The sequence below is a fragment of the Microvirga terrae genome, from assembly GCF_013307435.2.
Taxonomy (GTDB): domain Bacteria; phylum Pseudomonadota; class Alphaproteobacteria; order Rhizobiales; family Beijerinckiaceae; genus Microvirga; species Microvirga terrae.
In genome coordinates, this window is record NZ_CP102846.1 from 1 (window position 1) to 54,421 (window position 54,421).

The 54,421-nt window shown below is 61.1% G+C and carries 59 protein-coding genes and 1 pseudogene (1 of these 60 cut by a window edge); 31 read left to right on the forward strand and 29 right to left on the reverse strand.

The features are described 5' to 3' along the window. Positions 1-1,059: 1,059 nt before the first annotated feature. Positions 1,060-1,692, reverse strand: coding sequence for a DUF6894 family protein (locus tag HPT29_RS24750; protein WP_173946578.1), 633 nt, complete (start codon positions 1,690-1,692; stop codon positions 1,060-1,062). Positions 1,693-2,050: 358 nt separating this feature from the next. On the opposite strand from HPT29_RS24750, the gene HPT29_RS24755 reads away from it, so the two are divergent. The 5 genes from HPT29_RS24755 (at position 2,051) to HPT29_RS24775 (ending at position 4,039) form a co-directional block, all read left to right on the forward strand. Then, entirely contained in the window at positions 2,051-2,290 is a 240-nt protein-coding gene (locus tag HPT29_RS24755; RefSeq protein WP_173946579.1) for a hypothetical protein, read from the forward strand. 46 nt (positions 2,291-2,336) lie between these two features. Then, positions 2,337-2,555, forward strand: a complete 219-nt coding sequence (locus HPT29_RS24760; RefSeq protein ID WP_173946580.1) for a hypothetical protein — start codon at positions 2,337-2,339, stop codon at positions 2,553-2,555. 388 nt (positions 2,556-2,943) lie between these two features. Next, on the forward strand, positions 2,944-3,165 hold the full coding sequence (locus HPT29_RS24765) for a hypothetical protein (RefSeq protein ID WP_173946581.1): 222 nt from the start codon (positions 2,944-2,946) through the stop codon (positions 3,163-3,165). A gap of 273 nt (positions 3,166-3,438) precedes the next feature. Beyond that, positions 3,439-3,714 (forward strand): hypothetical protein, encoded by a 276-nt coding sequence (locus HPT29_RS24770; protein WP_114948204.1) that lies wholly within the window; start codon positions 3,439-3,441, stop codon positions 3,712-3,714. A 16-nt stretch (positions 3,715-3,730) separates the two neighbouring features. Then, positions 3,731-4,039 (forward strand): hypothetical protein, encoded by a 309-nt coding sequence (locus HPT29_RS24775; RefSeq protein WP_114948205.1) that lies wholly within the window; start codon positions 3,731-3,733, stop codon positions 4,037-4,039. Between the two features lie 14 nt (positions 4,040-4,053). Here the strand turns inward: HPT29_RS24775 and HPT29_RS24780 are convergent, their stop codons facing one another. After that, the gene (locus tag HPT29_RS24780; RefSeq protein WP_259060955.1) at positions 4,054-4,539 is read right to left on the reverse strand and encodes a hypothetical protein; all 486 of its coding nucleotides are present in this window, start codon (positions 4,537-4,539) and stop codon (positions 4,054-4,056) included. Between the two features lie 147 nt (positions 4,540-4,686). Between HPT29_RS24780 and HPT29_RS24785 the strand changes: the two genes are divergently transcribed. The 3 genes from HPT29_RS24785 to HPT29_RS24795 are packed head-to-tail and all read left to right on the forward strand — an operon-like array spanning position 4,687 to position 6,262. Further along, positions 4,687-4,944, forward strand: a complete 258-nt coding sequence (locus HPT29_RS24785) for a TFIIB-type zinc ribbon-containing protein (RefSeq protein ID WP_173946582.1) — start codon at positions 4,687-4,689, stop codon at positions 4,942-4,944. 45 nt (positions 4,945-4,989) lie between these two features. Further along, entirely contained in the window at positions 4,990-5,394 is a 405-nt protein-coding gene (locus HPT29_RS24790) for a hypothetical protein (protein ID WP_259060956.1), read from the forward strand. A 49-nt stretch (positions 5,395-5,443) separates the two neighbouring features. Then, a complete protein-coding gene (locus HPT29_RS24795) occupies positions 5,444-6,262 on the forward strand; it encodes a transglutaminase-like domain-containing protein (RefSeq protein ID WP_173946583.1) in 819 nt (272 codons plus the stop codon). A 68-nt stretch (positions 6,263-6,330) separates the two neighbouring features. On the opposite strand, the gene recA is transcribed toward HPT29_RS24795, so the two are convergent. Further along, positions 6,331-7,368 (reverse strand): recombinase RecA, encoded by a 1,038-nt coding sequence (gene recA, locus HPT29_RS24800; protein ID WP_173946617.1) that lies wholly within the window; start codon positions 7,366-7,368, stop codon positions 6,331-6,333. A 605-nt stretch (positions 7,369-7,973) separates the two neighbouring features. On the opposite strand from recA, the gene HPT29_RS24805 reads away from it, so the two are divergent. Both HPT29_RS24805 and trhA read left to right on the forward strand, forming a co-directional pair. Beyond that, positions 7,974-8,180: a helix-hairpin-helix domain-containing protein gene (locus HPT29_RS24805; RefSeq protein WP_173946584.1), complete on the forward strand. Its 207-nt coding sequence runs from the start codon at positions 7,974-7,976 to the stop codon at positions 8,178-8,180. 508 nt (positions 8,181-8,688) lie between these two features. Then, complete coding sequence (trhA, locus tag HPT29_RS24810; protein WP_432807323.1) at positions 8,689-9,003, forward strand: PAQR family membrane homeostasis protein TrhA; 315 nt, start codon at positions 8,689-8,691, stop codon at positions 9,001-9,003. A gap of 102 nt (positions 9,004-9,105) precedes the next feature. Here trhA and HPT29_RS24815 read toward each other — a convergent pair whose 3' ends face one another. From HPT29_RS24815 to HPT29_RS24840, 6 genes are all read right to left on the reverse strand, one after another. After that, positions 9,106-9,537: a YsnF/AvaK domain-containing protein gene (locus HPT29_RS24815; RefSeq protein ID WP_173946586.1), complete on the reverse strand. Its 432-nt coding sequence runs from the start codon at positions 9,535-9,537 to the stop codon at positions 9,106-9,108. 85 nt (positions 9,538-9,622) lie between these two features. Then, the gene (locus HPT29_RS24820; protein WP_173946587.1) at positions 9,623-10,123 is read right to left on the reverse strand and encodes a YciE/YciF ferroxidase family protein; all 501 of its coding nucleotides are present in this window, start codon (positions 10,121-10,123) and stop codon (positions 9,623-9,625) included. Positions 10,124-10,193: 70 nt separating this feature from the next. Next, the gene (locus HPT29_RS24825) at positions 10,194-10,589 is read right to left on the reverse strand and encodes a YidB family protein (protein WP_210272026.1); all 396 of its coding nucleotides are present in this window, start codon (positions 10,587-10,589) and stop codon (positions 10,194-10,196) included. A gap of 58 nt (positions 10,590-10,647) precedes the next feature. Then, a complete protein-coding gene (locus HPT29_RS24830; RefSeq protein WP_259060958.1) occupies positions 10,648-11,508 on the reverse strand; it encodes a YsnF/AvaK domain-containing protein in 861 nt (286 codons plus the stop codon). A 92-nt stretch (positions 11,509-11,600) separates the two neighbouring features. Next, positions 11,601-12,563 (reverse strand): PhnA-like protein, encoded by a 963-nt coding sequence (locus HPT29_RS24835; RefSeq protein WP_173946589.1) that lies wholly within the window; start codon positions 12,561-12,563, stop codon positions 11,601-11,603. A gap of 206 nt (positions 12,564-12,769) precedes the next feature. Then, on the reverse strand, positions 12,770-13,666 hold the full coding sequence (locus HPT29_RS24840) for a LysR family transcriptional regulator (RefSeq protein WP_173946590.1): 897 nt from the start codon (positions 13,664-13,666) through the stop codon (positions 12,770-12,772). Between the two features lie 330 nt (positions 13,667-13,996). Here HPT29_RS24840 and HPT29_RS24845 point away from each other — a divergent pair, with 330 nt between their 5' ends. After that, entirely contained in the window at positions 13,997-14,320 is a 324-nt protein-coding gene (locus HPT29_RS24845) for an OsmC family protein (protein WP_259060959.1), read from the forward strand. 102 nt (positions 14,321-14,422) lie between these two features. On the opposite strand, the gene HPT29_RS24850 is transcribed toward HPT29_RS24845, so the two are convergent. Together HPT29_RS24850 and HPT29_RS24855 are read right to left on the reverse strand one after the other, a co-directional pair. Further along, positions 14,423-14,662, reverse strand: a complete 240-nt coding sequence (locus HPT29_RS24850; protein ID WP_036359903.1) for a DUF6489 family protein — start codon at positions 14,660-14,662, stop codon at positions 14,423-14,425. Between the two features lie 200 nt (positions 14,663-14,862). Beyond that, positions 14,863-15,993 (reverse strand): DUF2382 domain-containing protein, encoded by a 1,131-nt coding sequence (locus HPT29_RS24855; RefSeq protein ID WP_173946592.1) that lies wholly within the window; start codon positions 15,991-15,993, stop codon positions 14,863-14,865. 361 nt (positions 15,994-16,354) lie between these two features. Here HPT29_RS24855 and HPT29_RS24860 point away from each other — a divergent pair, with 361 nt between their 5' ends. The 3 genes from HPT29_RS24860 to HPT29_RS24870 all read left to right on the forward strand — a co-directional run bounded on the left by HPT29_RS24860 (position 16,355) and on the right by HPT29_RS24870 (position 19,726). Next, a complete protein-coding gene (locus HPT29_RS24860) occupies positions 16,355-18,331 on the forward strand; it encodes an AI-2E family transporter (RefSeq protein WP_173946593.1) in 1,977 nt (658 codons plus the stop codon). Between the two features lie 169 nt (positions 18,332-18,500). Further along, a complete protein-coding gene (locus tag HPT29_RS24865) occupies positions 18,501-19,211 on the forward strand; it encodes a sigma-70 family RNA polymerase sigma factor (protein ID WP_173946594.1) in 711 nt (236 codons plus the stop codon). 173 nt (positions 19,212-19,384) lie between these two features. After that, a complete protein-coding gene (locus HPT29_RS24870) occupies positions 19,385-19,726 on the forward strand; it encodes a response regulator (RefSeq protein ID WP_173946595.1) in 342 nt (113 codons plus the stop codon). 59 nt (positions 19,727-19,785) lie between these two features. On the opposite strand, the gene HPT29_RS24875 is transcribed toward HPT29_RS24870, so the two are convergent. Beyond that, the gene (locus HPT29_RS24875) at positions 19,786-20,526 is read right to left on the reverse strand and encodes a Crp/Fnr family transcriptional regulator (RefSeq protein WP_173946596.1); all 741 of its coding nucleotides are present in this window, start codon (positions 20,524-20,526) and stop codon (positions 19,786-19,788) included. A gap of 278 nt (positions 20,527-20,804) precedes the next feature. Between HPT29_RS24875 and HPT29_RS24880 the strand changes: the two genes are divergently transcribed. The 3 genes from HPT29_RS24880 to HPT29_RS24890 all read left to right on the forward strand — a co-directional run bounded on the left by HPT29_RS24880 (position 20,805) and on the right by HPT29_RS24890 (position 22,092). Beyond that, positions 20,805-21,047 carry a DUF6894 family protein gene (locus HPT29_RS24880; protein WP_173946597.1) on the forward strand — a complete coding sequence of 81 codons (243 nt, stop codon included), beginning with the start codon at positions 20,805-20,807 and terminating at the stop codon, positions 21,045-21,047. Between the two features lie 252 nt (positions 21,048-21,299). Further along, positions 21,300-21,548, forward strand: coding sequence for a DUF6894 family protein (locus HPT29_RS24885; protein ID WP_173946598.1), 249 nt, complete (start codon positions 21,300-21,302; stop codon positions 21,546-21,548). A gap of 415 nt (positions 21,549-21,963) precedes the next feature. After that, the gene (locus HPT29_RS24890) at positions 21,964-22,092 is read left to right on the forward strand and encodes a hypothetical protein (protein WP_259060961.1); all 129 of its coding nucleotides are present in this window, start codon (positions 21,964-21,966) and stop codon (positions 22,090-22,092) included. A gap of 190 nt (positions 22,093-22,282) precedes the next feature. On the opposite strand, the gene HPT29_RS24895 is transcribed toward HPT29_RS24890, so the two are convergent. Both HPT29_RS24895 and HPT29_RS24900 read right to left on the reverse strand, forming a co-directional pair. Continuing rightward, on the reverse strand, positions 22,283-22,525 hold the full coding sequence (locus HPT29_RS24895; protein WP_173946600.1) for a DUF6894 family protein: 243 nt from the start codon (positions 22,523-22,525) through the stop codon (positions 22,283-22,285). Between the two features lies 1 nt (position 22,526). Further along, entirely contained in the window at positions 22,527-23,240 is a 714-nt protein-coding gene (locus tag HPT29_RS24900; protein WP_173946601.1) for a Crp/Fnr family transcriptional regulator, read from the reverse strand. Positions 23,241-23,459: 219 nt separating this feature from the next. Here HPT29_RS24900 and HPT29_RS24905 point away from each other — a divergent pair, with 219 nt between their 5' ends. Further along, on the forward strand, positions 23,460-23,789 hold the full coding sequence (locus tag HPT29_RS24905; RefSeq protein ID WP_173946602.1) for a hypothetical protein: 330 nt from the start codon (positions 23,460-23,462) through the stop codon (positions 23,787-23,789). Between the two features lie 58 nt (positions 23,790-23,847). On the opposite strand, the gene HPT29_RS24910 is transcribed toward HPT29_RS24905, so the two are convergent. Beyond that, the gene (locus HPT29_RS24910) at positions 23,848-24,273 is read right to left on the reverse strand and encodes a response regulator (RefSeq protein ID WP_259060963.1); all 426 of its coding nucleotides are present in this window, start codon (positions 24,271-24,273) and stop codon (positions 23,848-23,850) included. Between the two features lie 476 nt (positions 24,274-24,749). Here HPT29_RS24910 and HPT29_RS24915 point away from each other — a divergent pair, with 476 nt between their 5' ends. Beyond that, entirely contained in the window at positions 24,750-25,466 is a 717-nt protein-coding gene (locus HPT29_RS24915) for a Crp/Fnr family transcriptional regulator (protein ID WP_173946604.1), read from the forward strand. A 79-nt stretch (positions 25,467-25,545) separates the two neighbouring features. Here the strand turns inward: HPT29_RS24915 and HPT29_RS24920 are convergent, their stop codons facing one another. After that, entirely contained in the window at positions 25,546-26,298 is a 753-nt protein-coding gene (locus HPT29_RS24920; RefSeq protein WP_259060965.1) for a Crp/Fnr family transcriptional regulator, read from the reverse strand. A 1,419-nt stretch (positions 26,299-27,717) separates the two neighbouring features. Here HPT29_RS24920 and HPT29_RS24925 point away from each other — a divergent pair. After that, on the forward strand, positions 27,718-28,626 hold the full coding sequence (locus HPT29_RS24925) for a recombinase family protein (protein WP_173946620.1): 909 nt from the start codon (positions 27,718-27,720) through the stop codon (positions 28,624-28,626). A 223-nt stretch (positions 28,627-28,849) separates the two neighbouring features. On the opposite strand, the gene HPT29_RS24930 is transcribed toward HPT29_RS24925, so the two are convergent. Beyond that, on the reverse strand, positions 28,850-30,046 hold the full coding sequence (locus tag HPT29_RS24930) for an IS256 family transposase (RefSeq protein WP_173946605.1): 1,197 nt from the start codon (positions 30,044-30,046) through the stop codon (positions 28,850-28,852). A 2,727-nt stretch (positions 30,047-32,773) separates the two neighbouring features. Between HPT29_RS24930 and repA the strand changes: the two genes are divergently transcribed. The 5 genes and pseudogenes from repA to HPT29_RS24955 all read left to right on the forward strand — a co-directional run bounded on the left by repA (position 32,774) and on the right by HPT29_RS24955 (position 38,803). Further along, positions 32,774-34,015 (forward strand): plasmid partitioning protein RepA, encoded by a 1,242-nt coding sequence (gene repA / locus HPT29_RS24935; protein WP_173946606.1) that lies wholly within the window; start codon positions 32,774-32,776, stop codon positions 34,013-34,015. 2 nt (positions 34,016-34,017) lie between these two features. Continuing rightward, complete coding sequence (repB, locus tag HPT29_RS24940; protein WP_173946607.1) at positions 34,018-35,172, forward strand: plasmid partitioning protein RepB; 1,155 nt, start codon at positions 34,018-34,020, stop codon at positions 35,170-35,172. Positions 35,173-35,669: 497 nt separating this feature from the next. Continuing rightward, positions 35,670-36,290: pseudogene (locus tag HPT29_RS24945) on the forward strand (IS66 family transposase); the annotation flags it as partial. 101 nt (positions 36,291-36,391) lie between these two features. Continuing rightward, positions 36,392-38,041, forward strand: a complete 1,650-nt coding sequence (locus HPT29_RS24950) for an IS66 family transposase (RefSeq protein ID WP_173946608.1) — start codon at positions 36,392-36,394, stop codon at positions 38,039-38,041. Between the two features lie 96 nt (positions 38,042-38,137). After that, positions 38,138-38,803 carry an FABP family protein gene (locus tag HPT29_RS24955; protein ID WP_173946609.1) on the forward strand — a complete coding sequence of 222 codons (666 nt, stop codon included), beginning with the start codon at positions 38,138-38,140 and terminating at the stop codon, positions 38,801-38,803. A 315-nt stretch (positions 38,804-39,118) separates the two neighbouring features. On the opposite strand, the gene HPT29_RS24960 is transcribed toward HPT29_RS24955, so the two are convergent. Then, on the reverse strand, positions 39,119-39,442 hold the full coding sequence (locus tag HPT29_RS24960; protein WP_173946610.1) for a diguanylate cyclase: 324 nt from the start codon (positions 39,440-39,442) through the stop codon (positions 39,119-39,121). 51 nt (positions 39,443-39,493) lie between these two features. Between HPT29_RS24960 and HPT29_RS24965 the strand changes: the two genes are divergently transcribed. Beyond that, positions 39,494-40,201, forward strand: coding sequence for an IS6 family transposase (locus tag HPT29_RS24965; RefSeq protein WP_173946611.1), 708 nt, complete (start codon positions 39,494-39,496; stop codon positions 40,199-40,201). Positions 40,202-40,269: 68 nt separating this feature from the next. Here the strand turns inward: HPT29_RS24965 and HPT29_RS24970 are convergent, their stop codons facing one another. From HPT29_RS24970 to HPT29_RS24985, 3 genes are all read right to left on the reverse strand, one after another. Further along, entirely contained in the window at positions 40,270-40,641 is a 372-nt protein-coding gene (locus HPT29_RS24970) for a hypothetical protein (protein WP_259060976.1), read from the reverse strand. 257 nt (positions 40,642-40,898) lie between these two features. After that, the gene (locus HPT29_RS24980) at positions 40,899-41,036 is read right to left on the reverse strand and encodes a hypothetical protein (RefSeq protein ID WP_173946612.1); all 138 of its coding nucleotides are present in this window, start codon (positions 41,034-41,036) and stop codon (positions 40,899-40,901) included. Between the two features lie 1,087 nt (positions 41,037-42,123). Then, positions 42,124-42,522 carry a PRC-barrel domain-containing protein gene (locus HPT29_RS24985; protein ID WP_173946613.1) on the reverse strand — a complete coding sequence of 133 codons (399 nt, stop codon included), beginning with the start codon at positions 42,520-42,522 and terminating at the stop codon, positions 42,124-42,126. A 688-nt stretch (positions 42,523-43,210) separates the two neighbouring features. Between HPT29_RS24985 and HPT29_RS28955 the strand changes: the two genes are divergently transcribed. Next, on the forward strand, positions 43,211-43,573 hold the full coding sequence (locus HPT29_RS28955) for a DUF6894 family protein (RefSeq protein ID WP_173946614.1): 363 nt from the start codon (positions 43,211-43,213) through the stop codon (positions 43,571-43,573). A gap of 242 nt (positions 43,574-43,815) precedes the next feature. Here the strand turns inward: HPT29_RS28955 and HPT29_RS24995 are convergent, their stop codons facing one another. Then, positions 43,816-44,925: a calcium:cation antiporter gene (locus HPT29_RS24995; protein WP_259060979.1), complete on the reverse strand. Its 1,110-nt coding sequence runs from the start codon at positions 44,923-44,925 to the stop codon at positions 43,816-43,818. A 199-nt stretch (positions 44,926-45,124) separates the two neighbouring features. On the opposite strand from HPT29_RS24995, the gene HPT29_RS25000 reads away from it, so the two are divergent. Then, complete coding sequence (locus HPT29_RS25000; protein ID WP_259060980.1) at positions 45,125-46,903, forward strand: SLC13 family permease; 1,779 nt, start codon at positions 45,125-45,127, stop codon at positions 46,901-46,903. Positions 46,904-47,056: 153 nt separating this feature from the next. Here the strand turns inward: HPT29_RS25000 and HPT29_RS25005 are convergent, their stop codons facing one another. Further along, positions 47,057-47,212 (reverse strand): hypothetical protein, encoded by a 156-nt coding sequence (locus tag HPT29_RS25005; protein WP_173949001.1) that lies wholly within the window; start codon positions 47,210-47,212, stop codon positions 47,057-47,059. Positions 47,213-47,720: 508 nt separating this feature from the next. Between HPT29_RS25005 and HPT29_RS25010 the strand changes: the two genes are divergently transcribed. From HPT29_RS25010 to HPT29_RS25020, 3 genes are all read left to right on the forward strand, one after another. Next, entirely contained in the window at positions 47,721-47,927 is a 207-nt protein-coding gene (locus tag HPT29_RS25010; protein ID WP_173949000.1) for a hypothetical protein, read from the forward strand. Positions 47,928-47,995: 68 nt separating this feature from the next. After that, a complete protein-coding gene (locus tag HPT29_RS25015) occupies positions 47,996-48,526 on the forward strand; it encodes a histidine phosphatase family protein (RefSeq protein ID WP_259060982.1) in 531 nt (176 codons plus the stop codon). 481 nt (positions 48,527-49,007) lie between these two features. Continuing rightward, positions 49,008-49,340: a GYD domain-containing protein gene (locus tag HPT29_RS25020; protein ID WP_173948998.1), complete on the forward strand. Its 333-nt coding sequence runs from the start codon at positions 49,008-49,010 to the stop codon at positions 49,338-49,340. A gap of 469 nt (positions 49,341-49,809) precedes the next feature. On the opposite strand, the gene HPT29_RS25025 is transcribed toward HPT29_RS25020, so the two are convergent. The 6 genes from HPT29_RS25025 to HPT29_RS25050 form a co-directional block, all read right to left on the reverse strand. Further along, positions 49,810-50,157, reverse strand: coding sequence for a DUF6665 family protein (locus HPT29_RS25025; protein ID WP_173948997.1), 348 nt, complete (start codon positions 50,155-50,157; stop codon positions 49,810-49,812). A 107-nt stretch (positions 50,158-50,264) separates the two neighbouring features. Then, the gene (locus HPT29_RS25030) at positions 50,265-51,656 is read right to left on the reverse strand and encodes an adenylate/guanylate cyclase domain-containing protein (protein WP_173948996.1); all 1,392 of its coding nucleotides are present in this window, start codon (positions 51,654-51,656) and stop codon (positions 50,265-50,267) included. Positions 51,657-51,817: 161 nt separating this feature from the next. Then, the gene (locus HPT29_RS25035; protein ID WP_173948995.1) at positions 51,818-52,288 is read right to left on the reverse strand and encodes a cyclophilin-like fold protein; all 471 of its coding nucleotides are present in this window, start codon (positions 52,286-52,288) and stop codon (positions 51,818-51,820) included. A 228-nt stretch (positions 52,289-52,516) separates the two neighbouring features. Beyond that, positions 52,517-53,566, reverse strand: a complete 1,050-nt coding sequence (locus HPT29_RS25040) for an NAD(P)-dependent alcohol dehydrogenase (RefSeq protein ID WP_173948994.1) — start codon at positions 53,564-53,566, stop codon at positions 52,517-52,519. Positions 53,567-53,693: 127 nt separating this feature from the next. Further along, positions 53,694-54,164, reverse strand: a complete 471-nt coding sequence (locus HPT29_RS25045) for a (R)-mandelonitrile lyase (RefSeq protein ID WP_432807325.1) — start codon at positions 54,162-54,164, stop codon at positions 53,694-53,696. Positions 54,165-54,206: 42 nt separating this feature from the next. Further along, a protein-coding gene (locus tag HPT29_RS25050) for a carboxymuconolactone decarboxylase family protein (RefSeq protein ID WP_173948993.1) crosses the window boundary here: on the reverse strand, positions 54,207-54,421 show its final stretch. It continues 574 nt past the right edge of the window; 215 of the gene's 789 nt are visible here — the last part of the coding sequence; its start codon lies beyond the right edge, outside the window; its stop codon occupies positions 54,207-54,209.

Below are 54,421 nucleotides of genomic sequence, written 5' to 3' on the forward strand. Positions count from 1 at the left end.
GAGGATGAGCCATGAAGTCAATCCTCATTCCTGTGGAGAGCATGTTCTGGTCCATCCTGTGCTTGAGACCGCGCTGCGTCTGGGACGGCTATCTGGAGGGCATGGCGGTCACCCCCGAGATGCCGCCGAACATCGTCGCTGACGTCGCCATTGGTGACCTGTCGTTTCGGCGATCCCGAGCGTCGCCGCAAGGGGGCCACAGCTTGCCGGCGGGCTGTTCGAGACATTCATGACAGCCTAGGGTGTTTCGCGGTTCGACGCAGAGTCCACAGGTCTGTCATTTGGCTGGTACAGGACTGATTTGGAGGATGAAGACTGCGTCGGCAGCATATGGACGAGCCTTCGACATCATCGTTCTCAGGCGACCCAGTGATCAGCCCAACCACCCGCGCCTGCCATCGGTCGAAGCGGCTCTTGGCCGAGGCGCGGCGGATCATGGTGATCGACTTTGACGGCTCGGATGTGTCCGGCCCCTCAACCCGGGAACTCAGCCATACTCTCGCACGGAACGGGTTGTCGGTGGAGGCGCGAACGGTCCCGAACCCGCATGGACATGCTGGCGAGGCGATCCTGTCGGCGGCGTCTCTTAACTGTGATCTGCTGGTCAACGGAGCCTACACCCAGAGCCGGCTGCGGCAGTTCATCTTTGGCGGGGCGATCAGCCACATTCTGGCGAATACGACAGTTCCCGGGCCAGCCCGAACACGATCACCATGCTGGAGTTCCGAAGCGTGGAGGACACGCGCCGGGCGCAAGCCTCCGAGCAGTTGCGGAAGGCTCTGGATGGCTTGCGAGCCCTCGGCGTGACTGCCCAGGTTCTCCTGCGGGTTCTCCTGCAGGTTCTCCTGCAGGTTCTCCTGTTCTCCTGCAGGTTCTCCTGGTGGAGCGCTCGCCTTTTACCCCTTTGCCAATACCAGCGTGACGGCGAGACCTCGGCCTACCGCGACTCGCGGCGGCGCGGGCCTTGGATCATTCGCGGCCGGGAGTTTGATGCGGCGTGGGAATGTCGCCGTCGCCATAACCGCGCCGGCCGTCGAGGCGGCAATCGCTTTGTCGCCGCTAGCCGACGGCCGTAGGGCCGAGAACGTCCGCGAATGCGACCGTCAGGACCGGTTGATTGGCCCGGTTGGTGACTTCGACGTGCCAGCGTCGCCGGTCCTCGCCCTTCTGATGGCCTTCCGCAATCATGGTGTGGGCCAAGGCGACTGCAACATCCCGCGCGGCCTGAAGGTCAGGGTACCTGTTTCCTTCCGGGTCTTCCATGAGGTTGCTCTCCGTCCGGACGTTGAAATAGTAGAGAGCTGTTTCCGCCCTGGATGGCAATGGGGGGTGCTCACTGAAGCGGTGGCCCGATCGGGGCGCACCACCCTCATCATCCCACCTTGTGAGATCCTCATGTCGGCTTGGCCTTTTCGGGTGGCGGGCACGCCAGGGTGGTGATGCCAGCATCGTCGTCGCTTGCATGGCAAGCTCGCTCAAGCGCATCGTCCGCCTGCCGAAGTCCTCCCGCAACTGGAACTCCCAGACAACCTGGTCATAGGCCTGATCGTCGCTTCGGATCTGGTACTGGGGCTCCCGGCTGCCGGCGGGCAGCAAGGCAACAATCTCGTAACCACCGCGCCAGACCCCGGCGGGCGAAGCGTCCTCGGCGTAGCTGACGTGCTGACCGGCAGCGTAGCGATGCGTTCTCATGACAGGATCCTTTCCTGTACTTGGGTGAAGCCGGCGATCCTGTTGATCTTTCACCAGGACCAGTCGCGCACGACAATCGGAACCGAGGTGTCGGCTTGACCGAACATCTTTCTGTTCCTCACCTAGAAATCTAGCGCTCCTGATAAGTTAATAGTCTTAGTTCTTATAGAACCTGATGACATACACGATAATACCGCGTGTAAATTTTAGATACTTAAATCGGATTTATTAGTAATTTATTTGTGGGACCCGATGCAAACGAGCCCGTATCCCCCATATAGAATTGAGATAAACTTTCGGCTTTGCACCCTTGCAATTGGCCAAGGTTGATATCTGCGAGTGATCGCGGAGGTTCCCAATGAGTTTGAACAGCCGCTTCCTGTTTGATCTTCAGCATGATCAAGCCCGCGACGGTCCGGGACTGACGCTTCACGCGCTGCCGATGATGCAGGCCAGGTGGGATCGGTTCACGACGGTCGAGGTGATCGGGGTCCGAACCACGTCGGAACTCATCGAAAAGGTCGAGGAGAGTTACGGCCTCTCCCACGAGCAGGCAGCCAGAGATGTCGAGTTCTGGGCCCTGGATAAGCAGCTTTGAGCCGGTCGCTGCAAGTATGAGACCAGCCCCAACGATGGAGGCTACGATGTTTGGCTATCAAGGTGGCGAATGCCAGGAGACGGTCGCCCGCAAGATTGGGTATCGCAGCGATGCAAAGCGTCAGTGGAGCTGCCTCACCCCTTTGGACCTGTCGCAGATCAAGAATGAGGAGCAGCTGATCACCCTGGTGAAGGTTCGCTATAGCCTGCCCTACGAGACCGCGAAAGCCGATGTCCAAGGCTGGATGGCAGGCAAGCAGTTCTAACGTCCCTCACTGAAATGAATGGGGCTGCAATGCCCCTGAGTGCAAGCGGACCAACCTGTGCTCCAAAGGAGTGTGCCATGACGAGCGGAAGTCTACGTCGTTTATCATCACGGAGCGTGGCGGACCAGGATCGGGGGCAAGCATTGCGGCGAGTATCCGTCGCGAGAAGGCGCCGTTCGCAGTGCCATAACCACGGCTGAGGAGACCGGACAGGACACCCGCGTCTTCAGCCAAGGCAAGGTCTGCCAGTTTCGGCGTGAGTGGCATTCCGGAGACCAGCCTTATACCACGCCGGTCTAGGGGGGCTTCCGGGGCTCAGAGGTCGGTTTTGACCGGTTGCCTCTGCCACGTGATCGTACTGGCCCGATCCACTGTTTGGAGAAATCACATGGCCTGGATCAACTTGACAGACACCAATGGCAGCAGCGTCTTTGTGAATACCGACAACGTGCTCTGGTTCAGCGCCACGGGCGAGGATGGGCATGCTTGGCTGATCACCATGGCTAACGAAAGCGACAGCGCTCGCTCCCTTCATGTCAAACAGTCTCCAGCTGAGGTCGTTGCACTCTTGAGATCTGCCAGGCAAGAAGTTGCTGGCGTCCTCGATTAACTTGCATTGAACTGTCCTCCCCGCTCGGGGCACGACGTGAGGCGCCGACGCGAGCACAAACATAACGTCACGGGATAGGGTCTTCCCGCTCACCACAGCAATCGATCCGGTTCACAGGAACCACGATGGCCAAAGGACAAAAGCGCAGTAATTGGGAGATCTGAAAGCCCGAAGCGAAGAAGCTGCCGGTGGCCGAGGCGACGCCAGCCGTGATGACGAAAGGAATGCTGTCCCCGATCGGTCTCCCCAAGAAAAAGAGATGAGGTGCACATCATGACGATCCGAACCACTGAGTCGACAGTCACTTTCAGCCACCCGTTCACGTTGACCTCTCTCGACCGGCCGCAGCCAGCAGGAACCTACCGGCTTGTAACTGATGAGGAAGAGATCCTCGGCCTTTCATTCCTGGCCTTCCAACGCACAGCCACGATGCTGTACGTCCCGGCGATCTCGACCTCGGGCAGCCCGACTCAGGTTTTCCATGTCAACCCGGCAGAACTCACAGCCGCCTTGGAGGCTGATGGACAAGCGCAGTCTCAACTCCTTTAGCCCACGGGAGGCTGTTATGCGTTATCTCGGCAGGATCTCAGGGTATGGTGCACTGCGGTGCAACGGAGAGCACATCGCACAAGCCTTCTATGATTTCGATGGCTTTGTCACGAAGCCGCTCGGAGTTACGTGTTGCGGCGAGATCCAGCTCGCTGCTGCCATTCTCAAGGACGTGTTCGGCCGTAGGGGCGTTCAGCTTCTCACGGACGATGGCCGCCTTCTTGATCTCAGGTTCTCTGAGAAAGCCCTGCGTTCGGCAAGCGACGTTGCCCACGTCGACGTCACAGGCGAGCTGCCAGCCACCCCACAGAGCTGGCGCAACTGACCACCCGACCAACGCTAGGCCGATGAGGTGTCGCGGGGATCATCAATCAGAGATGCGATCAGGCGCACGAGCTCCTGATGCTCAGGGCCGTGGCCGCTGCGGTTGAAGAACGAGCCAAGCTCAATCTCGGCGTTCTTCCCGCCCGAAGCATCATTCGGCTCGTGCATGATGAACACCCGCCCGGCCTCGGTGTCCCTTGCCAGATACCACCTGTCACCATTGGGGCTGCTATAAAGCTCTCGTCTCACAATGCGCACGTTCATGGCTCCTGCTTCGGCGGCGAAGGCTGGCGCTGTCATAAGGAGATAACCCCCGCCTGGCTCCAGGATCACCTGCGTGAATTGTTCACGGCACTCCCAATAGAAACTCTCAAGCTTTTGGATCGTCACGGTGACGTTAGCGCCGCCTGATCGCTTGGCGTTTAGTCTTTCTACAGAATACATGCCGTCACGGCTTGCCTCGGTTGGTTCAGCCTTGAACCCTGCTCTTGGCCCGCCCATGTGTTCTTTGCGGGCCGGGCCCCTCTGACAGGCACCTTTGCGTGGCTGTGATGTCGGACTGCATTGAGAATGCCCGGCCTTGGCCAGTGTTCAGACCCATCGGCAACCCGGGCCTATGATCCTATGCCAAGCCCTAGGAGGTCGCCTATGACCAGTGCGGCCGGTATGCCGTGTCCCGTCTGTCGTGTTTCTCTCGTGATGAGTGAGCGACAGGGCGTGGAGATTGACTATTGCCCCCAACGCCGAGGTGTTTGGCTCGACCGAGGGGAACTCGATAAGATCATTGAGCGGAGCGCCCAAGATCAGAGACAGGATCAGGGCTACGCTCAGCCATATGGGCATGGATATCAATACAGGCACCCCAAGAAGAAAAAGTCGTTCCTGCTTAAGTCAGCCCGATGCTGATAAGCCCTGACGGAGCCAGAGCAGCGGATTTCGTATCGTGAGTGGATGGTTCTGAATGCGCATCATGCAAGCATCGACGCCACCCTCATGCCTCAAGACTGCCGGAAGCCCATCAGTCCTGCCATCACCGTGGCTGTTACCGGCCTTCGCGGTTCGCCTGATAACTGCTATGGTCTTGTCCCAACCAGGATTGGGGACAGCTTGGACATTATCGTGACCCCGTCAGACAATGGCAAGGCATGGGACCTGACCGATCTGCTCGGCCGCTCGATGGGGCGCATTGCTGAGACATCCGATCAGCAGCTCGCGATTTACCCGGCCGGCCAAGCTTTAACGACCATGGCCGGCATGATTCATGGGCCTTACATTTCCCTCGATGCGGCCCTGGCCGCAATCGAGAAGCACACGCGAGGCGTCTGCCGGCTCTGTCCCGGCGAAGATCAACCATGATCTCTGGCGGCTCGAAGTCCGCCTTTGCTCAACACTTGAGGGAGAAACCATGCGGATCCGCGTCGGCTGTAAGATGACCTACGAGCTCGGGCAAGTCACGCCAATGATCGCAATCCTCAATGTGCACTCGTCGAGAGTGTCTGACCTGGAGCGGCCAGATTACCTGACCACGACCCCATCAGTGCCCGTGGAGGGGTACCGGGACAGCTTCGGGAACTGGTGCAACCGCCTTGTTGCACCGCCTGGAGGACTCACCCTCAAAACCGAAACCGTCGTCCGCGATACGGGCCGGTGGGACACGACAGATCCCAAGGCTGAGCAGGTTCAAATCCAGAACCTTCCGGCAGAAACTCTGCTCTTCCTGCTGGGGAGCCGATACTGCGAAACGGATCGTCTCTCCGACGTCGCGTGGCGCCTGTTTGGAACAACTCCACTCGGCTGGACCCGCGTTCAGGCAATCTGCGACTACGTGCACGATCATATCACCTTCGGCTATGAGTACTCACGTGCGACGCGGACAGCTGCTGAAGCTTATGACGAAAGGCAGGGCGTGTGCCGTGACTATGCTCATCTGGCGCTCACGTTCTGCCGGTGCCTCAACATTCCCGCGCGCTACTGTACCGGGTACATCAGCGACATCGGCCTTCCGCCGCCTCATGCGCCGCAGGACTTTGCCGCCTGGATCGAGGTCTTTCTGGGTGGGACGTGGCATACATTCGATCCGCGCAACAATGATCCGCGGATCGGCAGAATTCTGATCGCTCGCGGTCGCGATGCTGCCGACGTGCCGCTGACCCTCACGTTTGGTCCCAGCACCCTGGTGGACTTTCGCGTGACCACTGAGGAAGTGACGGGATCAGATTTCTGATCTCCTGGGATCACACTGTGTGCTGTGCGGGACGCCGGCTGGTCCGGGCCGGCGTTCCTGGGTTGGACTTATGCCGCATCATCCGCCGGAGCATCGGCTGCATCGTTGGCCTGCAGCGCATCCATCAGCAGACCCGCGCTCTGACGGATCCTCGCCTCGATTTCAGAAGCAATCTCGGGATTGTCCTTGAGGAAGGTCTTGGCGTTCTCACGACCTTGGGCAAGGCGCTGGCTGTCGTACGAGAACCAGGCGCCTGACTTCTCCACCACGTTGGCCTTGACCCCAAGATCGATGAGTTCGCCCGTCTTGGAGATGCCTTCGCCGAACATGATATCGAACTCGACCTGCTTGAAGGGCGGAGCCACCTTGTTCTTGACCACTTTGACCCGCACCTGGTTGCCGATCGGCTCGTCGCGGTCCTTGAGCGTCGAGACGCGGCGGATGTCGAGGCGGACCGAGGCGTAGAACTTGAGCGCGTTGCCGCCGGTGGTCGTCTCGGGCGAACCGTACATGACGCCGATCTTCATGCGGATCTGGTTGATGAAGATCACCATTGTTTTGGTACGGCTGATCGAGCCAGTAAGCTTGCGCAGCGCCTGGCTCATCAGGCGGGCCTGCAAACCAGGACGGCTCTCGCCCATCTCGCCCTCGATCTCGGCTTTCGGGGTGAGCGCCGCCACCGAGTCGATAACCAACACATCGACAGAACCCGAACGGATCAGGGTATCGGCAATCTCTAGCGCCTGCTCGCCATTATCCGGCTGAGAGATCAGAAGATCATCGAGGTTGACGCCCAGCTTTCGCGCATAGACCGGATCGAGCGCATGCTCCGCATCGATAAACCCGCAAACGCCACCCGTCTTCTGGGCCTCGGCAACGGTCTGGAGCGCCAGCGTTGTTTTGCCTGACGACTCTGGCCCATACACCTCGACGACGCGACCTCTCGGAAGGCCCCCCACACCCAGAGCAATATCAAGTCCCAGGGAGCCGGTCGAGATCGTCTCCACCTCGACGACCTGACCGCCGCCAAGGCGCATGATTGAGCCCTTGCCAAAGGCACGCTCGATCTGGGCCACCGCTGTTTCGATCGCCCTATTCTTGTCCATGTTCATCCCGGTTCTGCTTCTGTAATGTCTGAGTATCGACCCTAGCCGATATGCATTCAGAACGCCAGAACAAAGTACGAACTTAGATAAGTCATGGGGATTATCTGCGGATAAGCTTTGATCGGCGTCGGAAATCAACCCATCAATATCCTGTATCTGACAACTCCAGAGCCCGATCAGCCCAAAATCATCGGAAACGAAGGGCTTTGTTTTATTCCTTAAGGAAGGAATGCTCTATAATCTTAGGCAAGCATTGAAGCTGGCAATTGTGTGAGCTCGGGAGGTGCGTCTGCTTCGTTGGCGCCGAGCAGCATCAGGTCCGGAACAGGACCAATTTTGACATTTCGCCCCCTCGACGAATGACAGCTTCCACGTGGTGAAGCGCACCAAGTTCCTTGATCCAAGGAGTGCCCTGAACGGACCTTCCCAGTTTTTGGCTCATTCATATCTCGCGGAGGTCGTTTATGGAGTTGAATGATATCTGAGGGCGGATCTGAACAGAACGAACCTCAAGCCGTTGCCTCACTGGCAGGGATGATCCAGGCGTTGGTAACTGAAGGATCTGTGTGCTTCCTCCAGTGAGTGAAGAGCAGGAGGTCGAGCCCATGCTGAACCACTACAAGGAGCGCTGGGAAGGTCCCATCCGAGGCCTTCGCCTGCCACTTGCCGCATGGAACAGTCTGCACAAGGAAGGCATCACGACCGTCGATCAGCTCACGGCTGTTGCCGATCGGCTCGAACGTCTTCCCGGAATCGGCTTGACCATGGCTCGCGTGATCCGGGACGAACTTGCGCGAGTATCCGCCGAATAGCCTGTTGAGAATGCAAATTCCGGAAATACAAAGAAAAAGCGCCCATCCGAAGAGGGCGCTCTAAGTTTGCGGATCCGTAGGGGCAAACGAACAGATCCGGTGAAGGCGACTTGCTCACATAACACCCGGCATGTCTTTGTTCTTGTCTCTTGGAACTGTGCGGCATTTTGGCAGTGATAGCCGAGAATAGGGTTTTGTACTTATTGCATACCTCGCCCGAGGTAGGTATGCAGGCGTCACCGTAGGGGCAAATACGGGCTCAAGGGTCGCGAACACGGTCATTAGATCGGGCGCGGCCCATTTTCATGAACGCTTTGGCGCAATCACCTGCGCGCAGAAAGCGCGACGCCAGTTTGGACCGCGCCTGCCGCTACGGGTTATTTACCAGGACCGTTCCAGGATGCGGGCATCGGGCGCAGCGTATCGGCTCGATATGATGCGGAAATGCCCCCTTCGCAGACGCTCTGGCTGAGGGTCCACGACTCCCCTTGGCCGGGGCGTTTCATTGTTGGCACGAATTTCGCTGAAGCCACAGTATGGAACGGACAACACGACGCGAGGTGCTTTCGAGCGCCTCTCGATCCTGCTCTACCTGCTCCTGGGTTGGAGCGGCGTCGTGGCTTGTGAATCCGTCTTCGGCACCCTTCCCTCCTCTACCCTCTGGGTTCTCGCCATCGGTGGCATTCTCTACACGACCGGCGTGGTGTTTCATCTCTGGCAGCGCATGCGCTTTCAGAATGTAATCTGGCACGCCTTCGTCCTTGTGGCAGCAGCCTGCCATTATACGGCTGTTCCGGACTGCCTGGTGCTTGCACGAGCCTGACGAGCCACCTGCCTGACGCAGCCTGGCGGCTCTCGAGGAGTGAAGATGTCCGGACGGCAGGACTATGCGGCGCGCGGCCTCGAAAGGTGGGACGAGATCAATTCATTCTACGACCGGCCTACCTGAACCGTCGAGATGCTCGACGGTCGCGCGCTCCTTGCGCAGCGTTACGGGCACCTTGACATTCTCGACCGATGCCGTGCGGCGGATCCGGACCTCCTCCACCAGCACGAGCTGCTTCTCGACGACGAGGTGTTCCTCAAACACGGGAATGATCGTGACATCACCGTCCGTGCGGATCTGCGGTACGACATCGACGGCACGGTTGATGGCAATACGTTCGACTTCGACAGTTTCCTGCGACAGCATCTCCTTGAGCACGCGCTCCTCGGTGTCGACGGTGGTCTTCACGATGACCCTGCCGCTCACCACCGGCCGCTTGGCGATCCTGGATTCCTCCTCGACGATCGGGATCACGTGCGTGTCAGGTTCATCCTCGTTCATCCCGGCAGTTCCGGCGTTGGGTTCGCGCATGATTTGATGCCTTTTGCTCGTTCGAGAAGAGCAGGAGCTTGCATCGCTGCGAAGCGAGGAAGCGCCTGCTCTCAATTATGCTGGATCAAGCGGACGGGGACGCGGCAATCGCCGTCTTGTTGATCTCGGTCTCCGCGAGCCGCGTCAGCTTCTCGTCGGTCGCCTTCTCCTCCTCCAGGGTCTGCGCAAGCAGCGCTGCCACTGCGCTCTCTCCGCAATCCTGTGCGATGGTCTTCAAGGAGCCGTAGCTGGCGATCTCGTAATGCTCGACCTTCTGCGCGGCCATGACGAGGGCCACGTCGAGCAGTTCGCCCGGAAGCCCCTCCTCCATGACCTCCTCCGCCTCTGCGATCAGTCCTTGCGTGGCTTCACAGGTGTTGCCCTCAGGGTCGGCTCCCAGGTGCTCGAAGGCCTGCTTGAGGCGCTCCACTTGGTTCTGCGTTTCCTGACGATGGGTCAGGAAAGCCTGCTTGAGATTCGGCGATGTTGCGGCCTCGGCCATGGCGCCGAGACCGTCCAGGATCTGGGTTTCGGAGCTGTAGGTGTCTCTCATCTCTTCGATGAGCAGGTCTTTGATCGTCTGCATGGTATCCTCATGGTTTTAATGGTTGATACGTGTTGGTGGAGTCGGAAACGCAGCAGCCCTTCGAATGGGGTCACCGGTTCGCCATCCCGAATGCCTCCGGCGCATGACCTAGCGGCGTCAGCTTATCGACGACGTCAGGCAGGTGCTGGGAGAGCTGCGTGAGCATCTCCTGGCTTGGAAGACCAGACTGGCGCGCAAGGGCGTGGATCGTTGCGGGACCGAGGGCCTTCTCAAGCTGGTTCGGTGTGACAGGCTGGTTGCCGCCGATGTCGACCCAAGACTGTGCGATTGCGCCGTGCCCACAGTGGGTAAAGCGATCGAGAAGCTGGCTGATTCCTTCTCCATATTCATGGCTGTCTCGTGACGTCAGCAGGGCAGCGATCGCCACCGCAATCGGCGAGGAGGGATCGATGCCGATCGCCGATGGTCCGTAAATGCCGCGGGCGGCCTCATCAAGGAACTGCACCTGTCGTTCTCCATACCAGGTGAAGGGAGCGGACCCGTTCGAATCCGCCCCGCAAAGCTCAGATCGAACGCTTCAGAGACTTTTCGTCCGTTCGATTCAAAGTTGTCTTGTCTGTCGCGACCCGATCGTCCTCGACGTCGACCTTGGTCGAGCGAACGGTGTCTGAAACGGTCTCTGTGCGCTGTTCGACGCCCTTCTTGACCACGACCTCACCGGTGACACGGGCTTCCTTTGAGATCACCGCCTCTTCCGAAGTGGCTTGAGCTTCTATCGTGCGCTCTTGGAACGCATCGTTCCCGACCGACAGAACTCGGTCCACGGGGCGACGCTCGACGTGGACGCTCTCGGTTCGCAGGCTGACCTGCTCGGACACTGGGGTTTCGACCACGTAACTGCGCACCTTGACACGACCCCGGCTGACATCGCGCTTGCCGACCCGCAGCTGCTCCTCGACCACCGGGATGACTTCCTCGCCACTATCCGCCGCGCGGCTTGCGGTGGATACGCTCGCCTCCTTCGTTGTCGCAACATTCATGTTGGGAGTGGCGGGTGTATAGCCCTGCCAACCCTCGGCGCGCCATGCGCTCTCGCGCTCCTCCAGGTCGACGGTGCCGTATTCCTCGAGAATGTCCTCGGCCCGTTCGGCCTGAGCCGCATCAACCGTGACGGTCACCATGGTGCTACCCCGGTGCATGGCTTCGGCATAGATGGAGCGATCCTCGTCGGGCAGGAAGAAGTCAGCGAGAGAGGCAAAAAAACCCTTCTCATCGCGATCGATGTCGTAGGATGAGCCCGTCGCCGGAGATGATGTACTATCGTCTTCCGGCATCAGCGTGATGCTGGTGCGCGAAATGCCGGCGCTAACAAGTTCGTCGATGGCTCTCATGGCATCGCTGCGATTGTCGAAGAGGGCCGTCATGGTCTGTTGGGTCATTGTGGTATCTCCGTGATCTATGTGAATCCGATCAGCCGATACATCGGTGCCGGCTGATCGAAATGATGGCTGTCAACTCATGTCGTCTTGGTGGAGGAGCTGGTGCTCCGCGCGGCCAGGAACCGCGCCGTGATCGTCGGATCGACTGAACCGAGGCGCCCGCCAAACCAGGCAGCCAGGGCGCCGAGGAGAAGGGCGAGGCTGGCGAGAAGGGCCCCGCGGGAGACGGCCTTGGCGGCCGTATCGGCAGCCTGTGTCGCCTGCTGCTTGGCCCGGTCCGCGGTCTCACGATACTGCTTCTCGTAACCGGCAACGCGGGTGCGTGCCTCCTCGACCGGAATGTTCTGCGAACGGGCCAGCGCCTGGGCAGCTTGCTCGCGGGCATCGTTGGCCTGGGTTTGGTTGCCCGTCACCAATGCACGCATGCTGGCGATGGCTGTGTCCCTCAAGGCGGCCGGATCATTGCCGGTTGAGCCGCGCAGCGACTGCTCGATCGAGGCGAACGGGTCGGTGCTGTTGGCCAGCGCCGGCGCGGCCGTCTGGGCCACCGATGTCGCCGTGCGACCAAGACCGCCCAGCGCACCGCTGACCGTGTTGAACGCGCCGCCAACGAGACCGCCGACCGCCGTGCTCAGCAGATAGAAGATCACCAGCGTGGTCATCGCCCAGGTGGTCAGGCCATGCCAACCGCCGGTCGATGCCTTCGGCTGACCCGACAGGCGGCTCGCGACGTAGCCACCGATGAAGGCAGCGACGATGCCCGACAACGCCCACCAGATCCCGGCTCCGATCGAGAAGCTGCTGACGGCTGGGTTGTCCCCGGTCATGGGATCGAGCGTCGAAGCGCCGATGCCGATGCCGATCATGTTGAGGACGAGCTGTGCGACGAGGCCCGTGACGACGCCGGCCAGAACGGCGCCCCACGAGACCTTGTTGATCAGGATCGTGCGGGCATCCTCGGCGGGTGTCACCCCACTGACGTGAGGAGCGTCGGTGTTGCCCCGCGAGCGTGGCGTGTCAGGATATGCTGTAGAGGTCATCGTGATCTCCTGTGGGGATGAGGGATGGCCGACCTTGAAGGCACAAGGACATCGACGATCACCGTAGTTGGGGGCAGGAAGAGCCGCATGGCAGTCGCAATGGCTGGACGCGGCCTGCACATTGAACCCAACGCCGCTCCCGGTCGTGCGATCCGGTGCAAATCCGGTGACCCGCTATGCGAAGATGCATGCCCCTCTGGGCTGGCTCAGTTCCGCGGACTCAATGAGGGCGCGAGGCCTTTCACTGCCTCGGCAATGGCCGATAAGGCTGCCCTGATCCTTGGCGTGCTGCGACTGTCCTTATGCACGGCGAGCCAGATCTCGGTCACCGGCGGCGGAAGCGGTGTCTCAAGGCGGCGCAGACCAGGGTCAGGATCGGCTCGGAAGCGAGCCAGACAGGCAAGGCCCCCGCCCGCCCGCGCGGCGGACAGCAGCGCCTCGTGGCTGCTGGTCTGCATGCCGAGACTGGCCCGTGCCGCAAGCTCCGACAACCACTGCGCCTGAGGATCGATCTCCACGTCATCGAGCAGAGTCATCAGACGATGACCCGGGCAGCCTGCCTCAAAGTCCGGCTCGCCATGCTTCCCCAGGTAGACTGGAGACGCATAGAGACCGAAGGCGATTTGTCCGATCCGTCGAACGATGAGATCATGTTGCTCGGAGCGGACGAGGCGGACCGCAATATCCGCCTGCCGCATCGACAGGCTGACAACATGCGGGTTTGGCATCAGCTCCACGAGGATGCCGGGATGCTGTCCTTGCAGGGCTGCGAAGCATGGGGCCAGGACGTGTGCCGCAATCGTCTCCGTGCAGGTCACGCGCACAACCCCTTCGAGCTTGACGTCGCGGCCACCGACGGATCGTTCTACCCCAAGGACTTCGACTTCGACCCGTTCAGCCTGATTCAGCACGTCCTGACCGGCAAGGGTCAGGGTGTATCCCTCCGGGGTCCGATGTAGCAGCCGGACGCCTAGACTGGCCTCGAGAGATGACAGTCGCCGGCCCACGGTCGACTGGGCGACCCGGAGCTCGCGCGCCGCCGCAGTCAGGCTCCCCTGCCGGGCGATCGCCAGGAAAAAACGGAGGTCGTCCCAGTCCAGCACCTAAGGCTCCATGCATTTTCGCTGACCCGGTAACCGATCTTGCTTGGCTCGGAACGCGAGCGGAGGGGTTAGCCTCGACATCTACCGATCCAAGGAGGCTGCTCAGTGACCGACCGCAGGACGCCAACGTCCGGACATCCTATCGGGTTTCTCGGGTCGTCTGATCAGGATCCGCCGGAGACAAGAGGCAAAGCCCTGTCGCCGTCGACCCGGACGCTGCGGTGCCGCACCGAGGCAACGGGGCGGTTCAGCCAAAAGCACCACGTTCGCGACTTGATGCCGTTTGGCGGTGGAGGTGACGCGGATGCATTGAGCCTGCTGAATGACGACATGATGCCAAGTCCCTCGGAGTCGTTGCTCGCGGCCTTGGGCTCGTGCCTGTCGGTCAGCATCCAGGCCAACGCGGCTGCCCGCGCGATTCCGATCCGCCGGCTCGCGATCGAGCTCGAGGGCGACATCGACTTCGCGGCTCTGTGGGGAACGGGAGATCTGGACTTTAAGGGTCTCGGTTTCGAGACGATCAGGATCAGCGTGCAGATTGAGGCGGACACACCGCGCGCGGTACTCCAGGCGCTCCTCGATCATGCGGTGCGATGGTCCCCTATCGCCAATACCCTCTACAACCCAATCAACCTCGACATCGCACTGGCATGACGCAGGACCGAGATCTGCGGCCTGTTATGGAGATCCCCCTTGGAGGGTGGGCGACAGCGCCAAAGGCTGGCTCCCGATGGGATCGCGACGGCGCCAAGGCTCCTATTTCGTCCTTGCCGGGTTCATCTGGGATGCGAGCATGTCCTGCCATTGTTCGAAACCTTTGACAGCAGTCGGCAACCAGGTCCTGACCATCGTATCCGGATCCATCGCTTTCAGGTTGGCGGACAGGCGCTCCTGCATCTCTCTCATCAGATGCTCCTGCATGGGCTGCACATCGGGCAAGCCGAAGAAGGCGCGTGCTTCTTCCGGTGTGCAGTCGATGTTCATGGTGACCTTCATCTCGAACAATCCTTCCCAAGTTATCTATCTGGCGGGCGTGGGGGGCCCACAACAGCGGCGATCAAGGGAGCTGGTTCGGAGTTGCCCGTGATCCGATGCAGCCCCTGACGCGGCCAGCATTCCTATTGCGTTTTGCGAGCACACAGGTCGCGATCGAGAACTGCGACCTGTGTGCAAGATGAGGCGTTGCTCTCGTGATCTTACTTGCGGCTGGAGGCGATCACAGATCGTGTCCTGCCGGAACGATGGTTGTCGTCGGAGTGCGTGACCTCGATCTCGTCCCGACGGACGGTGTCCCGCACGGTCTCGATTCGTTGAGTGCGCTCCCTGCGGACAACGACCTCTTCCCGTACCTTCACGCTCTTGCCCACCACGGGCCTCTCGGACGTCTCGGTCATCTCGATCGTGAGCTCGGTCAGGGTCTCCCCGGTCACGGGGTCGGTGACCGGCTTGCGCCGTTCCACGATGACCTTCTCATCATACAGCGACACCTGCTGCTGAACCGGCGTTTCCACGACAACGCGACGCACGGTGGTGGTGCCGCTGGTCACGGTTTGCTTGCCCACAACCAGGGTCTCCTCAGCGAGCGGAATGACCTCCTCCGCCTGCGAGGATGATGGGCCGTTCGCAGGGCGAGCCACGGCACGGCCCAGTGGAGCCGTCCATAGGTTGAACATCGAATCCCAGAGGACCGAGCCGGTGCTCATGGGCGCCGTCGCGACCCGCTGGGCGACCTCTGCCGTAGTCCGGACCATCTGCGTGGCACTCTCAGCGGCGGCCTCGCCCGTTCGTGCGACGGCGTCCACGGTCTGGCGGACGGCCGTGCGGGCCTCCTGCTCACGCTCGAGCCTCGCCTCGATACGGCGCTGTTCAGCCTCTGCCATCCGGGCTTCCTCGATCTCGGCCTTCTCGGCCTCAATCTTCTCGACGATGGCCTGTGCTTCCTCGTCGCTCAGCGCCTCCAAGACGGCCGGCAACAATTCGTTCTTCCCGTCGCGCACGCTCTGCTGATGGATCTTGCGCAGCTCGGCCACTTTGATAGCAAACTCCTCGCTGTCCTTGGGGGTGGCCTCAAGCTCGTCGAGCAGGATTCTGGTTTGCTTGTTGTCGGCGAGCGCTTCGGACACAAGCCCCTTGGTCGCCTTGTGCTTTCTGAGCACCGGGAACAGGTGTTCTTCTTCGAGCCTGGCGAGCAGATCCAGCTCCGCCTTGAGTTCCGCGAACAGCCTCTCGCGCGTCTTGACCGCACCGTCCGAGGTATCCACAAGCTTGGCGAAGAGCTCGTTGGCCTTGGCCGGACCGTTCTGAAGTAATTGTCTGATGGTCGTCATATCGTCCTCATGAAAAATTGAAGCCAGACGCAATACTGAGTGGGATGCCGATGCCCGATCTGGTTGTGACGGACTGCGACGGAAGAGCGAAGCAATGGCTCTCCGAGGCGAGCGGACTTCGGGTTCGACTGAACTTTGGAGAGCGGCGCAGATACTAGGAAGGTAATCTCGCAACAGCGAAGAGGTTTGCTGCGTCGCAACACGGCAACGGCCCTGAACCTGAACGGTTCCCTGCTACCCGGCAGTTTCGGGCTGCACCGCCCGCTGCCCGCGGCAGAAAGGAGCGATTCCGGCATCCAGGCGTTGTCGATCTGGGCCGGGCCGGCGCTCACGACCTACGGCGGCCTGGGAACTCCCATTCATGCCAGAGCTGAAGCCGAAGATCGCCGAGCGGGACATCCTCACCCCGGGCCCCGCCTCCGCCGGCCTTGGCGTCGTCGGCATGATCGCCCTCATCATCGCGGCCCTGTACGTCGGGCGTGAGGTCTTCGTTCCGGTGGCGCTCGCCATCCTGCTGAGCTTCGTGCTGGCCCCGCTCATCCGGCTGTTGCAGAAAGCCCACGTGCCACGGGCGCTGGCCGTCATCGGTGTTGTCCTCGTTGCCTTTGCCGGCATCACGGCGCTTGCCACCGTCATGGCAACACAAGTCACTCAACTCGCCGGTGACCTGCCGCGCTACCAGGCCACCATGCGCGAGAAGGTGCAGTCGCTGCGCGGATCCGCCGCCGGCAGCAGCGCCCTCGAGCGGGCCGCGGATGTGTTGCAGGACTTGGGCAAGGAACTCGACAGGCCGCAGGCCGGGACGTTCCCACCGGCCAACCCGTTGGCACCGAGCACCGTGCCCACGACCGAGACAAAGCCCATTCCGGTGGAAGTGCGCCAGCCCGACCCAGGCGCCCTGCAAACCCTCGGCGCCTTCATCACCCCGCTGATCCACCCGGCCGCGACCACCGGGATCGTGATCATCTTCGTGATCTTCATCCTGCTGCAACGGGAGGACCTGCGAAACCGCCTGATCCGCTTGGCCGGGTCGCACGACCTTCAGAAGACCACCGCCGCCCTCGACGATGCCGCCGGCCGCCTGAGCAGGCTGTTCCTGACGCAACTGGCCCTGAATGCCGCCTTCGGCGTGGTGATCGGCATCGGCCTGTACTTTATTGGCGTGCCAAGTCCGGTGCTCTGGGGCATCCTCGCGGCAATCCTGCGCTTTGTCCCCTACATCGGCGCGTTCATCTCCGCCGCCTTCCCGCTGGCCCTGGCGGCGGCCGTTGATCCAGGCTGGTCGATGCTGCTGATGACCGCGGCCCTGTTCATCGTCATGGAGCCGCTCGCCGGCCACGTTGTCGAACCCCTGGTTTATGGTCACAGCACGGGTCTGTCTCCCGTGGCAGTCGTTGTCGCCGCAACTTTCTGGACCTGGCTCTGGGGCCCAATCGGGCTGGTGCTGGCAACGCCGCTGACGGTATGCCTGGTCGTGCTCGGCCGGCACGTGGAGCGGCTCGAGTTCCTCGACGTTATGCTCGGCGACCGCCCAGCCCTCTCGCCGCCGGAGATCTTCTACCAGCGCATGCTGGCCGGTGATCCCGCGGAGGCAGCCGACGTTGCAGAGGAGTTCCTGAAGGAGCGCTCGCTCTCCGTGTACTACGACGAAGTGGCGTTAGCGGGCCTGCGGCTCGCCCGCGCCGACGCCCTGCGTGGCGTCCTCGATGAGTCTCGCTTGGAGCGGATGAGAGCAACAGTTGAGGAATTAGTGGACGATCTCTCCGACCATCCTGACCAGGAGCCCCAATCCGGCAACACCAACGATCCGGAAGCCGCCGCCGCCGTTGAGGCCAGCGAGGGCGAGAGCGGCAGGACCGACCTTCCGACCCTGCCTCTGGAGGATCTCAATCCGCGCTTCCGGGGCGAGACACCGATCCTGTGCATTGCCGGCCAGAGCTCGGTCGACGAGGCGGCCGCCCTGATGCTGGCGCAGCTCCTGACCAAGCATGGGCTTCGCGCCCGGGTGGAAAGTGCAGCCTCGCTGTCGGTCCAGGCCGTTGCGAGGATCGATGATGCCGGCGTCGCCATGGTGTGCCTATCCTATCTCGATGCGGGAAGCCCGGCCCACATGCGCTATGCCGTGCGTCGCCTGCGCCGCAAGATGCCGCAGGCGCAAATCCTGCTGGGGTGCTGGGTCGAGGGAATGGACGCCGCGGCGGCCGCGGCCCTGCGGGAGGCGGTCCGGGCGGATCTCGTTGCTACAAGCCTGCGAGACGCGATGACCCTGTGCCTGGAGATGGCCAGACTAGAGGTGACCCAGGGCGTGAAGGGATCCGTTGCGATCAGCGCCGCTTGACCCGGTCCCAGCCGGGTAACATGACAAACGGAAGCAACTGCACGGTCACGCGGCGGGCTCCACGTGGGCCTTGTCACGGGCCGGCGACTGACTTCGGCACTGGCGATCTCCGCTCCCGCGTCCTTCTTCCACGGTTGAAACCAGCCCGGCCTGGTGCATCTGACTGGAGATGAGACAGTGCATCCTGAACGAACGCTCCCACCCCGCCGAGAACCCTTCCCTCACCGACGCCATCCGGACCCATCTCGGGCGCGAGCTGCGCGCTCTTTACGGCGACCCTGACGCGGAGAAGATGCCCCGGAGCTTGGGCCAGCTTCTCACCCGCGTGGCGCAGGTCATCCGGGCCCACACCGAACCGGTGGATCAGGCTTTTGTCGACGAACTCATGGGCAGCCTGCCTTCGCTGCGGGCGTACGCGATCTCGCTCACCCATGACATGAACCGGGCTGAGGATCTCGTGCAGGAGACAGTGCTCAAGGCGATCAGCAAGCAGGAGACGTTCGAGGCCGGCACGAACCTCCAAGCCTGGCTCTTCACCATCCTGCGCAACCTGTTCTTCTCCGCTCACCGCAGGACGCAACGCGAGGTCGAGGATACAGACGGGGTCCACGCGGCGACGATGATCTCCATACCCGATCAGGAGGACAGGCTCACGGTCCAGGATCTGCATGTGGCGCTTGCCAAACTGCCCCAGGAGCAGCGCGAGGCCCTGCTGCTCATCGGTGCAGAGGGTCTGTCGTACCAGGAAGCTGCCGAGTCGCTGGGAACCAAGGTCGGGACGATCAAGAGCCGGGTCAATCGGGCGAGGACCCGCCTGGCCGAGTTGATGGGCCTCGTCCATGAGGATGGCATCGCCGGATTGCACGGCGCGCCAGCTTAGGATTTCCGGATCGCCGCATGCGGAAAAGCACTCGGATCCTTTCAGCCCCCAGATGGTGCACCTCACGTCTACTGTAGGGAAATTTCGCGGAAGGCTCTTGTGGAATTGAATGGCGTCCCAAGCGATGAGAGCTACAACTCTCCACGATGGGTAACCGGGCAGGTGAGGACGCGATGAAAGTTATGGTCGTCGAAGATGATCCGCTCGTCCGTGAGATGGCTGTGGCGGGCTTGGAGGATACCGGGTTCGAGGTTGTCAAAGCGGCCAGCGGCCGGGAAGCCCTGAACCTCCTGCAAGCCGGGATCGCCGTCGATGCCCTGCTCACCGACATCCGCCTGCCGGGAGCCGATGGCTGGGCGGTGGCCAAGGCCTACCGCGAGCGCTTCCCCGATCTGCCTGTCGTGTATGTCACGGGTTACGCCGAGCAGATGCAGCCTATGCCCGGAGGAATCATCATCTCCAAACCCTACAGGATGGCTCAGGTGATCCGCGTCCTAGAAGCATGGGCGGCTTGAGGGAGGTCAAATGCCGCTACAACCCAGATGGCATGGGCTGGCGAAGACCCTCCTGCCGGTCACAGCGCGTCTTTCTTCGCCAGGTGCAGGTAGGTCGGATCGAACTCGCCTGTTGTCTTCAACCCCTCCCAGTCCAGCACCCTCAGGGTTTTGCCCTGAAAGGCGATCAGGCCCAGTTTCCGGAGTTCCTGCGACACCCGGTTCACGTGCACATTCGAGAGGCCCATCGCGTCGGCCAGATCCGCTTGGGTCACCGGCAGGTCGAAGGCATGGTCCTCCACCAGCTCGACCGCCCGCAGCCGCACCAGCAGCTCGCACAAAAGATGCGCCATGCGGGTCAGCGCGGGACGACGGCCGACATTGACCACCCACTGGCGGAACACCGCCGCATCGATGAGGGTGTCGCGCCAGAACAGATCGCCGAGGCGCGGATGGGCGCGCATGAGAGCGCGCAGGTCGTCATGCTGGATGAAGGCCAGCTTGCACGGGATCAACGCACCCAGGCTGTGATCCATGACCGTCAGGTGCAGGCTCTGGAGATCGGCGATGTCGCCGCTGATGTGGAACGACAGGATCTGCCGCTTGCCCGCAGCCGTGATGTTGTAGCGGCAGGCGAAGCCCGCCACGATGAGGCAGCATTCGGAGGCGGTGTCACCTTCGCTGACGATGTCCTGGTCGGCCGCGACGGTTTTCAGGTGCAGCGGCAGGCGCTGGAGGGCGGCCGTCTCCTCCGGCGTGAGGTGGGCGATGCTCTCGAGCTTGCGGATCAGCGCGATGGTTTGTGGGTGGATGGCCTCCATGACAGCCTCCCAGGGGCATCAGGCGGGAGCGCAGGTCTCTCAGCCGCCAGCGCCCGAGGCGTCATTGCCGGCTATACCCATAATACTATGGCTGGGAGTGTCGCGAGCAAGGACTGAGAACAGGTGGAGCAAGCTTTGGTACAGAACCGTACAAAGAGCGGTGTCGACCCGAACATGTGCCGTGTCGCTTTCGTTGACCTGGATCGTCGGTAGGATTGATCCAGGCATCGGCGCTTGAGAGACCCGCGTGCTCCCGCCTGTTGGCAGAGGAGCGCCCCATGCCTCGTTATTTCTTTCATACCTTCAATGGACATCCCTTCCCCGACATGGATGGCATCGAGCTTCCCGGGCTCGAGGAAGCTCGGCGCGAAGCCGTCCGGACCGCCGGTGCGATCATCCGTGACAGCGGCTCAGACTCCTGGCACGGCCCGGATTGGCACATGGAGGTGGTCGACGCGGCCGGACAGCCTGTGCTCTGGCTGCGCTTTTCCGTCGAGGGAGCGGGCGGCGGAATCCCATAGTTTACACAGAACGGGACATCGTCGAATGCAGCGCCATGGCCCGCTCAGCAGCAAGCTCAGTTGTCGGCTGATGATGCACCGGTACGGGCAATATGACGTTTTCACGGCAAGTTGGGATAAGGAGATGGAGGATCCGTACGGTTTCGTACAATTCTCCTTTCGGGACGTTGAGGTCTACCACCGGCAGAACTGACCTGGGCGCCGGTGACTGAGAGATCCGTGCGCTCCCGCCCATGGGCAGAGGAGCGCCCCATGCCCCGCTATTTCTTCCACGTCATCGACGGCCGCGACATCCTCGACAATGAGGGAACGGAGTTTCCCAATTTCAGGTATGTCCGCGCCGAGGCGATCCGCACCGCTGGGGCCATCCTGCACGATGAAGGTGACCGGTTCTGGAACGGCACCGAGTGGCAGATGAATGTCACCGATGCCTCGGGGCAGTCTGTGCTCAAGCTCCGCTTCTCGGCCGACGACCAAGACATTGCGCCTGATCGGGAGTGAGGGAGATGCCGAACCACTTCGACGAGCGCTGGGAAGGTCCGATCAGGGGTCTCCGTCTCCCTCTCGCTGTTTGGAACACTTTGAAGGATGAAGGCATCACCACCCTTGATCAGCTTCGGGCCATTGCCGATCAGCTTGAGCGTCTCCCTGGCATCGGGTCAAAAATGGCACGAGTGACCCGCGATGAACTCGCCCGCGCCTCAGCCCCTGAAGAGAATTGATCTGGCCAACATTGAAGCCCGAATGTGCGACAGCCCATTCACGGAATGGCCAAGCTCAACGTGTGTGATAGTTCCTGAGCTCTAACAGGCATATGGTGGGTTCTCGTCCCTGGGTGTCTGGGCATTTGGCAACCGACCCTTCGCCCCAACATGGAAGGCGAAGGCTATGATCCTCAAGATCTCCACTCCAGCCCATGCGCGTGCTCATCGATGGCCATGACAGCGAAGGCAAGCTCGTTCTTGCAAATACCCAGCTCGCCGCCGTGCTCGTTCGCCTCGGCAGCGAGACCCATGCCCCCGAGCACGCAGGGCAGTGGACCTAAAAGCTGGGTGCGGCAAACGCAACGTCCGGGATGCGCCCCTGTTCAAGACACCAGAAGAGGCCGGAACCTGGATTGAACAGGGGCTACCGGGAAAGACTGCATAAGGCGCAGCAGGCGATCTATGGAATGACGAACCAACAATCCTTCCTTGGGAGGCAGGGATCCTTTCAGGAGTTGTGTCGATCTGGAGCTACTGGACTGCGTCTGAGAACGGCAGCGTGAGCACAACCGTGCCACTCTCATCCGTGACCTCGAACGTGCATTGCAGCCATTCGGGAATGGCCTTCAGACGGGCGCCCCTCATCAGGTCACGGGCCGTTTCGATGACGTGCTGCCGCAGGGCCTTGTGGTCAGGAATCTCGTCACCTTCATCATCGCGGGCAAAGCCGTCCTCGGATGCCGGGTACCGCAGATGGAGGAAGTAGCGCGGCATCTCACCGCCCCGTGCCCATCAGGCGCGTGTACTCCGCTTCCGACAGGCCATAGGCATCATCCGCCAGTTCCTCCAACTTCTCGCGGTCAAGCACCGTAATCAGCCCACGCTTGGCGCGGATCACCTGCATGCCTTCGAGCACATGAAGCGCCACCGTGACCCCAGGACGGCGCACGCCGAGCATCATGGCAATGAACTCGTGCGTGAGTGGGATGTCATCGCCCTCCACCCGGTCGTGGCACATCAACAGCCAGCGCGCCAGGCGGGCCTCGACGTCACTGTTGGCGTTGGCGAACGCCGTCTCCGAGACCTGAACATGGGACGCCTGGGCATAGCGCAGGAGATGACGGTGCAAAGAGCTGCTCCTTCTCATCGCCTGCTCCAGATCCGGCGCGGCGAGGCGCCAGCCATGGCCTGCGATCTGCATGAAGTGCTCGTAAGGCGTCTGGTCAATGCCGAGGACGATCGGCAGGCCGACCATGCCCTCCCGTCCCACCACCCCGACCTCGATCTTGCCGCCGGAGCTGTTGTTGGTCACCGACGACATGCCGGCTTCAGGGAAGTAGACGTGTGCGATGGCTGTGTTGGGCTCGATCAGAACCTGGCGGATGTCGAGTGGCACCGGCTCAAGGTGGGGCTGGAGGCTCGCAAAGTCCTCTGCGGACAGTGAGGCGAGGAGGCGGTTGGTGATGGAAAGTTGCTGTGGCGGGTGCATGGCCCTCTCCCGTGTCGGGGCGGGAGTACACACCACTCTCGGCCGCTTGCGCCCGGATCAGACCTGCAAGCGATGAGAACACGATAGACCTTTGAGAACACCAGGGACAGCGCTGTTTGCTGGGTCACGTCTCGAAGCCGCTATTGTACGCTTTCGTACATTCAAGTAGTCTGCCGATGCGGGGCAGCCCCTCGCCATCCTCCGAGCAGGAGCGTAGCCGTGGCACCCATCTTCACCTACCAACCCGTCCAACTGGCCGAAGGAAACCCCGAACGAGAGGGACTTCTGGTGTTTTGGGGGGCTGATCTGCTGGCCCTACTGGTCCGCCTGTCCCTGAAGACACGCAGTAGTCAGGGCGGGCTGTGGTTTCTCGCAGCCGGCTTTGGCCCCTGCGCGGATATGAGCCCACCCCTGTTCAGGAAGCCTGAGGATGCGGAGCCCTGGTTCGTCGAACAGATGTCCAAAGTGACCCACCGGACAGGCAGCCCGGCCGAGAACGTCAAACCGCTTGAAGAGGCGGGGACATCCCCTCGCAAGACCTTCCACTGAAATCGTACAGGAGTTTGGTTAGCATCCGCTGCCTACAAGCGGCGCTCCTGTAGCCGCGCTAAGGCGCAGAGGCGATCATCTCACGCAGATGATGAAGAAGGGTACTGCCCTCGTAAGGCTTGGCGACGAATCGTCCGCCCCCGGGGAGCTCAGCCACACTTGGCCTCGCAACTCCGGAGACTACAAGGACGAGGATCCCGGGCCAGCGGCGATGAACCAGATGGGCGAGATCAAGCCCATTGAGAGAACCCGGCATGTGGATGTCGGTCAGGATCACCCGCACGTCGTCTCGCACCTCAAGCCACATGACAGCCTCGTCGGCACTGCCCGTCTCGATGACCTCAAAGCCGGCGTCGTCCAGCAGGTCGGATGCGAAGAACCGCAGCAGCGGGTCATCGTCCACCAGGAGAACGACAGGACGAGGACGTGAATATATGCCGTTCATGGTGAGAGTGCCCGCTTTCGAGTGTACGGTAACGTACAATTGTTCTCCTGGTTCGGCACCTTCTCTCATGAATAGCGCCAGGAGTTTGTACGGAACCGGACAAAGAGGTTGGCGTTGGTGACCCGACCAGGATGATCCAGAAGGCCAGAGGGCCATGCTCGATGATGGAGCAGGATAACCTGAGCAGGACGTCATGAGGTTGAATGCGAACAGATCGCCTCTTGGTCGCATCCCGCAGCAGATCAGGCGCAGTTGTCCAAAGAATGTGAGTGCGGGTAGGACCATCTGGCGCGCGAACCCTACCTGCGTCGACGAGCTTCAGCACCAGGCACGGTTGCGGATTCTTGGGGCCTCTGATCCGGAACGTTCCCGCCGCTTGCTTCTCAACTCATGAAGCACATCACGACCGTTTCGACTTGAAGAGCGAGCCTGCCTGCGCCACCTTTGGCCCGAGTCAAGGTTCAACAGCGACGTGGCAGTTCCGATTGCCGCGTCACCCGATCACCCGTCGTTTGATGCCCGAGCTATCCCCATTTTCTATTCGTAATCGTTTACTGGCAGCGCTGTCGGCTGGCGACTTCGCTCTCATCCGGCCCCATCTTGAGCCTATTCTCTTAAACCAGAGTGACGTGATCATTCAGGCCCATGCGCCCATCGAGCACGTCTACTTCCTGGAGGCCGGCGTGACCTCCGTCGTGACCCGCACGGAGCGCGGCCGCCGGATCGAGATCGGTCTTGTCGGCCGGGACGGCTTTGCCGGCGTGCCGGTTCTCCTGGGCGCCGACCGGACGCCGCACGAAACCTTCATGCAGATCGGCGGAGCGGCCTTGCGCATCGAGGCCGATGCCTTCCGGCACGCCCTGGAGCAGAGCCCGTCCTTGCAGAAGCTTCTGCTTCGCTTTGTTCAGGTGTTCCACCTCCAGACAGCCCAGACGGCCGCCTGCAATGGCTCCCACCCTGTCGTGAGGCGGCTGGCTCGCTGGCTGTTGATGTGCCGCGACCGGCTTGATGGCGACGAGCTGCCGCTCACGCATGAGTTCATCGCCGTGATGCTGGGCGTGCGCCGCCCCGGCGTGACGGAGGCCCTCCAGATGCTGGAGACGGCGCAGGCAATCCGGGCCGAACGGCGCAACATTGTCGTGCTCGACCGCCGCAAGCTCGAAGAGACCGCAGGCGACGGCTACGGTGGTCCGGAAGCCGAATATGAGCGCCTGATCGGGCCCCTGCGCTAGATTGCGTGGCTGGAGCCATTTGCCCACCGCATCACCCAGGTGTTGATGTCGTCCTGGGTGACAAAGATGGACGAGGCAGTCACAGGCCCGGCAGCCTGACGTGGCTGGCACCTGACCCGTCAGGCATCGGGATCAGACGCTCATACTCTGCCTCCGGCACGCCGTAGCTGTCGCCAGCCGTCTCCTCGAGCCGCTCCCGGTCCAGGATTGTGATGTGGGCTCGTCGGGCCTTGATGATGCCCGTCCCCTCCAGCAGGTGGATGGCTTCCGTCACGCCGGGGCGACGCACGGCCAGCATCAGCGACAGGAACTCGTGCGTGAGCGCCAGTTCGTCGCTGTCCACCCGGTCATGGCACATCAGCAGCCAACGGGCCATCCGCTCACTGAGCACACTATCGCCATTCGACATGGCCGTGGCGGCGGTCTGTACCATCAGCACGTGGATGTAACGCAAAAGGAGATCGTGCAGGCATGGGCTGGCCTCAAGCGCCCGGATCATGTGCCGGATCGGGATCTGATACCCGGCACCCTCCATCTGGAAGAAGCTCTGGTGCGGGGTGCGGTCAACCCCAAGAACGATGGACGGACCCACGAGCCCCTCCCGGCCCACAATGCCGATCTCGACCGGCCGGCTGTCGGAATTGAGGGCCACCACTGACGCGACGCCACTCTCGGGGAAGATGACGTGCTCAATAGGCTGGTTTGGCTCGATCAAGACCTTGCCTCTCGGCAGCATGACCTGCTCCAGATGTGGCCCGACGAGCGCGAAATCCTCCAGGGCCAAGGCCCGGAGCAGACGATTGCGCAGAAAGGACTGCTTGAGTTGAACCACGGCCGCCACACAGGATCGGGGCGGGAGGCCAAAAGCCCCTCGGCTGCTTGCGCCCCACTGATCGGTCAAGCAATTGCAACTGCCCTAAGCGGGCATGGACGGAGCCGTCACTAAAATAAGTGACTTTGGAGCCCCTCTGTACGGTTTCATACGATGGCTGCTGGATGTCCGCAGCGGGTCAGGCACTGATATTCTCGGCCGCCTCGGAACCTCCGGTTAAGCGAGGATTGCTGCCCTCGAGTTTACGTCTCAGGTGTGCCATTCGGAGACCTTCCTGGTGTGGAGACCGCCGCGTCCTCTACCCGTCAATGACTTACGCAAAAATTTCGCGGAAGGCCATATATGGAACCACTCGAATGCCGCTACGGAATTTATACCTTGGCCGTTGCCAAGGCCCACGACGGGCGCATCGCGTATCAGCCCGATCGAGCTCCACAGCTCCCTGTTGTGGAAGACGCCTTGGCCGAGGGTACTCGACGACCTCCCTCAGCTTGGGCCTCGCTTGCCGCCCACTCGCCATACGCCACAGCGCCAAAAGGTGACAGAGGAGGTTTGTACGTTTCCGAACATTTCCCCCGCTCGAGACGTTGAGTTCTACCACCGGCAGAACTGACCTGGGCGCCGGTGACTGAGAGATCCGTGTGCTCCCGCCTCATTGAACAAGGAGCACTCCATGCCCCTCCCGGCCTCTCGAGCGGACAATGAAGCCTTGATCAGGGAAGCGCAGGCTGCACGCGTTCTCGCGCACGTCCGGATGATGCTCTCCCGGTTGAAAGCGCACATCTCCAAGCCTCACTCAACGAGCCTGTAGTTTCCGATAACGTCCCGTTATGGAGCACGGACTCTGACAGGAGAACTGATCCGGGAAGGTCCGAAGTGGATCACGGACTGCCCTTCAGCTTGGCTGTGCGAAGGTCCGCTTCTCGCTTCTGACCTGCCCTCCCCTCTCCTACTGCCGTGGATACCCAGCGGGCAGCTCACTGTCGCCCGCCGGACCCTGATCATCGCAGCAGAAGCAGCAGGGATTCCAACAAGGCGTTACTCACTTAAGGTCACCAAGCCTAGCCTCTCCTAAAGTCACCCTTCAGGCTAGGCCTAAGCCTTTGACGTCAACGGAATAAAATACGTCAAAGGGAGAGATTTAGGCCATAACTACGGTCTGCCGAGTAGACAAACGCCACATTCCTCGGCTGCATCGTGAGCTGCATCATCAGAGATCTAATAGCGGGCACGTATGTAGGCCTCTTGTTTCTAGCCGAACCGCTAAACCCATTGTTTTCAAAGCACTTTCGCCGGCTGCGGGGAAGCTCTGCCCTCTCCTGCTAGTTAACAAAAGGACTTAAAAAACGTTTCCAAACGATCCTTTTCTCGTAACCGCAAATTGTGTACAAAGGGTCGAAATCGCTTTTGAAACGACATATGGCCCCCTCCCCTTCCCCCCAGCGTCTGATTGGATACGCCCGCGTCTCAACCGAGGAGCAGGCAACAGACGCTCAGCTCGACGAACTCAAGGCTGCCGGCTGCGAGGTCATTCATCAGGAACACGGGTCCGGCGCCTCCCGGGCTCGGCCGGTTCTCTCCCGGCTCATCCGCGAGATCTCAAAGGGCGAAGTCCTCGTGGTCGTTCGGCTCGATCGCTTGGCCCGGTCGGTCAGCCATCTGCTCGAGGTGATCGAGACGCTTGAGGAGAAAGGCGCCCACTTCAAATCCCTCAGGGATCCAATCGACACGTCGACACCGCAAGGCATGTTCTCTCTGCAGGTCTTGGGCGCCGTCGCTCAGCTGGAGCGATCGCTCATCTCGGAGCGCACGAAGGCTGGCGTGAAGGCGGCAGTGGCTAAGGGGAAGAGGCCGGGGAACCCCGGTTTGCGTGAGGGACGGCCGGAGGCAATCCGCAAGACTGCCCTCGCCCGCGACCGCGTCTATCTGGGCGACCTATTGACGGCAGCCGATTCCTTTCTTCCCGTTGTCCGTCAGATGCGGCCGGACCACAGCTGGCGAGATGTCGTGCAGGTGCTGAATGCACGAGGCCAGCGGTGGACGGATCAAAGCCTCCGAAGGGCGGTCAACCGATTGGTCACCGAGCGGATGGCTGAGCCGGAATTGTTACGGAAAGCCGGAAGGCGGCCGCCGGACGACCGAATTATGACTCTCATCGCTGGCATTGCGATTTCTAACCCGAACCTCACCCTGCGTGAGATCGGCGCTCAGCTGGAAGGAATGCGGGAGCGGACGCCACGCGGCGGGAGAGAATGGAAGGCCAGCTCGGTCAAATTCCAACTCGACCGGGCTCGCAAAATGGGCCTCGCGGTCCCTGAAATCCAGTGATCGCGATGCTGTCACCAGATTTCGCATTCGAAGGACGACACTTGGATAGCTTGTGCCACCCTTGGTAGATCATGATGAACTACCAGCAGGTCGTGGCCGGTATGTCAAGTTGACCTACTTGCCACGGATTCGGTAGCGACGACGGCGCTTCCATTGGAGCCGGTTCTCCAGAGCTAGATTGTGTGCGTCAAGTTCTGCAAAGCGGGGCGGCCGAGCAGGCTGGCTAAGCGGCTTCGCGGAGTTGATCCTTCTTGTGCTCCTTCAGGTCCTCCATGTTGAGGTAGCGGTGCGCCTCAAGCCAGTTCTCATGCGTCTCCACCGTCAGCGCCCGCACCAGCCGGCAGCATGAGGCTGCATTGGGAAAGATCCGCACCACATAGGTGCGTCGCCGGATCTCCTCGTTCAGGCGCTCGAGCATGTTGGTGCTCTTGAGGTGCTTATGGTGCTGGCGCGGCAGCCGGTAGAAGGTGAAGGTCTCCTCGATCGTCTCCTCGGCCCAGGCCACCAGGCGCGGGTAGCGCGCCTCCCACTTGCCAACCCAGGCCGCCAGATCGCGTCGGGCCTCCTCGACCGAGCGCCGGTCGTACAGCCAGCGCAGCTCCTGCAGGCAGTCATCGTCGGCCTTGCGCGGCAGATGATCGAGCGCATTCCTGAGGAAGTGCACATAGCAGCGCTGATATGCGGCCTCACTCAGCACCTCGCGGATGGCGTCTCTCGGGCCGGCATGGTCGTCGGCCACCACCAGCTCCACGCCGGACAGCCCGCGCTCGCGCAGGCCCAGCAGAAAGGTCTTCCAGACAGAGTGGCTTTCCCGGTTGGCCATCTCGACGCCCAGGATCTGGCGCCGCCCGTCCCAGTCGATGCCCACCGCAATCAGCACCGCCTGCGAGGCAACGATGCCGCCCTCGCGCACCTTCTCGTAGCGCGCATCCAGGATCAGGTAGGGGAACGGCTCCTCGAGCCGGCGCGAGGCGAACTGAGCCAGGCTCTCGTCCAGGCGCTTGTTGATGGCCGAGATCGCCGAGGCCGAGAAGCTGTGGCCGCACAGCTCCTCGGTGATCGCCTTCACCTTGCGGGTGGAGACCCCCTGGACGTACATCTCGGCCAGGGTGGCCACCAGCGCCTGCTCGGAGCGCTGATAGCGCTCGAACAGCTCGGTGGAGAAGCGGCCGTCCCGGTCCTGCGGCACGCGCAGCTCGAGCTTGCCGACGCGGGTCACCAGGGTGCGGGTGTAGTAGCCGGAGCGGTAGCCGAGGCGGGCTGCAGTGCGCTCGCCCTTCTCGGCCTGGAGTGCGTCGGTCATCTCGGCTTCGAGCATCTCCTGCATGACGGCGCGGACAATCTCGCGCAGCCCGTCCGGGCTCTGGCTCAGAAGGTCCTTGATGGCAGCGGCAGCAGGTTTATCCTTCGCATTGGTCATGGTGGGGCTCCTCTCGGAGGGTGACTTGGACATCACCATCCTGCCATGACCGCCCCGATCAGGCGATTTGCAGAACCTTCACCACACTACTCAGAGCTTCGAGCGCCCTGCCCTGGCTTGCGTAGATTTCTACACATTGCTGGGAGGCTCCCCGGTACCGCCCACTCTCTGATCTATGCCGCTGCAAGGATACCGCCTACTCCCAGCCGCTCACCACGTTTCGCCCGGGTCCGCAGTAGCCATCAGCTTGCCGGCGATCCGGTGAAGGGCATCATCAAGAGGCGACCTTCCTCTGCCGGTGTCTTTTGGCCGGGGGCCCCTCCCCTGCCCTTGGGCTAGCCTGCGCTTCACGAGCCGCGTAGCCTCTACCGCGAGATAGGCCAGTTCCTGATCGGGCATCCCATTCAAGAGTTCGTCAATTTCGGGCCTTGTTGCCTTCGCGCCGAGTGTGCCCAACGACACCGGCTCCGGCGCCTTGGTCTCCTAATGCACTGGCTTCGGCGGGGCGCTCCGGCGTGTCGGTTTGGAGAGTGGCGGAGGTGCTCCGAACAGGTCTCCCTGTCGCTCATCGCGGACCAAGTTTCGCGCCATGCCACCTCCGGCCTCATCTTGCTTCGTTAACCATACTTGGCTGTGGATCTGTCCGAAGCAATGTCGCTGCCGTACATACTGAGCCCTTCCTGTAACAAAGGCGCTTTGGCCTAGATTTTACGGCAGGCCAAATTTCGTGAGCCCGCTCGCAAATCGTTCATTTCCATTTTAATCCCGATAAGTCGCTAGTCCTGACCGACGCTAATGTGGCCACCCTCAAGCATCTCGCCGGTACCAGGGGGTGCGAGTACGATCGTACTCTCGCCTCCGACCTGGCCTATCTCAAAGTATTGTCCCGGGTCGTAGTCGGGCAGCCTGCCCCCTGCCCTGCCAATCCAGAACTTGCTCGGATATTCGTCGCTCTTCACACGTGGATTCGGATCAGAAAGCGGTAAATTGGGCCCACCGCATGCCTGAAGACGTCATGGAAGAACTCAAACAGCGCAAGGTCCTGAAGGTCGACGGACCGAATGCCCCTACGACCGTATTACGGTGCCTAGCCTATTGGGCGACCCTGCATCAGTGGAAGGCTGCTGGAGCCCCTTTGATCATCCAATAATCCGAAAGCTGGTCGTCTGGCGATAAAGGCCTCTGCACGCGATCCACCTGCAAGAGCCGGAAGCCGTTTACCCTTGACATCCTTGAGCGCCTTCTTTGCAGTTGCAAAGAGCCCAATGTCACTGATCCGGCAGACTTCAGCGCCCACGGCTTATGTTCGAGGTTCTACATCTTGGCAGCCTACGCTTGCATCTCTCCAGGTCGACGCAATGCGCGAGTTTTTCATAAATCGGTTCAAAAAGCCTTCCGTGACTGTGACGAGTACAAACACGACCGAATTCTAACCGCCCGGGTTATCGTCTAAGCACTGTATCGCGTGTCCGCATCACAACCTTTGCAGTTGCAAAGATCCCCACTCATAATCAGGTAAATTACGATCTGATCCCAGAGGCGATTAGCGCGTGGCCGGCTCTGCCATTGCCCGAACCGCATGCTCGACTTTGCTAGGCGCCTCAAATTTTGCTGGATAATAGGTGCCGACACTCGACCAGCGATCCTTTACAAGGCCAGTGTTCGCCTCCAAGGAAACAAACTCGCTGCCATCGTGGACAAACTGGGTCTCCGTTCTCTCCTCGATCTCCTTGTCCTGGGCATCAACTTGGGCGAACCGGGGTAGCGGATGTCAATTCACTGAGTTCTGAGTCTGGCTCCTGACGGGTCGACTATCATCCGCGTTGTGACTTCGATGGTGCTCCAAGCCAATGGATCAGGAACCTCTAGGTTCTGGATTTCGTGAACTTCGATCAGTTTGCCGTTTCGCGCGAGCTTCTACGAACGGGCCTTAACCTGCTGGAGCATCTCGAGTCCCTGCTTCTTCATCCCTGCAGATAGGAAGGCTCTCGACCAACCCTAGGGCTGCAGCGCCACCGAGCGCCTATTCCGGTGAACCGATAAATCCAACGCCCGTCGACACGCCTCCAAGGCTTTTCAGGGCATTCGCTCTTAAAGCCGCGATCCCATAGACCTCTTTGGCGCCATAGAGAGCGATTTTTGAAGCATTCAGTGACTGCCCAGACGACAGGACAATCATGGAATTAGCCGTGTTCGGCATCAGTCATACCTTCCAACGTGATAGCACCTCGAAGCCTACGTAGTCGACAAGTGTCGTCAAAGTATCCATTCGATGTAGAGTCCATCTCGGTTGAACCACTCTAAGCAATGAGGCAACTGTGCGCCGCCTGAGCGCAGCTAACAGCCTGAACGTCTGATCTTTGCAGCTGCAAAGATCCATGCCTGGGGTGCTCTCCAGAGCAGTTCAATCGCCATGGGACGCACACCGTCCGAAGCGCTCTGGTCCGAATCCGCACCTTCAATGAACTGAACCCGATATTAGAACCCAGATCGTTGCAGCTCCGATCCGCGAATCGCGAACTTCGGGATAGAAGGGTAGGGGGCCTCAAGCAGCCTTTGCACCTGCAAAGTTGGCCATCTGCGACGGTGCTCACGGAGGAATACGTGCCTTCCGGTAAACTTTCGTGAGAGATATGGCAGAAGTTAACCATTCGTTTAGACTTTTCGCGCTCTCCTCACGGAAATCGCCGCTCCTCTGGCGATTTTTCCGTAACTAGGAGAGTTAATGTGGCCGTTCCTCAGCTGAAAGTGGACGCCCCGCGGGTCGAAGCACTAGCATCTCCACCGGCACCCAAAGTCGACGATGCTTACATCGACATGCATGCCAAGGCTCTGTCCGAGGCTCTTCATCAGCAGCGCCTAGCCCTCTACCCGCCAGTTGCCCAGAAGACTCTCCGCAAGTTCACCTCTGGGGAGGTCGCCAAACTTATCGGGGTTGATGACGGGTACCTCCGACAACTAGCCTTAGAGGAAAAAGGGCCACTGCCTGAGACCCTGCCCAACGGTCGACGCATGTACTCGCTCGAAGAGATCAATGCCCTGCGTACCTATCTGGATCAGAACGCCCGGGCGGGGCGGCGGTATCTGAAACATCGATCCGAGACCGAGCGCCTTCAGGTTATATCGTGCGTCAACTTTAAGGGCGGCAGTGCCAAGACCACAAGCGCGGCCCACCTTGCTCAATACCTGGCTCTCAATGGGTACAGAGTCCTCGCAATTGACCTCGACCCGCAGGCTAGTCTGTCAGCTCTCCACGGTTACCAACCCGAATTCGACGTTCAGCCGAACGAGACCATTTACGGCTCGATCCGCTATGACGACGAGGCGCGCCATCCGAGCGAGATCATCCGACGTACCTACATTCCGGGCCTCGATATTATCCCTGGTAATCTCGAGTTGATGGAGTTCGAACACGAAACTCCAATGGCCCTCACCAAGCGCCGACCGGGAGAAACCAAGTTCTTCTCCCGACTGACGATGGCGCTCGACGAGGTTGCTGACAACTATGATGTAGTTGTTATCGACTGCCCGCCCCAGCTCGGATTTCTTACGTTAGCAGCTCTCAGTGCCTCGTCCTCACTGCTCGTAACAGTTCATCCTCAGATGCTCGATGTGATGTCGATGTCTCAGTTCCTCACAATGACCGCAGACCTCCTAAGGGTGGTGAAGGGCTTCGGCGGCACCGTCGAGTACGATTGGATGAGATACCTCGTCACTCGTTATGAACCAGGCGACGGTCCACAAAGCGGAATGGTCGAGTATCTCCGGAGCCTCTTCCCGGATTCTGTCTTGGAAAACCCGATGCTGAAAAGCACCGCAATCGCTGACGCCGGTATCAACAAGCAGACGATCTACGAAGTCTCGCGAGACCAATTCACAAAATCGACCTACGACCGAGCAATCGACGCGATGAACAAGGTAAATGCTGAAATTGAGAGTCTAATCAAGAAGACATGGGGGAGGGCATAAGCATGACCGGTAAGAAATCCGTTCTGGGAAGACTCATGCCTCAAGTTGCTGCAGCATCAGCAACCGACCAGCCTTTACCTGCTTTCCCGAACCTGATCGCGGACGATCGTCATCACGACGGGCGTCCTATGGTGAGACTTGCGGGAGAGGGAGAACAATCCACGACGCAGGACATCCCGTCGAATCCTGTCCAGGACTCATCGGGACCAGCTTCTCATCAACCTAACGCCATCACTCATTCCGAACGGAAGAGAGAATGGGGGATTAATCGCGCCAGCGGAGCCGCTCTAAGCAAGCTCACCGAATCTCTGGCAGTCGAAAACGAATTAAAAGCGGCAAAAGAGCAGCTCGAGGCCGGACAGATCATTGTCGATCTCGATCCGCAGCAGCTCGATAGTTCCTTCGTCCGAGATAGGATGGAGATTTCTGACGAGGCCATCGGCGAGCTTGCTGCTCTTATAAGAGAGCAAGGCCAGATTGTACCCATTCTCGTTCGTCCTCATCCGACTGCCGCGGAACGCTACCAAATCGCCTACGGCCACCGGCGCGCCAAGGCAGCCGAACGGCTCGGAATAAAGGTCAAGGCTACTATCCGTAAGTTGACTGACGAAGAGCTGGTCATTGCTCAGGGGCAGGAAAACAACGCTCGCGTCGATCTAACTTTCATCGAAAGAGCCCGCTTCTTTATCGCCCTTAATTCCAAAGGCTTTAAGCGGAAGGTCATTCGTGAGGCCCTCTCCGTCAATGAAGGCGATCTGTCCTCTCTCATCGCCGTGGGATCTCGGATTCCCATCGATATCATTGAGGCGATCGGACCCGCCCCAGCGATCGGACGTCCACGGTGGCGTGCTCTTATGGAGCTGCTTCAAGAGCAGTCGGCGGTGAAACGCGCCCGTCAGGCTCTGGGAGAGGACGGCATCAAAGTCTTGCCTTCTGACGAACGCTTTCGAGCCGTGATTGAGCGACTGCAGAAGAAGGAAGCGCCTAAAACCCAAATCTGGGAAGATCCCAAGGGGCGGCCACTTGCAAACATCGTCTTCACCGATACCAAATGCACCCTTCGGATCGACCAGCGTCAGGAGCCTGATTTCGCGAAATTCCTGGTCTCTAGGCTCTCGGAGCTATACCGCGAATTTGAGCAGCAAAAGGCCGAATGACACCATTGTAGGCAGGGCAGGGCGAGAGCCCTGCTTTTTCCCATTCGAGGAAGCATAGAGAACTTTGCAGCTGCAAAGCAGGCGACCAATTCCTCCCGCTGTCTCCCAAAGCCGGCAGCGAGCGTAGGAGGGGAGGGCATGAGTTTGTAGGATTTGCTGTTCACGGACGAGGTTCAGTACACACTCTGATATTGCGTTCAATTGATCGTTTGAAGACGTCTCTTAAGTCATTCTGTTAACCAGCGGGTGAGGGGAGGGCTATCCCGGCGTCCAAGAAAATGCTTCGAAAACAAAGGTTTTAGCGGCTTGGCTGAGGAGGAGAGGCCGACACAAGCCTCAGTGATCAGTTCCCAAACGAAGCAGCTCACGATGCCGTCCGAGAAGACAGCGCACATTCTAACGCCACGCCGTAGTCAGAACCTTTTTAGCTTCCTCTGTTGCGAAACCAACTAGCTATATCAAAAGCTTAGCTGTCGCGGTGAAGCGTGCGCCAGCTACTGGATGAAGCCGCCACCTGGGGTGCGCTCCGGCATCACGGGCTGATGGCGAGCACGGTTGTGGTCTCCGACGATGCCGGCCAGTTCCGGGTGGCCACGCACGCCCTGTGTTGGATTCATGCCGAGCGCCACCTGCAGAAGCTGATGCCGGCCTCGCCCAAGCAGGCCAAAGCCGTTGAGCTGGTGCGCGAGGCAATCTGGTGCTTTTACCGCAGCCTGAAGCTGTGGAAGCAGAGCCCCTCGCCGGGTGGGGAGAGGGCCTTCCGGCGGCAGTTTGACCGGATCTTTGGCCTGCGCACGGGCTACCAGGAGCTCGACGAGTTGCTGGCCCGGCTGGCGCGGCGCAAGGCCGAACTGCTGCGGGTGCTCGAGCGTCCCGAGATCCCGTTGCACACCAATGCGTCGGAGAACGACCTGCGGGCGTGGGTGATCAAGCGCAAGATCTCCGGCGGCACGATGAGCGCCGATGGCCGCCTGGCACGCGACGTGATGCTGGGGCTTGCGAAGACCTGCCGCAAGCTCGGGCTGTCGTTCTTCACCTATCTCGGGGACCGGCTCGGCCTGAATGGGGATCAGCCGAAGATCCCGCCCCTTGCCGACCTCGTCGTCCGGGCAGCCTAAGGCCCGCCCCCTAATCTGCCCCGCTTACAGCTTTCGGAGTAATCGGGGCATTTTGGGGGGCGCCGTTTCCCTCAGAAGAGGATCCGTGATTCAATCCGGATATGAACTCGCCCGGTGGTCCCACCAAGCCCCTGTCCTCGAGGGCCCTACGCGAGCTGGTCACGGATCTGGCCGGCAAGATTGAGAGACTGGAGCAGGATCTCTCGCAGCTGTGGACCCACAATCACGCTCTGCAGCACGAGGTCGAACAGCTGCGTTTCGACAACAGCACCCTGCGCCGCGACAACCAAGCCCTGAAGGACGAGATCGCAAGGCTCAAGCACCTGCCGCCGCGCCCGCCCTTCAAAGCCTCCGGCATGGACAAAGCCACCCAGCCGCAGCCTGCCAAACCGGGACGACGCCCCGGCCGTGGTGCCAAACGGGATCGGGTCACCCGCGAGGTCACGATCCGGGCCGAAGTGCCAGCCGGCTCGCGCTTCAAAGGCTACAAGACCGTGGTGCACCGGGATCTGGTGCTGGTTGCCGAGGTGGTGCGCTACAAGCGGGAACGCTGGGTGATGCCCGAGGGCCAGACCCTCATTGCGCCGCTGCCGGCCGGCATCACCGGCGGGTTCGGTCCCGGCGTGCGCCGGTTCTGCCTCGCCTTGCACACGCAAGGCCAGGTCACCACCGAACGCCTGACTGATCTGCTCAACGGCATCGGCCTGGCGATCTCCAAGCGCGAGGTCGTGCGCCTGCTCACAACCGATCTGGAGCTGTTCGAACAGGAAGACCGCGCGATCCTGCAAGCCGGCCTGACCGCCTCGCCGTACCTCACCGTTGATGACACCGGCGCACGTCATGCTCGCCGTGCCGCGGTGACCACCCAGATCGGCGGTGAGCGATTTTGCGTCTTTCGCACCAGCCGGTCGAAATCGCGCCTGAACTTCCTGTCGCTGCTGCGGTCCGGCTGTGACGAGTATGTCGTCAACGAAGCCGCGCTGGATTATTTGCGCCGGCAGCTGGTCGAGGCCACCGTGATCGCCCGCTTGACCAAGCTCCAGGGCCAGGTGTTCCGCTCGGATCTGGAATGGCTGGAACAGCTGGCGCGGTGCTCGATCAACATCTTCGACCGGCCCCTGCTCCAAACCTTGAACGAAGCCGCCACCTGGGGGGCGCTCCGGCATCACGGGCTGATGGCCAACACCGTCGTGGTCTCTGACGATGCCGGCCAGTTTCGGGTGGCCACGCACGCCCTGTGCTGGGTTCATGCCGAGCGGCACCTGCAAAAACTGATGCCGGCCTCGCCCAAGCAGGCCCAGGCGGTGGAGTTGGTCCGCGAGGCGATTTGGTGCTTTTACCGCAGCCTGAAGCTGTGGAAGCAAAGCCCCTCGCCAGGTGGGGAGCGGGCCTTCCGGTGGCAGTTTGACCGGATCTTTGGCCTGCGCACGGGCTACAAGGAGCTCGACGACTTGCTGGCCCGCCTGGCGCGGAGGAAGACCGAACTGCTGCGGGTGCTCGAGCGGCCCGAGATCCCGCTGCACACCAATGCCTCCGAGAACGACCTGCGCGCCTGGGTGATCAAGCGCAAGATCTCCGGCGGCACCATGAGTGCGGATGGCCGCATGGCGCGTGATGTGATGCTGGGGCTGTCGAAGACCTGCCGCAAGCTCGGGCTGGCGTTCTTCACCTATCTCGGGGACAGACTGGGACTGAATGGGGATCGGCCAAGGATCCCGCCGCTCGCCGACCTCATCATCAGAGTAGCCTGAGGCCGCCTTGCACACCACCGCCGCATCGTCGCCGCCCGGCGGACAATTGTTGTCGGCGCCGCTTGTCCCTTCACCTGTAAACAGAAAGGTTCCGTCATGACGCCTTCACCTATGACTGCCCTCACAGACGTTTTCACCGAACCCAGCGACGTCGACCCGGAAACGCTCAACAATCTGGGTCCTTTGCGGCGGCTGGCTGGGCGCTGGCGCGCACGCAAAGGGGTCGACCTCAACCCGAAGGCGGACGGTCCGGAGCGGCGCGTGTTCATCGAGACCATCGACTTCCAGGCGATCGATCCGCAGACCAACGGGCCGCAGTTGCTCTACGGCCTGCGCTACCACATCCACATCACGACCGAGGAGGAGGACATCACCTTCCACGATCAGGTCGGCTATTGGCTCTGGGAGCCGGCGACCGGCCTCGTCATGCAGACCATCGCCATTCCCCGCGGGCAAGTCGCCCTCGCGGCGGGCCAGACGACACCCGATTCCGACGAGATCGTCGTGACGGCGACCCGTGGGCAGACCGGATACGGCATCTGCTCGACAACCTTTCTGGAGCAGGCGTTCCGCACGGACACCTACAAGATCACGATTACCTTCCATCCGGACGGGAGCTGGAGCTATGTGACCGATACCGAACTGCTGGTGCATGGCCGGGACACACCTTTTGCTCATCAGGACCGAAACACGCTCCATCGGGTCGGTGAGGCGAGGCCCAATCCCCTGGCGTTGATTTTAGCCAAGCGGAAGGCAGGTTGAGCGGAATGGCGCGGGCGGGCGTCGCTTCGTAGCGAACCTTCTCTGCACAACGGTTCAAGCTAGCGCCCCCAAATCTGCTCCGCTTACGCTTTCGGAGGGACGCGAGGTTTGGATAACTTGGGTGAGAGAAGCCTTGCTGAGATCGATATGGCTTCTGCTGTGACCGTGAAGGTAGGGCAGGGGACCGAGAACTGCTCGCTGGACATTCACGACAGTCGGAGAGCGGAGGGTAGGGGTCTGGGTAAAGGTGGAGCGCGACCGCGCAGGAGGCGACGTGGCGGCTGGTAGCGCATCTGCCTGAAGATGAGCGGCCCGTCAGGCGATCCTGCCGGCCAGCTCCGTCTCGCGTGTCAGGGTCGTGATCCGGTCGCGTCCCGCCGACTTGGCGAGATAAAGGGCCTGATCTGCCCGGTGCACAATCGCCTCGGCGCTATCCGAGGCGGACGCAGCAGTGAGCCCGGCGCTGGCCGTGTAGACGATGCTCGACCGGCCGCTGCCGCGCGGCAGGAGTGGGATGTCCGCATGGAGCCTGTGAAGCAGTTCCTCCGCCTCGCCGATGTCCAAGCCCGGCAGGAGCAGCATGAACTCCTCACCACCGATCCGGCCGAACGAGCCGGCGTTTCCAAGGCGGTGCCGCACCAGGGTACTGTCAAGTTGGCATAGGTCGGCGCCTATGGCAGGGTTTCGGGCATGAGCACCACGTCCAACCCGTACCGCGGCTACCGCTTTCCGGCTGAAATCATCAACCAGGCGGTCTGGTTGTATCACTGCTTCAGCCTGAGCCTACGTGACGTTGAGCTGATCTTGGCGGCGCGAGGCATCATCGTCAGCTACGAGACCATCCGCGCGTGGAGCATGCGGTTCGGACGGGCCCACGCAAAGACTCTCAAGAGGCGGCGGCCGAAACCTGGCGACAAATGGTTTCTGGACGAGGTGTTCGTCCGCATCCGCGGCAAACTGCACTACCTCTGGCGAGCTGTTGATCAGCACGGCAACGTGCTCGACGTCCTGGTCCAGAGCCGCCGCGACACGAAGGCGGCGAAGCGCTTCTTTCGCAAGCTGCTGAAGGGTTTGTGCTACACGCCCAGAGTCATCGTGACGGACAAACTTGGCTCCTATGGCGCTGCCAAACGCGAGATCCTGCCGGGTGTTGAACATCGGCAGAGCCGATACCTGAACAACCGCTGTGAAGTCTCGCACCAACCAACCCGACGACGTGAGCGCCACATGCGGCGGTTCCAGTCAGTCCGGCAGGCCCAGCAGTTTCTCGCCACTCATGCTCCGATCCACAATCACTTCCAGCTCCGCCGTCATCGCCTCTCCGCCAGTGAGCACCGGGCTGCGCGGGATCGCGCCTTCGCTACGTGGCGCGATGCGACTGGTATTGCCCTCACGTAGCAACCGAAGCTGACCTCACGGTTCTACTCGCGCCAGCTTTGTCCATGTTGCGTCAAGTTGACAGTGCCCTAGCGTTGGTCGGGTGGTTCGTTGCGCCAGCTCTGTGGGGTGGCTGGCAGCTCGCCCGTGACGTCCACGTGGGCAACGTCGCTTGCCGAACGCAGTGCTTTCTCAGAGAACCTGAGATCGAGGAGGCGGCCACCGTCCGTGAGGAGCTGGACGTCCCTGCGGCCGAACACGTCCTTGAGAATGGCGGCAGATAGCTGGATTTCGCCGCAACACGTAACTCCGAGCGGTTTCGTGACGAAGCCATCGAAATCATAGGATGCCCGTGCAATGTGCACGCCGTTGCACCGCAGTGCGCCATTTCCTGAGAGCCTGCCGAGATAGTGCATAACCGACCCCTGTGAGCTATCGAGTCTGGGGCTGCGCTTGTCCATCAGCCTCCAGGGCAGCTGCGAGTTCTGCTGAGCTGACATGGAAAACCTGAGTCGGACTACCCAAGGACGAGATCGCCGGAATGTGCAGCATTGTGGCTGTGCGTTGGAAGGCCAGGAATGAAAGACCGAGGATCTCTTCCTCATCTGTCACAAGCCGGTAGGTTCCTGCTGGCTGAGGGCGGTCGAGAGAGGTCAACGTGAACGGGCGCGTGAAAGTGACCGTCGTCTCAGTGGTTCGGATCGCCATGATGTGCACCTCATCCCTTTTTCTTCGGTGGACTGATCGGGGACAGCATTCCCCTGGTCATCACGACCGGCGTCGCCTCAGCTACCGGCTGCTTCTTCGCCTTGGGCTTTCGGATCTCCCGATTGCTGCGCTTTTGTCCTTTGGCCATCATGGCCTCCTGTGAACCGGATCGATTGCTGGGGTCAGCGGCAAGGCTTTGTCTCGAGTACTTGCAGGCGTCTCACGTTCTGCCCTTGCGCGCTGAGAGCCTTCTGCTCAGGCACATGGAGAGCCTCCTCGCAGAACACATCCTCTCAGGCCAAGGTTGGCCGGAAATATAAATAGCCGCGAATAATGAGCCTGTCCTAACTAACATAGAGACATAAAAGAGAATTACATCCGCCCCAATAAATAAAATGCAAAACAGGTGGTTGTTGTATCTAATGTTTTTACAAACGAGTATGCTGCTTGATTGATGGTCCGCTTGATGACTAGGCGCTTTTACCTAGCAGTCTGCCTGACTATCGGAGGAGCTCCGCAATGTTAAGCCAGACACTTTTCTCCGTGTTGCTGATCGCCGGTTGCCTCGTTGTGTACAAGATGGGCATTTGGAAGGGGCCGGAAAAACGCCCCTTTCACTGAGATGATGGAAGAGGTGCTCAACAAATCCTACGTGCTCTGGAGCAATGATTCCGCTGGTCCTCACGTTGATCGCCGCTCTCGTCGGAGCCTCAATCGCCATGGACCTCGTCATCGTGCGCGGCTGGTCCTGGTGGCAACCGATGCCAACGATTGTTTTCGAACGTCTCCCAAAGAGGGGTTCACCATGAGAGCGCACCGCTACGCTGTAGGACAGCCCGTCAGCTATGCTGAAGATTATGCACCCAGCAATGTTTGGACGAGCGGCTACAAGATTGTCGACTTGGTCTCTGGCGGAAACCGGGAGCCCCAGTATCAGATCCGGAGCGCCGACCAGAGCTATGACCGGGTTGTCTGGGAATCACAGTTACAGGAAGGTCCTGGCGTGGGGACGATGCGGCTCAACGGCCATGTCATCCGATTTCCGACGTCATAGGGAACTCTGCAAAGTCAGAGTCCTGAAGATTGCACCGCACGCGAGATCATCGCGTGTGGACTGATCATCCGGATCATCAGCAATCCGCATGGGTTGGGAAACGGAGCTGCCACAATAGACGTGTGTCAAAGCTTGGTGCGTTCCCGTGGTGTAGGAAGGTGCCATGATGTCGGCGAGGAGATCAGCGCTTCCACTTGCCTTCGTAGCGGAACTCCGGGGCAGATTTCAGCTGCTCAAGATCCGCGTTCATGGTCGCCTGCCATTTATTCTCGCCTTCTGTGTACCGGATCGAAATCGCGGATGGGTCCACAGCCACATAGCGCTGGCTGCTGCCCAGGAGCTCTCCAACCGATAGCACAACTCCGATGATCTGGCCGCCCTCGAAGACAACGTCCTCAATCTTGCCCATCTCTTTCCCGCTGGCGCTCTGGACGTTCAGGCCGATCAGCCGTGAACTCAGAAGGGCATTGTTGCTAATCGTAATGAACTTGGGTGCACTTGAGGCTGGCGGGGTGCTCTGACCATGAGCGACACCTGACCAAGCGAGAGTGACGAGAAGGAAAATCGCAGATAAGCGCATGGAAGCCTGTCCCTGAATTGAAGCCCAGAGACAACCTTGCCCAGGATAGTGGCCGATTGAGGAGCGTTGTCCGCGGCCGTGTATCGGGAGACTCATAGTCTGGCGCAAGGGCAGGGCGTCTGGCCCCCTCTGCTGACGGAAAATGCCGCGACAAACAACGGAAGAAGCATGAATCGATCCAGGCATCAGGTTAGGGTAGTGAGACTTTCTGTTGGGGAATTGGCTTGGCCTCACCATATACAAGCTCGGAGCTGCCCGATGCGCTCCTCAAGGAGCGTCCATGCGGATCATGATAGCAACAGCCGTGCTTGCCCTGTTCATGGTGCCCCACTCTATCTCGGCCGAAAGCAGAGCTGCGCCGGGCGCAACGCCCCCAAAAGTGTCATCGTCAAGGCTATATACGGCCGAGGAATCCGCCACGATGGCAAGAGCTGCCCGGGCCAAGGCCGAGGCGCAGGAACGGATTTGGGATCGCAAGATGAAGATTCTCACGAGAGGCATCTGCACAGGCTGCTGAGGCACGCGTGAAGTGTCTGGAGGGTCCTCGGCTCCGAACGATAGGCACGTCGTTGCAGATAATGATCGCGGTTGGCCGGCCGTCGGTGGGAGAGGACGAGTTATCGTCCATCGATCGCCTCATGCTGGGGGTGGATATCAAAAAGCCGGCTCGCTGCCCTATAATGTGATCATGAGCCAAGATCCTAAGAAGCCAAGCCAGCGTCAGGATCTCAAACGGTGGGATGATGAGGGCGGTGCGCCCCGATCTCACCGTTCGCGAAAGCCGCACCCTCCATCCAAGGGAGAGCCGGCTCTCTACTACTTCAACGTCCGGACCGAGGGCGGTGTGATCGAGGATCCCGAAGGGGAGGTGTATTCTGACCTTCAGGCTATGCGAGTTGCTGCCACCGCTAAGGTTCGCGACATGATCGCAGAAGGGGATCAAAAGGGCGAGGATCGGCGAGGCTGGCAGATCGAGATCATGGACAGAGCCAATCAGCCCGTCTTGACGATGATGTTCTCGGAAGCGCTGGATCCCAGGCCGAGTGGTTAGGCGGAGCGGATCAACCGCCTCAGGGTAGTCGGGGCGCAGACAGTGAGGCCGGTATGAGCAAAGGTTTTCTCGAAACCGCTCAGGATGTTGTCAACGCCATCCGGAAAGCAGTGAGGCGCCTGGAAGGGCAACCCGCTCTGGCTTCGAAGGTTAAGCTTAACGGCCGGCGGGGCTATGGAGACGGGGAAATCCCGTCCCCTGATCAGAGGTGGACGAGCACTAATCCTGAGCGACGTCTTCCTCTAAGGGACGAACACGAGAAACAGGAACGTCGCAAAGATCACGAGATGGACGAAGCCGTAGAGAATGTTGGTCCGCCCGGTACCGAAGGTGAGAAGGCTCGTGACAGCCGTGAGCATGAGCAGCACGGTGTCCTCGCCATCGAGCCCCAACACGAGGTCCTTCTGGAGCGTGAGGTTGACTGCCACAACCGTGGGAATCGTCAGGCTGATGGTGGCCAGTGACGAGCCAAGAGCCAGATTGAGGCTCTTCTGCAGCTGATTTGCCTGTGCCGCCCGAACCGCCGCGACGCTCTCCGGCAGCAGAACCAGCAGGGCCACAAAGACCCCTATGACAGCTTCAGGAGCGCCGACGAGTATCGTACCCGCCTGCACGACAGCAGCGAACATCTTCGAGAGCAGGATGACGGCGCTGAGCGAGAGGACGAGCAGAGCCGCGCTCACCAGAACTGAGCGGTTTCGAGGCATCTCCGAGCTCGCGCCCAGACCCTCTGTGTCGAGCACAAGGAAGTAATCCCTGTCGCGCACAGTCTGGATGTAGAGGAACACGCCATAGAGAGCCAGGGTGATCAGGGTCACGAAGATGAGTTGGCTGGGCGAATAGAGCGGCCCGAGGCGTGCCTGCGTGTAGTTCGGCAGAACGAGGGTGAGGGTTGCGAGCACGATCAGAACGACGAGGTAGGCACTTGCGCCCGTCACCCGAAAGCCTTGTTCGCGATAACGCAGCCCGCCGAGCAGGATGCATAGGCCGACGAGTCCATTGCTAACGATCATGATCACCGAAAACACTGTGTCACGAGCAAGCACCGGGCTGCTGTCGCTGCTCAGCATGATGGAGGCGATGAGTGCAACCTCGATCACGGTGACGGCAACGGTGAGGACCAGGGTGCCGTAGGGCTCTCCCGTGCGGCGCGCGATGACCTCGGCATGGTGGACCGCCGCGAACACGGTGCCGATCAGGAGAGGGATCAGTGCGGCGGCAAAAAGCATCCCAATTGGCGAGGAGATGGTGTCACCGCTCAAGCCGTAAATGGAGGCGAGCGCAAAGAACAACAGCGCGGCCGCAGGGAGCACCCAGACTGAATGGAGCCTCAACCTGCTGAGCTTGAACATACCTTTGTTCCCCGGTTTTGAAACGGTCTGAGATTTGAAGATTTCGACACGAACAACAGGTGAGATGAGGACCTGGCTCCATAGCCAGTGAGGGCTTCGACGGGAGTTGCTCCCTCTAGCCAGGTAAACAGACCACCATGATCAATCCGATCAGGACGTTCCGCGTTATCACCACACTTCCCCGGCCAAGGCGGAACCGATGACGCAGGACCAGACCCTCGCCTTTACCATCTTGGCTGGAATGATGGGCCTGTTCGTCTGGGGACGCCTGCGCTACGATCTCGTCGCCGTCCTGGCCCTCCTGGCCACTGTGTTCGCCGGCATCGTGCCGCACAAGGAAGCCTTCTCCGGCTTCGGGGACGACATCGTCATCATCGTCGCGAGTGCGCTGATCGTCAGTGCGGCGGTCGAGCGCTCCGGCGTGCTGGAGGCGGCCCTCCATCGTGTCTCGCCATACATCACGTCCGTGCAGGGCCAGATCGTGATCCTTGTGACCGTGGTCACGGTCCTGTCCGCCTTCGTCAAGAACATCGGCGCACTGGCCATGATGATCCCGGTCGCCTTCCAGTTGGCGCGTCGCTCCCATGCCTCACCCTCGTGCTTTCTCATGCCGATGGCCTTCGGCTCGCTGCTCGGTGGCCTGATCACCCTCGTCGGCACCTCCCCTAACATCATCGTCTCCCGTGTGCGCGAGGAATTGACGGGACAGCCTTTCAGCATGTTCGATTTCACTCCCGTGGGCCTTGGCCTCGCGGCAGCCGGCGTGGCGTTCCTGGCCTTTGGCTACCGGCTTCTGCCCGGCGGTCGCAAAGCTGCTGCAAGCATGGACGAGGCTATCGATCTCACCGACTACATGACAGAGGCACGGGTGACTGCGACCTCGCCGGTCATCGGGCACACCGTCGGTGATCTGGCCAGGCTGTGTGACAACGAGGTTCTGGTGACGGGCATCGTCCGAAACCAAACCGAGCACATGATGCCCCTGCCGGATGCCGTCCTTCGCGAGGGCGACATTGTCCTCCTGGAGGGTGACCCTGAGGCGCTCGAACGAGGTGTCGCCCGCGCCTATCTGGAACTTGAGGGCGCGAGGCGTCCGACCGAAGGTCAAGACGCGGACGAGGAGACAGGTGGGATCGAGGCCGTCATTGGGCCGACCTCAATGCTGATCGGGCAGAGTGCCAGGCGCTTGGCGTTGCACGAGCGCTTCAACATCAATCTGCTGGCGGTCAGCCGCAGCGGCGTGCGGTTCACCGAGCGCCTGCGCGACATCACCTTGCAGACCGGCGACGTCCTGGTGCTGAAGGGCGATCTCACGCGGCTTCCGGACAAGCTCAAGGAACTCGGTTGCCTGCCGCTGGCCGAACGGGAGATCCGGCTGGGTAATGTGCGGCAGGGCCTCGTTCCCGTGGTGATCCTGGGCTGCGCCATGGTGCTCACGGCTGTCGGAGTGCTGCCCGTCGCGACCGCCTTCTTCACCGCCGCCGTTCTGATCGTCATTCTCGGGGCGCTCTCGCTGCGCGAGGCTTACGAAGCTGTCGACTGGCCCATTCTGGTGATGCTGGGGGCTCTCATTCCGGTCAGTGAGGCGATCCGCACGACGGGAGGCGCCGATCTCCTGGCCGGATGGCTGTCGCAGCTTGCCAGCACGCTCCCATCCTACGGCGCCCTGGCACTGATCATGGTGGCTGCCATGGCCGTGACGCCGTTCCTGAACAATGCAGCGACGGTGCTGGTGATGGCTCCCATCGCGGCAACCTTTGCTGGGCGGCTTGGCTATAACCCCGACGCCTTTCTCATGGCAGTCGCGGTTGGTGCAGCCTGCGATTTTCTGACGCCGATCGGGCACCAATGCAACACGCTCGTGATGGGGCCGGGCGGATACCGGTTTGGCGATTATTGGAAGTTGGGGCTGCCGCTGTCCGTCATTGTCGTGCTGCTGGGCGTGCCACTCATCCTGCTCATGTGGCCGCTCTCCTAGCCTGGGGGCCGTTCCCTGCACAATTTATAACCGTGTTACGTCTGCTTTCGGGCACTTCCGTTGGATAGAATTATCGGTTTCAATCAGCTTTCGCTTCTCATCCGGCATGGGCCCTACAAGCATTATGAGCGGCGCTGTCCCTCAATCCGGTAGTCAGGCGAGATACTGGTCTGTCAGGTAGAAGATATCCTGGATCGGCATGGTCGGGGTAACAATCTCCTCGATGAAGCCATGCCGCAAAGCATCCTCGGCGAAGTAGATGGTCGTGCGGCTCGCCGCGGCCTCCACATCCTCCACCGAGAGAGGCACCTCAGCCTTCGGGGCCTCTCAGCGGCAATTACGCGATGCGTCTTCTGGTCGACCGCAAGCAGCTCCAGCTCAGATTTCTTCAGGTCGGAGTAGCTGTACCAGTCGGTATCGGCCTGCTGGTGACCAGCGAGCTTATCCGTGCCGGGTGGTGGAAATCAGAGGCCGCCAAGCCTATCTGGCGCCCATCCAGAGAGCCTGCATCGGGTGGATTTCCATTGAGACCCTCCAGGTGCCGTCGGAGGATGAGACCTTTGGGAACAAGTGAGATCGTTCGGCCAGTCTAGGATGCGTCGGCAACCCCGCCGCGAACGACCGGAGTTGGCGCTTCTGAGACGTAAGCGCTTGGTCCGTTTCAGCGCTCAAGAGCCGACGTTCGTTGAGTGGCCGTAAGGTGAAAGGTTGACCCCACTCGCCTTGGAATGCCTCACTGAATGTGGTGTCTCGTCAGTAGAGGAAGTATTCTTCCGTTGAGGCAATGGGCGCGCTCTCATTGAGGAGGTCTTTTCCCATGTCAGGTCATGCGATCCACATCAAGGTTGATGGAAGAACCTACTCTGGAACCTACCAGGTTGACCGAAAACTGCTGACCGTCACGACAACCTACGGCAGGAAGTCCGCCGAAATTAACCCCCGGGTGGCGCATGAGACCCTTGCCCACCAGCTCCTCCAGGACCTGGTCCAGCAGGAAAAGTCGCGCAAGGGCTCGACCCTCTGACAAAGGGGGGCCGTTTGATGCGGACCATGTCCCGATACTCTGCTCTTGGCCTTATCGGATGGCTCAGCATGCTTGGGCCTGCGCTCGCCGACGAGACAGCGGCATGGACTGCCTTGCGCCAAGGTGGGCACGTGGCCCTCATGCGCCATGCCGAGGCGCCCGGTGGCGCCGGCGACCCGCCAGGCTTCAGGCTCGACGACTGCTCCACCCAGCGCAACCTGAGTGCCAAGGGGCGCGCGGACGCCCAAGCAGTCGGGAAGAAGTTGCGGGCTAAGGGTGTCGCTGTCGCGAGGCTGCTGAGTTCGCCTTGGTGCCGCTGTGTCGACACAGCCCGCTTGATGGATCTGGGCCCTGCCGAGATTGAGCCGACGTTCGCCAACGCCTTTGTTCTGGCAGAGCAGCGGAACGCCCTGACGGCTGGGGCAACGGCCATCATCACCGGCTGGAAAGGGCCCGAGACTCTTCTTATCGTGACCCACGGCGCGAACATCCAGGCGCTAACTGGTTCCAATCCAGCCTCGGGGGAGATCGTCGTGGCCGCAGTCGCCCCCGACGGAGCTATTCGGGAGATCGGACGCATCCCGGTTCCTAAGTCATGAGACAAGCTCCGGCCATGCCACGGGGCCGGCGTCACTTATGGCGCAGAGCACTTCAGCAACGAGTGTGAACTTTGGGATCTGCCTTCGTGTCAGGCGAACACTATCACCCTCCTGTCCAACTCCAGGTCGGCGCCGCCGCCGCTCCCGAGGCCGCTTGGCTCGCTATTGTGAGAGACTGAACCGTAATCTTGTCCCTGTCTGAGCCGCTTTTCCGCCCAAGCGGTAAGGCGTAACGCCCCGTTCAGCGAAATTCGAACGACAATTGTCCGGGCAGGTAGCAAATATTCTGTCAGCGCGTCGTAAGCATGATGATAGTTCAGTGAATTGGACGCCTCTTATTGCATTCCATCTAACCGAATTCATAAGCATATTCGCTTGACGATTACTGTTGGCGGGCGTGTGATCAGCGGGTTGCACAAGGGCTGCCGTCCAGCCCGTTAGTGGCGTTTGAGTACTCCGGTCAAACTCAGGAGGAAGTCGGATGCCCATCTTCATCACACGTGGCCGCTATTCGGCAGAGGCCGTCAGAAACCTCGTTGCCAACCCCGAGGATCGCCTGCCCGCCGTCCGTAATCTGGTCGAGGCCGCCGGTGGGAAGCTTTTGAGCTTCTATGTCATCCTCGGCCACTATGATTTTCTGATCATCACAGAGGCGCCCAGCGCCAAAGAGGCGTCAGCGGCCATTCTGGCGGCGGCCGCATCCGGCAGCATCACTGACAACGAGACGACGGAAGCGTTCACAACCGCGGAGGCCAAGCAGGTTTTTGCCGGCGCCGGCAAGGTCGCGGAGAGCTACAAACGACCAGGCAAGTAGCGCTCTTGTCTGCCCGCCGCAGATCACACATCGTATCGAGAACACGAGTGTCCGTCCCATTCGAGCTCTCGGTTGAAAAGACAAGACTGGATGTGTCTTGAGGCGTCCAGCCTTCGACCCGCAGGAGACCCAAGGAAACCTCAGGCCTCCATCGCTTCGGCGAGCAGGAACTCAGTCATACCGGGCACGAGATCCTGAGGCTTCGCGAAGCGACTGAGGTCTCGTCAACGGCCGTTCGCGAGAGCCCATGACCTCCTCAGCGGTTGAGCACCCGTGCCGAGTGATGAAGCCAGAATGTCGCCTCTGGCACGTTCCGGACGGAGGACTAACGTCCGCCTTGGACCGGAACATCGGACGTTCCTGTCAGTGAACGAATTTCACTGCCTGACGCAAAGGAGACCGTCTGAGCCCAAGCTTGTGATCGAGGCGACTCAGGCTACTCGTGGGAGCGGGCTGGATACCCATTCGGCTAGTCCGCCCTGCGCCTGACTTGCCCGACCCGGTTCAGTACCTCACGCGGAATGCCGTAGTCCTTCACCACAGCGTCCCAGTTCCGGAGGCCGCACAGCTCGCGCTGGATCATGAAGGCCCAGACGAGGTCGGCTGCCGCGTCCAGTAAGGCACGGCGACGATGCTCCCGGTCAGGTTGGTGCGCTTCGGCATCGAAGGCTCGCAACGCCGCCAGAGCCTGCTCAACCTGGCCGCTCAAGGTGCCAAGCGTATGCGCTTTTTGCTCCCGGAGCTCGTAATCAAGCACACTCCAGCCCGTCTCCGGCTGAAGGCCGGCCGACAAGCTCTGGGGAATGCGAACTGCCATCTCAAGTCTCCGAAACGTGGCGATGGAGGTGAGATGGTGCCGCAGCCCTCATGGGTGAACGCGACACCCTGGCGCAAGCCCGCACAGGCGACGTCTGGCGGCATCTGTCACGTGGCGATGTGAACCAAGAGGCCTTGCTGCCTGCCACGGAGCTGAATTTGGCGGGAGGACTGGAATCTCGTGAGCCACTCCGGATCTCCCGCGGCGCGGATGCAATCCTCCGAGGCGATGATCGAGCCGCCAATCTCGCGCGTCACCTCCTCGAGCCTGCTGGCCACGTTCACGACGTCGCCTACGACGGTAAACTCGATGCGCTCCCGGCCGCCGAGATTCCCTACCGTTACCGGACCGCAGTGGATCCCAATTGACAGGCGTAGCGGATTGGCGCCGCGAGCGGACCTCTTCCGGCTCCAGCGCTCGATCTCCTGCTGAAGTTCGAAGGCGCACGCGAGCGCGCGGGCCGGCGCGTCTGGTTGCAGGCCGACAGAGCCGAAGGTCGCCATGAAGCCGTCGCCCAGGTACTTGTCGAGGGTGCCGCCATGCTTGAACACGATGGCGCTACTCCGCTCCTGGAAACTGCGCAGCAAGGCGAACGTGCGCTCGGGCGAGAGGGTCTCGGTGAGCTTGGTGAAGCCGACGATGTCCGCAAACAGAACGGCCACCGTTCGTGTCGCCGGCTCTCCGAACGCAGTCCCGCCGCGGCTGGAGAGGGCCTCGGCCACGTCCGGAGAGACATAGCGCGCGAGATCCGCGCGCACGAGCTCGGCCTCGACCTGGTTCAACAAGGTCCGCCGGCTGCGCCAGACGGCGAGTGTGATGAGCAGGGTGAACAGGGAGGTTGCAACAAGCTGGGTGTACCAGGCCGTCAGACCCACAAAGGCAGGCTTGAAGGAGAGATCCAGGGCCGCGGCCGACGTGAGAACTCCCTCCGCAGCCGCATCGTTGAACCGCAGCGTGTCCGGCTGGGAGTAGATCGTGAAGACGCCGATCGACCAGATGACGAGGATCGACACACCCGTCCAGAGCACCCTCCGCGGGGAGTAGGTGAGTGCAGCCTCTCCGAGGAGAAGGAGAACGTAGAGGAACTCCTGCCCGCGCAGGCGGGTCTGGATGGGCCAGTCGTTGCCGAGACTCGCCGGCGGCGGGACCAGGATCGCGGCCGTCACCAAGGCCACGTCGAGTACGATGAAGCCAAGCTTGATTGCCTCGCCGTGATGATGGTGGCGCAGGCGGTACGGGATATAGCCCAGGAGGAAGAACCCGAAGGCGTAGGCTCCGTAATAGAGGTCGCGTGGCCACGGTACGAGCCAGATCAGCCAGACCGAAACAACGATGATCGCGGTCAGCCGGGCGTAGAACGCGAACCGGAGGCCTTCGAGCTCGGCCTGTCGAGTGCTCGCCTGAAGACGAACCTGTGCGTTACGGCGTGATCGAAGCGATCGAAGCCCCTTCGAGGCCCTGGACACGAAGCCGACAATCCGGGTTGCCGAGTCAGACATTTGTTCGCTCTGATGCATCCCAGAAGCTCTGGGTCTGAACCTGATAGCATTCCGACGAGGGCCGTGCACGGTGCGAGCGGAAACGGCAATGGGGGGCTTCGGCCCCGAAGCTGCAATCCTCATCGAACCGGACGTTTGGAAAATGCAGGGGATCTTGGTTCCTATCGGATGCGCTCGATGCGCAGCGGGAACTTGCCGCGCACGCGCAGCGGCTCAAAGCTGCCGTCGAAGCGGCCGAGCCGGATCAGGCCGTCCCAACGGTAATCGGCGTAGAACATGGCCAGGTTGCCCCAGGGTTTGAAATAGCAGAGATCACCCGGTCGCTCGTTGCCGAAGGGGCCGCTGCCATCCTCCGTGAGCTTGCGCGGCAGGTAGGCGATCTTCTCGTTGCTGCCGTAGTCCTCGATCGTGAGGTCCAGGGGGAGTAGCGTGGCCAGATCGCGGGCCGACGGGTTGTCGTAGAGCGTGGCCGTCATAGTTCGACCATCGAAGGTCAGCCTGATCCTCACGTCGGTCGGCTTCTGGCTCGCCGGATCCCTACCGTCCTGACCGTGTGCCAGATGCGGAACCGCGGCTGCGAGCGTGGCGCCCAGCATCGCGCGGCGGCTGATTGTCGGTAATGTGATCGCCATGAATGTGCCCCGGATCAGGTGGGATGGAGGTTCTCTTCCCCGATTTCAATCTGGGCGGAGGGTTGGTCATGACAAGGGGTTGGGCAGCCCCAACCTGGAGGCACGCAATGCGAACCATTTCATCCTGAGAGTGGGCAGAGGGGCACGGCCATTCGACCTCGGTGGGTCGGCACGGCTATCGGTCCGGACGCAAGGACAACGTCCGGGCCGTCACCCTCTCGTCCGCGGTCAGGCTGCCAAGGATGCGGTATCGATCACGAAGCGATACTTCACGTCGCCCTTGAGCATTCGCTCGTAGGCATCGTTGATCCCATCCGGCCGGATCAGCTCGATGTCGGCAACGATCCCGTGCTCGGCACAGAAATCCAGCATCTCCTGCGTCTCGGGGATGCCGCCGATCATCGAGCCGGCCAGGCTGCGGCGCTTCATAATCAGGCTGAACACCTCCGGCGACGGATGCGGCGTCGCCGGCGCACCGACGAGCGTCATGGTGCCGTCGCGCTTGAGCAGCGCGAAGAAGGCGTCGAGATCATGCGGTGCTGCCACGGTGTTGAGGATGAAGTCGAGGCTCTTGGCGTGTGCCGCCATCTCGTCCGCATTGCGGGAGACGACGACCTCATGCGCGCCCAGCGCCCTGGCAGCCTCGCGCTCCGACTCGGAGGTGGTGAACGCCACCACGTGGGCGCCCATCGCGTGCGCGAGCTTGATGCCCATGTGACCCAGGCCGCCGATGCCGACGACGCCCACCTTGTGGCCGGGTCCGACATGCCAGTGGCGCAGCGGCGAGTACGTGGTGATTCCGGCGCACAGCAGCGGCGCGACGGCAGCCAGTTGCTCCTCAGGATGGCTGACGCGCAGCACATAACGCTCGTGCACCACGATCTGCTGGGCGTAACCACCTAGCGTGTGACCCGGTGCGTCGGGCGTGGGGCCGTTGTAGGTGCCGACCATGTGGTCGCAATAGTTTTCCAAACCGTCGCTGCAATCGTCGCAGCGCTTGCAGCTATCGACGATGCACCCCACGCCAACCAGGTCGCCGACCTTGTGGCCCGATACATGCGCGCCAACCGCCGACACGCGGCCGACGATCTCGTGACCCGGCACGCAAGGATACAGGGTGCCGGCCCATTCGGCGCGTACCTGATGGATGTCAGAGTGGCACACGCCACAGAAGGCGATCTCGATGCCGACATCGTGTGGGCCGACCGACCGGCGGCTGATGTCCATCGGTTCGAGCGGCTTGTCTCCGGCATAGGCGCCAAAGGCCTTTACAGTCATGGAAGCGTACTTTCGTTGATTAGATCATTGGGTAGGCGTCTACGGAAGGGCGGCCAAGCGAACAGGGATCAATCGAAGCTGCCATGGTGAGCCGTGTTCATGGATTCCATCCTGGTTGGATGGAGCGCTACCGGGCGCCGTATTCCTGGTCGGTGACCAGTTCCATCCAATCGGCATTCTTGCCGTTTTGGATGTAGGTGATCGCGACATGGCTCATGCCGTTGGTGTCGGTTGCGCCATGCCAGTGCTTGACGCCGGCCGGGATCCACACGGCGTCGCCGGACGTGATCTCCTGGCGGGCCTGGCCTTCGCGCTGGACCCAGCCCTTGCCTGCCGTGACGATGAGCATCTGCCCGGCCGGATGGCTGTGCCAGGCGGTGCGGGCGCGTGGAGCGAAGGTCACCAGACCCGATGACGCAGGGGTCTCGACGGATGGCGGCGTAAGAAGATCCACCACCACTTGGCCCGAGAAGTTCTTCGGATCGGCGATCACGGACGGCGAGGAGCCGCTCGGGAAGACCTGGATGTCCTGTGCATTGGCTGGCGCGCCACCGAGTGCGGCTGCGGTCATGGTGGCGGCGATGAGGGTGTTCTTCACGTACAATCCTTTCAGGGAGGCAAGAAGATGGGACGGCGGTGGTCAGTTGGACCGGCCCTTGAGGACTTCTGCGACGACCGGACCGGCGGAAAAGGCATTGGGCCAGCCTGCATAGAAGGCGATTTGCGTGACCACCTCTCCGGCCTGTTCCTGCGTGAGGCCGTTGTCCAAGGCCCTGTTAAGATGGCCTGCGAGCTGGGCCACCTGCCCATTCGCCATCAGCGACGTGATGGTCACGAGGCTGCGGTCACGCGGCG

What these genes read in the sequence shown, in the direction of transcription:
- HPT29_RS25030 (WP_173948996.1), bottom strand. Translation starts at nt 51,656, where the DNA reads ATGTCTGACTCGGCAACCCGGATTGTCGGCTTCGTGTCCAGGGCCTCG.
- HPT29_RS25025 (WP_173948997.1), bottom strand. Translation starts at nt 50,157, where the DNA reads ATGGCAGTTCGCATTCCCCAGAGCTTGTCGGCCGGCCTTCAGCCGGAG.
- HPT29_RS24790 (WP_259060956.1), top strand. Translation starts at nt 4,990, where the DNA reads ATGGTTCTGAATGCGCATCATGCAAGCATCGACGCCACCCTCATGCCT.
- HPT29_RS24885 (WP_173946598.1), top strand. Translation starts at nt 21,300, where the DNA reads ATGCCCCGCTATTTCTTCCACGTCATCGACGGCCGCGACATCCTCGAC.
- HPT29_RS24925 (WP_173946620.1), top strand. Translation starts at nt 27,718, where the DNA reads ATGGCCCCCTCCCCTTCCCCCCAGCGTCTGATTGGATACGCCCGCGTC.
- HPT29_RS24860 (WP_173946593.1), top strand. Translation starts at nt 16,355, where the DNA reads ATGCCAGAGCTGAAGCCGAAGATCGCCGAGCGGGACATCCTCACCCCG.
- HPT29_RS24770 (WP_114948204.1), top strand. Translation starts at nt 3,439, where the DNA reads ATGACGATCCGAACCACTGAGTCGACAGTCACTTTCAGCCACCCGTTC.
- HPT29_RS24780 (WP_259060955.1), bottom strand. Translation starts at nt 4,539, where the DNA reads ATGGGCGGGCCAAGAGCAGGGTTCAAGGCTGAACCAACCGAGGCAAGC.
- HPT29_RS25010 (WP_173949000.1), top strand. Translation starts at nt 47,721, where the DNA reads ATGTCAGGTCATGCGATCCACATCAAGGTTGATGGAAGAACCTACTCT.
- HPT29_RS25035 (WP_173948995.1), bottom strand. Translation starts at nt 52,288, where the DNA reads ATGGCGATCACATTACCGACAATCAGCCGCCGCGCGATGCTGGGCGCC.
- HPT29_RS24785 (WP_173946582.1), top strand. Translation starts at nt 4,687, where the DNA reads ATGACCAGTGCGGCCGGTATGCCGTGTCCCGTCTGTCGTGTTTCTCTC.
- HPT29_RS28955 (WP_173946614.1), top strand. Translation starts at nt 43,211, where the DNA reads ATGAGCCAAGATCCTAAGAAGCCAAGCCAGCGTCAGGATCTCAAACGG.
- HPT29_RS24850 (WP_036359903.1), bottom strand. Translation starts at nt 14,662, where the DNA reads ATGAAGGTCACCATGAACATCGACTGCACACCGGAAGAAGCACGCGCC.
- HPT29_RS24820 (WP_173946587.1), bottom strand. Translation starts at nt 10,123, where the DNA reads ATGCAGACGATCAAAGACCTGCTCATCGAAGAGATGAGAGACACCTAC.
- HPT29_RS24915 (WP_173946604.1), top strand. Translation starts at nt 24,750, where the DNA reads ATGCCCGAGCTATCCCCATTTTCTATTCGTAATCGTTTACTGGCAGCG.
- HPT29_RS24900 (WP_173946601.1), bottom strand. Translation starts at nt 23,240, where the DNA reads ATGCACCCGCCACAGCAACTTTCCATCACCAACCGCCTCCTCGCCTCA.
- HPT29_RS25020 (WP_173948998.1), top strand. Translation starts at nt 49,008, where the DNA reads ATGCCCATCTTCATCACACGTGGCCGCTATTCGGCAGAGGCCGTCAGA.
- HPT29_RS25000 (WP_259060980.1), top strand. Translation starts at nt 45,125, where the DNA reads ATGACGCAGGACCAGACCCTCGCCTTTACCATCTTGGCTGGAATGATG.
- HPT29_RS24880 (WP_173946597.1), top strand. Translation starts at nt 20,805, where the DNA reads ATGCCTCGTTATTTCTTTCATACCTTCAATGGACATCCCTTCCCCGAC.
- HPT29_RS24970 (WP_259060976.1), bottom strand. Translation starts at nt 40,641, where the DNA reads ATGGACAAGCGCAGCCCCAGACTCGATAGCTCACAGGGGTCGGTTATG.
- HPT29_RS24985 (WP_173946613.1), bottom strand. Translation starts at nt 42,522, where the DNA reads ATGCGCTTATCTGCGATTTTCCTTCTCGTCACTCTCGCTTGGTCAGGT.
- HPT29_RS24980 (WP_173946612.1), bottom strand. Translation starts at nt 41,036, where the DNA reads ATGGCCAAAGGACAAAAGCGCAGCAATCGGGAGATCCGAAAGCCCAAG.
- HPT29_RS24955 (WP_173946609.1), top strand. Translation starts at nt 38,138, where the DNA reads ATGACGCCTTCACCTATGACTGCCCTCACAGACGTTTTCACCGAACCC.
- HPT29_RS24750 (WP_173946578.1), bottom strand. Translation starts at nt 1,692, where the DNA reads ATGAGAACGCATCGCTACGCTGCCGGTCAGCACGTCAGCTACGCCGAG.
- HPT29_RS24805 (WP_173946584.1), top strand. Translation starts at nt 7,974, where the DNA reads ATGCTGAACCACTACAAGGAGCGCTGGGAAGGTCCCATCCGAGGCCTT.
- HPT29_RS24895 (WP_173946600.1), bottom strand. Translation starts at nt 22,525, where the DNA reads ATGCCGCGCTACTTCCTCCATCTGCGGTACCCGGCATCCGAGGACGGC.
- HPT29_RS24995 (WP_259060979.1), bottom strand. Translation starts at nt 44,925, where the DNA reads ATGTTCAAGCTCAGCAGGTTGAGGCTCCATTCAGTCTGGGTGCTCCCT.
- recA (WP_173946617.1), bottom strand. Translation starts at nt 7,368, where the DNA reads ATGGACAAGAATAGGGCGATCGAAACAGCGGTGGCCCAGATCGAGCGT.
- HPT29_RS25040 (WP_173948994.1), bottom strand. Translation starts at nt 53,566, where the DNA reads ATGACTGTAAAGGCCTTTGGCGCCTATGCCGGAGACAAGCCGCTCGAA.
- HPT29_RS24855 (WP_173946592.1), bottom strand. Translation starts at nt 15,993, where the DNA reads ATGACGACCATCAGACAATTACTTCAGAACGGTCCGGCCAAGGCCAAC.
- HPT29_RS24865 (WP_173946594.1), top strand. Translation starts at nt 18,501, where the DNA reads ATGAGACAGTGCATCCTGAACGAACGCTCCCACCCCGCCGAGAACCCT.
- HPT29_RS24875 (WP_173946596.1), bottom strand. Translation starts at nt 20,526, where the DNA reads ATGGAGGCCATCCACCCACAAACCATCGCGCTGATCCGCAAGCTCGAG.
- HPT29_RS24760 (WP_173946580.1), top strand. Translation starts at nt 2,337, where the DNA reads ATGTTTGGCTATCAAGGTGGCGAATGCCAGGAGACGGTCGCCCGCAAG.
- HPT29_RS24775 (WP_114948205.1), top strand. Translation starts at nt 3,731, where the DNA reads ATGCGTTATCTCGGCAGGATCTCAGGGTATGGTGCACTGCGGTGCAAC.
- HPT29_RS24795 (WP_173946583.1), top strand. Translation starts at nt 5,444, where the DNA reads ATGCGGATCCGCGTCGGCTGTAAGATGACCTACGAGCTCGGGCAAGTC.
- HPT29_RS24870 (WP_173946595.1), top strand. Translation starts at nt 19,385, where the DNA reads ATGAAAGTTATGGTCGTCGAAGATGATCCGCTCGTCCGTGAGATGGCT.
- HPT29_RS24835 (WP_173946589.1), bottom strand. Translation starts at nt 12,563, where the DNA reads ATGACCTCTACAGCATATCCTGACACGCCACGCTCGCGGGGCAACACC.
- HPT29_RS25015 (WP_259060982.1), top strand. Translation starts at nt 47,996, where the DNA reads ATGCTTGGGCCTGCGCTCGCCGACGAGACAGCGGCATGGACTGCCTTG.
- HPT29_RS24930 (WP_173946605.1), bottom strand. Translation starts at nt 30,046, where the DNA reads ATGACCAATGCGAAGGATAAACCTGCTGCCGCTGCCATCAAGGACCTT.
- HPT29_RS24830 (WP_259060958.1), bottom strand. Translation starts at nt 11,508, where the DNA reads ATGACGGCCCTCTTCGACAATCGCAGCGATGCCATGAGAGCCATCGAC.
- HPT29_RS24950 (WP_173946608.1), top strand. Translation starts at nt 36,392, where the DNA reads ATGAACTCGCCCGGTGGTCCCACCAAGCCCCTGTCCTCGAGGGCCCTA.
- HPT29_RS24845 (WP_259060959.1), top strand. Translation starts at nt 13,997, where the DNA reads ATGATGCCAAGTCCCTCGGAGTCGTTGCTCGCGGCCTTGGGCTCGTGC.
- HPT29_RS24815 (WP_173946586.1), bottom strand. Translation starts at nt 9,537, where the DNA reads ATGCGCGAACCCAACGCCGGAACTGCCGGGATGAACGAGGATGAACCT.
- HPT29_RS24890 (WP_259060961.1), top strand. Translation starts at nt 21,964, where the DNA reads ATGCGCGTGCTCATCGATGGCCATGACAGCGAAGGCAAGCTCGTTCTT.
- repB (WP_173946607.1), top strand. Translation starts at nt 34,018, where the DNA reads ATGACCGGTAAGAAATCCGTTCTGGGAAGACTCATGCCTCAAGTTGCT.
- HPT29_RS24755 (WP_173946579.1), top strand. Translation starts at nt 2,051, where the DNA reads ATGAGTTTGAACAGCCGCTTCCTGTTTGATCTTCAGCATGATCAAGCC.
- HPT29_RS24965 (WP_173946611.1), top strand. Translation starts at nt 39,494, where the DNA reads ATGAGCACCACGTCCAACCCGTACCGCGGCTACCGCTTTCCGGCTGAA.
- HPT29_RS24765 (WP_173946581.1), top strand. Translation starts at nt 2,944, where the DNA reads ATGGCCTGGATCAACTTGACAGACACCAATGGCAGCAGCGTCTTTGTG.